Below are 57,671 nucleotides of genomic sequence, written 5' to 3'. Positions count from 1 at the left end.
GACGGACGGTGACCGGCGACGCTGACCGGCTTTTCGTCCCCACGCGTAGAGCACCCACTCTGAGCAGCACTTTTGGTGCGTCCAACCGGATTAACGTCACCCAGACGGCAGCACCGTAGGACCGAACTCCCCGCGCCACTCTTCGACCGGTCACCGACCGGTCGGCGCCGTCGATCGCAGGGGGTGTGGCGACCTGGGGGCGGGCCGCGCGCTTCCTGGTACGCCTTATCCAGAGCACGAGTCGAAACGCGGCGGATCGACCGCCGCGGGTTGCGAGGAGGCACTGGCGTGAGCAGCACCCCAGCAAGGATCGCGGCACCCGGCAGCGCACAGGGACTGTCGACCACCGCGCTCCCGGTTCCGGAACTGCCCGCGTCCGTCGAGGAGTTGGCAGCCGCGGCGGCGATCCGCCTCGGCTGGCACGGCGTGGTTCTCCCCGAGATGGTCCTGATGGGCCGCAAGGTCGTCGTCGTGGCCGAGCTTCTGGCCGACGCCCACGCCGAGCGCGTGTGCGTGGGTGCGGGCCCTGAGGCCGACAAGACCACCGTCTCCACGTGGGTGTGGCCGGAGATGGAAGGCCGCGTCCCGCCGGCCGCCGTCCGCATCGTCGGCGTCCTGGCCGTCGCCCGCCACTGGCGCACCGCGCTCGCGTCCGCCGTCCCCTTCGCGCGCTACGGCAACGCCGCGGTCGTGCTGCCGGAGTCGGTCGCGTTCTCGCACGACTACCTGTCGAACTGCCTGCCGCGCGTGCGTCGCTACGGCGTCTCGGTGCTGCTGGCCGACGACGAGAAGGACCTCTCGGTCGACGTCTCCGGCCGCCAGGAGCACGTGCCCGCCGAGGACACCGCCATCACCCGCTGGGTCAACGAGCTGGTCTACGAGCAGGTGCTCGCCACCGCTTCCTGATCTACGGTCGGGGCATGCGAGTAGTCATAGCCGGCGGACACGGGCAGATCGCGTTGCTCCTCGAGCAGCTGCTGGCCACCCGTGGAGACGCGGCAACCGCACTGGTCCGCAACCCCGATCACTTCAGCGACGTGCAGGAAGCCGGAGCCGTTCCGGTGCTGTGCGATCTGGAGTCGGCCACAGTCGACTCGGTCGCCGCGTATTTGAACGGCGCGGACGCCGCGGTCTTCGCCGCAGGCGCAGGGGCAGGCTCAGGAGCCGCCCGCAAGGACACCGTGGACTTCGGGGCCGCCGCCCTGTTCGCCTCGGCTGCGGCCGAGGCGGGGGTGCGGCGGTTCCTCCAGGTGTCGACCGTCGGAATCGAGTCCGCCGACTCGCCTTCCGTGGATCCCGAGTTCGCGGTCTACCTGAAGGCCAAGCGCGCGGCGGAAGACGACCTGAAGCCGCGGGATCTCGATTGGACGATCCTGCGGCCGGGGCCGCTGGTGAACGACCCGCCCACCGGACTGGTCACGCTGGCCGCGCCCCGGCTGCCGCGTGCGTCCGTCACGAGGGCCGACGTGGCCGCCGTGCTGGCGGAGTTGCTCAACGCTCCCAACACGATCGGCAAGACGCTGGAACTGGTGAACGGCGAGACGCCGGTCGCCGACGCCGTTCGCGAGATCCTCTAGCCGAGCACCCGGTCCAGGTAGGGGTTCGTGAACGTCCTGCCTGGATCGACCTCGTCGCGCACCCGCAGGAAGTCGTCGAAGTGCGGGTACAGCGGCCGCAGCTGCTCGGCGGTCAGGTCGTGCATCTTGCCCCAGTGCGGACGTCCTCCGACGGACGCGGCGATGCTCGCGTAGGCGTCGAAGAAGGCCTTGTACTGCATGCCGAGCGCCTGGTGCATCGAGATGTAGGCGGTGTCGCGGCCGGACGCGGTGGACAGCCAGATGTCGTCGGCCTGCGCCACCCGCACCTCGCACGGCACGATCAGCGCGTCCCGGTCACCGAGCCTGTTCGCGACCGCGCGGAGCTCCGCGATGACGTCCATCAGCGTCTCGCGCGGGATCGAGAACTCGGTCTCCACGAACCGGACGCGCCGGGGCGTCACGAAGACGTTGTGCGAGTAGTCCGAATAGGACCGCTCCGAGATCAGCGAACCGCAGACCTCGTTCAGCTTCCTGGTGTAGCGCGGGAACGCCTTGGCCACCTTGCACACCGCGCCGAACGCGGCGTTCTCCATGACCTCGTACTCCCAGAGCTGACGTGCGCGCGACAGCGGCTCGGCCGGTTCCGGGATCCTGTTGTTGCGCTTGAGGATCACCCGGTCCGAGTGCGTGAACCAGTGGAACTCGACGTGGTCCTCGACCGCGCACAGGTCGTCGAACTGCTCCAGCACCGCGTCCAGCCGGCCCGGCGCTTCCGAGGCGTGCAAGACGAACGACGGCACGCACTGCAGCGTGATCGTGCTGATGATGCCCAACGCGCCGAGGCCGACGCGGGCGGCGTTGAAGAGGTCCGGGCGTTCCGAACGGGAGCACGTGACGACGGATCCGTCGGCCAGCACGAGCTCCAGTCCGGCGATGGCCGTGGCCAGCACGCCGAGCTTGGCGCCGGTGCCGTGGGTGGAGGTGGAGACGGCACCCGCGACGGTCTGGGCGTCGATGTCACCGAGGTTCGGCATGGCGAGACCGAGGCGGTGCAGGTCGGCGTTGAGAACGCGCAACGGCGTGCCGGAGCGGACGGTCACCAGGCCGGTCTCCGTGTCCGCGCGCACGATTCCCGTCCAGCGGTCGAGGTCGAGCGCCACTTCCGGCGCGACCGCGATGTCGTTGAACGAGTGACCGCTGCCCCGCGCGCGGACACGGCCTCCGGACACGACCGCCGCTGCGATCTCGTCCGTGCTCGACGGGTGGACCACGCGCGTAGGCGTGCACGAAGCCGTTCTAGCCCAGTTCGTCCACACGCGTTCCTCCACGAGAGAGTGTGACCTGCGAGTAACGTAAGTGAAAGCTCTTCACGTTTCAAGGGTTTACGACGTACCGTCAACGCATGCGCAGAACACGACTCGACGTCGCGACGAAGGATCTCGATCCTCCGTTCGCGATCGTCGATCTGGACGCCTTCGACTACAACGCGGCGGACCTCGCCCGTCGCGCTGCCGGTCATCCGATCCGGGTCGCGAGCAAGTCGATCCGTGTGCGCGACCTGGTGAGCCGGGCGCTCGAACGGCCCGGCTACCGGGGCGTGATGTGCTACTCGCTGGCCGAGGCGCTGTGGTTGTCCGAACAGAACGTCAGCGACGACCTGCTGGTGGCCTATCCGACCGCCGACCGCGCCTCGCTGCAGAAGCTCGCGGCGAACGAAATCGCACGTCAGCGCGTCACGATCATGGTCGACTCGATCGAGCACCTCGACTTTGTGGACGCCGCGATCGGCCCGCACTCGGACCTCCGCGTCTGCCTGGAGCTGGACGTCTCGTGGCGTCCGTTGCCCGGCGTGCACATCGGCCCTCGCCGCTCGCCGGTCCACACGCCGCAGCAGGCGAAGGTCCTGGCCGCCAAGATCAACCAGAGGCGGGGCTTCAAGCTCGTCGGCGTCATGGCGTACGAAGGCCAGATCGCGGGCCTCGGCGACAACCCGCCGGGGCAGCCGTTGCGCGCCATCGGCATCCGGCTCATCCAGTCCAAGTCCGGACCCGAGCTGATCGCCCGTCGCACCGCCGCGGTCACCGCGATCCGGCAGGTGGCCGACCTGGAGTTCGTCAACGGCGGTGGCACAGGCAGCCTCGAGCTGACCGGCACCGACCCGTCCGTCACGGAGCTCGCGGCAGGCTCCGGGCTCTTCGGTCCGACGCTCTTCGACGGCTACCAGGCGTTCAAGCCGGAACCCGCTGCGCTCTTCGCGCTGTCCGTGGTCCGCAAGCCGAACAAGCGCACGGCGACGCTCTTCGCCGGCGGCTACATCGCGTCCGGCACACCGACGCCCGACCGGCAGCCGTCGCCGTACCTGCCGGAGGGGTTGAAGACGCTCGGCCTCGAAGGCGCGGGTGAGGTGCAGACACCGGTCACCGGCAAGGCCGCGGAGCAGCTGAAGATCGGTGACCGCGTCTGGATGCGGCACGCCAAGGCCGGTGAGCTGTTCGAGCGGTTCGACGAGGTGCATCTCCTGCACGGTGACCGCATCGAGCGCACCGTGCCGACGTACCGCGGCGAGCGGCACAACTTCGGCTAGGCGGGCAACCGCGACGACAGGTAACCCCTGACCAGTGCCCTCGCTTCGGTCAGGATCGCCTGGTCGCCCGTCGGGGCGTTGCGGAACGCCATCTTCATCACGGCGTCGGCCGCCTCCACGGCGATCGCGATCGGCAGCTGGACCTCGCTCATCGGAATTCCGAAGTTGACGGAGATGAGCTCGGAGATCTTGTCGGAGATGACCGCGTTGTTGTCGCGGCGGTCGTCCAGCAGCCGCATGTCCACGACGTCACCGAAGTGCAGCCTCCCGAACGCGGGGATCTCGCGGTGCATCGTCACGTAGACGTCGAACACCGTGTCCACGGCGTCCCACCAGTGCTCCAGCGTCGCCTGCTCGAGCCGTTCGGTGATGCCCTGGGAGAACCTGTCGACGTTGCGCAGGGTCAGCGCCTGCACGACGGCTCTCTTGTCCGGGAAGAACTGGTACAGCGAGCCGACCGCGACACCCGCTCTCTCCGCGATCAACGTCGTTGTGACGCCGTCGTAGCCCACCTCGTCGATGAGGGTCGCGCAGGCCTCGAGCATTCGCTCTACTCTCTTGGCGCTGCGCTGCTGGACCGGCTGACGGCGAAGCGGGGTGGTGCTCGTCACGGCGACTCCCAGTAGTTCGGGTACATCCATCTTGCCTGTTGTACGGCCTTCTCACTTCCCTGAGCCTGTCAACACGCCTACGATCCGAACAAGTTTCACATTTGGAGGATCGATGAGCGACTTCCTTTGGGGAGTGTCCACGTCCGCGTTCCAGATCGAGGGCGCGTTCGGCGCCGGCGGCCGGGGTCCCTCCGTGTGGGACGAGTTCACTCCGGTACACGAGAACCAGAACGCCAGCGTTGCTTGCGATCATTACCACCGCTGGCGCGAAGACGTTGCGCTCATGACGCAGCTCGGCGTGAACGCGTACCGGTTCTCCGTCGCGTGGCCGCGCATCCAGCCCTCCGGCAAGGGGCCTGTCAACGCCGAGGGCCTCGACTTCTACGACCGCCTGGTCGACGCGCTCGTCGATGTCGGCATCGCGCCGGTCGCCACGCTGTACCACTGGGACACCCCGCTGGAGCTCGAAGCCGAGGGCGGGTGGCTGGGCCGCGACATCGCCGACCGGTTCGCCGACTACACCGCGCTGGTCGCGGACCGTCTCGCCGACCGGGTGCAGATGTGGATCCCGATCAACGAGCCCGCGATGGTGACGTTGCAGGGCTACGCGATCGGTGAGCACGCGCCGGGCAAGACGTTGCTCTTCGACGCGTTGCCGACTGCCCACCACCTGAACTTGGCTCACGGTCGTGCGGTCGAGGTGCTCCGGTCGTTCAACGCGCACCGGGTCGGCACGGCGAACAACCACACGCCCGCCTGGCCGGCTACTCCGAACGACGTACCCGCTGCCGAGGCCTACAGCGAAATCCACAACTGGATGTACGCGGATCCCGTTCTGTCGGGCCGATATCCCGACGCAGTCGCCGATCTTCTGCCGATCGAGGACGGTGACCTGCAGACGATCCACCAGCCGCTCGACTTCTACGGCGTGAACTACTACAACCCGACGCGGCTGAAGATGCCGTCCGAGGGCAACCCGCTGCCGTTCGAGCTGGTGGAGATCGACGAGTACCCGCGCACCGGCTTCGGCTGGCCGGTCGTGCCGTCCGGGCTGACCGAGATGATCACCCAGCTCCGCGAACGGCACCCGGACCTGCCACCGGTGTACGTCACCGAGAGCGGCTGCAGCTTCCCGGACGAGATCGAGGACGCCGAGCGGATCGCTTATCTGGAGGGCCACCTCGAGGCCGCGCAGGCAGCGAACGTCAACGGGTACTTCGTGTGGTCCCTGCTCGACAACTTCGAGTGGGAGGCCGGCTATTCGCAGCGGTTCGGCCTGGTCCACGTCGACTACGAGACGCAGCGGCGCACGCCTCGCGACTCGTTCCACTGGTACAGAAGGGTGATCAGTGGTGAGTGAAACAGTGGCCGAACCGGTCGTCCCGGTTCGCAGGAGCTGGATGGCCTGGCTCTTCGTCGCGAACCTCGGCTTGTGGCTCGCGATCTACGCGCCGATCCAGATCCTCCTGCCACAGCAGGCCGAGCAGCTGGACAAGGCGAACAAAGTGTTCGTGTTCGGCGTGGTCACCGGTGTCGGCGCCTTTGTGTCGATGGTGGTGGTACCGCTCATCGGGTTCTTGTCCGACCGCACGACCTCGCGCTTCGGCCGCCGGCATCCGTGGACGCTGGGCGGTTCCGCCGTGGGGGCCGTCGGTCTCGGCGTTCTCGCCGAAGCGGACTCGGTCCACGTCATGACGATCGGCTGGTGCCTGGTGCAGGCCGGGATCGGCGGCATGCTCGCCGCGCTGATGTCGACCGTGCCCGACCGGGTGCCCGTCGTGCAGCGGGCGCAAGTCGGCGGGTTGATCGGTATCAGCCAGATGCTCGGCACGCTGGCGGGCGCGGTCGTGGTGACGGAGCTCGTCAGCGGTCTGCCGGCGGGCTACCTGGCGTGCGCGGTGATCGTCGTGGCCGGTGCGTTGTTCTTCGTGCTGAGGACACCGGACACGAAGTTGGTCGAGAAGCCGGTGCGGCTGACGCTCTGGATCTCACCGCGCGAGCACCCCGACTTCGCCTGGGCCTGGCTCGGACACTTCATGCTCAACGTGGGCAACGCGCTCGGCACGTTGTACCTCCTTTTCTTCCTCGGTGACGTGGTGCACCATCCGGCACCCGAGACAGGTCTGCTGGAGCTGATGGCGCTCTACGGCGTGGCACTCACCGCAGGAGCAGTGCTGTTCGGCGCACGAAGTGATCGTTCTGGGCGCCGCAAGCCGTACGTCTACCTCGCGTCGGCGGTCATGGCGCTGGCCGCCCTGTTGCTGGCGGTGTGGCCGACGTGGGAGGCCGTGCTGGTCGCCGCACCGTTGCTCGGCTTCGGCTTCGGCATTTACATGGCGGTCGCGATCGCGTTGCTCACGCAGGTGCTGCCGTCCGCGGCCGATCGGGCGAAAGACCTCGGCGTCGTGAACGTTGCCAACGCGTTGCCGCAGGTCGTGGCCCCCTTGCTGGCTGCCTTGATCTTGGCCAACCTTGGTGGCTACCGCGGTCTGTTCGCGGCGTCGGCGCTGGCGACCGTGCTGGCGGCGGTGTTGATGAGTCGAGTGCGATCGGTGGTCTGATGCAGCTGGCGGGCAAGAGGGTTCTGGTCACGGGAGCGTCCCAGGGGATCGGCGCCGAGGCCGCGTTCCGGTTCGCGGCACACGGCGCGCACGTCCACCTTGTGGCTCGGAGCGCCGAACTGCTCGATCTACAGGTCAAACGGATCATCGAGTTCGGTGGCTCGGCGTCCGCTCACGTGGCCGATCTGGCGGACGCCGCGCAGATCCGTGCGCTCGCCGAGGAGGTCGAGACGCCCGATGTGCTGGTCAACAACGCCGGCGTGGGGCGTTGGTTGTTCCTCGACGACACGTCGGCCGACGAACTGCAGACGATGACCGCCGTGCCGTACCTGGCGGCGTTGTTGCTGACCAGGGAGTACTTGGGCGCCATGCGTGCCAGGAGCTCCGGCTGGATCGTCAACGTGAACTCGCCGGTGTCCCGCCTGCCGATTCCCGGCTGCGTCGGCTACCAGTCGTCGCGGTGGGCGTTGCGCGGACTGACCGCGTCACTGCGGCTCGACCTGCGCGGAACCGGCGTCGGAGTCAGCGAAGTGGTGCCGGGAAAGGTCTCCAGCGAGTACTTCAACAACAACCCCGGTGCGGAGGAACGGATCCCGGCGATCGCGCGGTTGATCCCGACCGTGACGCCCCAGCGGTGCGCGAAGGCGATCGTCGACGCGGTCGAGAAGGAACGTGCCGAGCACCTGTTCCCGTGGCAGCTCAAGGCGTTCGAGCTCTCCGGCCGGCTCTTCCCCGGCCTGACCTCGTATCTGACCTGGAAGACCGGCACCCACCGCTAGAAGCGATGAAACGGCCCTTGCCTGCGCGGGAGGTGCAGACAAGGGCCGTGGCTGGTGACCGCGGACCGGTGCCGGTCGGGGAGGGAAGGTGCACGTCACCGGCCCGCGGGAATCTGTGGAGTTGTTGAGCTGACCGGGGTCCGCGATGTCGCGGTCGGGGGTTCGCGCATCGCGGACCACCGGTCAGTAGGCCGTTTGCAGACCTGGTCGTGTCGGGGGGACGCCAGGTCAGTCGCAAAGGCCCGTTAGTGGGCTCGAGCCACCGCGCGGCGGGTCCTGGTGACAGGAGGGGTCACCGGAGCCTCGCGCAGGTGGCGAGCCGGGCGCGGGGCGAGTCCGCCCGCAACCAGGTGTTCGTACGCGGCGCGCCACACCGAGCAAGGTGACTTCTGCTGGCGCCAACGGCCGGAGCACTCAGGGCAGTTGCCCTTCTCGTCCGGCTCATGCGCTGCCAGCAGAGCACGCCATCCCTCGGTCAGCCGAGGGAGCTCGGATCGAGCCACCGACAGCAGGGACGGGGCGTCCGCGCGGCTCGCCAGCTCCGTGAGCAGGTCGAGGCGTTCCCACACAGCGTTGCGAAGAACCTGTCCGAGGATCGCGTCCATCGAAACGTCACCGTCACCTTTCCGCCTGGTCGGCGGCTTCGCGTAGCGCAGCCCTGAGCTGTACGAGCTGGTCGTGGGACAAGATTGCCGTCTCACCGGGAGGTCCGACCAGAACCACTTGGCCCTGAACGACCTTCACGGTGAGCTGGCGGTCCCGGTCGACCACGTCGCCGCAGCTGATCTGCCACGTCCGACGCTGCCCGGTCGTGCCGCGCCATGTGGATTCGGTGTCACCCGTCTCCACAATGGAGGTGGAGCTTGGGGAGGAGCTGTCCACGATCGGTCGTTCCTCTCCGTGCTCACTCGCTTACCGGAATCTAGATTGCGATGATTCATGCCGGAACGGGACGTCACAGCGCTGACCGGTGGAAGTCTTACGGTGAGCGGTAAGCGGTGTTCGGTAGGGCCGATCAGCCTCGCCGAAGAGGACTTCTCGGGCTCGGGGACCTGCCCCTAGTCTGCCGATGACGCCCAACGGACTGTGAGGGTGCGCGATGAACACCATGGGTTCCCAGGGCTCTCCGATTCCCGCCGACGTGTGGGATCAGCAGGAGATGCGGGACGCACTTGCCCGACGAGAGATCAGCTCGGTCTACCGGCTGCTCCGACGGCACGGCGTGTCCCAGCGCCAGATCGCGGCGCTCACTGGTCAGTCGCAGTCCGAGGTCTCGGAGATCCTCAAGGGACGCCAGGTGATGGCATATGACGTCCTCACCAGGATCGCCGTCGGCCTGGGTGTCCCACGTGGATACATGGGTCTCGCCTATGACGAGACAACGGCAGTGAGGGTGGCCGCAACCGCGGACTCACCCCATCCTGAGGAGGACGAGTCGGTGAAGCGTCGGAAGTTCCTCGCGCACGCCGCCGCCGTGACAGTCGGCGCGGCCGTGTTCGGAGCGGACTCCGGGTCGTGGGTTTCACACCCCACACAGACTCCGGCTCCGGGACGCATCGGCATGACCGATGTGCGCCAGGTCGAAGCGGCGACGCGAGCCCTGCGTGCCCTCGACTACCAGTACGGCGGGGGATCCTGCCGCGACGCCGTGGTCGCCCAGCTGTCCTGGGGACAGCAGATGCTCGGTGCGAGTTCCACTGATGTCGTTCGCCAGCGCCTCTACGTCGCGCTGGCCGACCTGCACAACCTCGCCGGCTGGACGTCGTTCGACACGGGCCTGATGGACTCGGCCCGCAACCACTTCGGCCAGGCCCTCGACCTCGCCAAGCAGGGCGAGAACGAGGCGCTGATGGCGAACATCCTGTACCGCATGGGCCGCGTCTACCTGCACCAGAACGCCCCGGACGACGCGCTGAAGGTGTTCCAGCTGGGTCAGCTGGCCGCGCAGAACTCCGGTTCCGAACTGGCGGTCGGCATCCTGTGCGCGAACGAGGCCTGGGCCTACGCGAAGATGGGTTCCGACGAGCAGGCGTTGAAGCTGCTCGGCCGCGCGCGTGACGAGTTCTCGCGCGCCAACGTCGCCGAAGCCCCTGCCTGGGCCAAGTTCTTCAACGAGATCGACCTCTCGTCCATGATCGGCACGGTGCACACGGAGCTGGCACAGACGGTGGACGCCAAGTACACGAGGACGGCCATCCCCGCGCTGTCCAAGGCGATCAACAACTTCGGTGACGAGTACGCGCGCAGCCGCTCGTTCAACCTGACCTCGATGGCCATCAACCACCTGCTCGAGGGCGACATCGACCACGGCGCCAAGATCGGCCGCCAGGCCGTCGACCTGTCGGAAAGCCTCAAGTCGGTGCGTACCAAGCAGCGCATGGAGCCGCTGCGCCAGGAAGCCGAGAAGCGCCGCAACAACCCCGAGGCCCGCGAGCTGGCAGACCGCGTCGCCCGCTTCACCGGAGCCGACACGGCCGCCTGAACCAATCTCGTTTGGGTCCTATAGCACCACTTCTGGATGGTGTGGGACACGAACCGGTAACGCCAGGGCCTTCTCCCACGAATGCAGCATCGACGGGCGAGAAATCCACGCCTAGTGTGCGGCAGGTCGGGGCGAAGGACGAGGTGCGGCGCGTGAGCCTTACTCGGAGGTGGCGTTCCAAGAGAGCGCTGCGATCCGCGCAGTTGCTCGATGAGGTGGTCGACACCCAGTTGCCGCTGCTGGCGGCGTTCGACGAGGAGCGGCGCCGGCGTTCTGCCGACTACCTGGCGGAGCTCGTCGCACTGGCGCAGGACTACCGCTACTACGCCAACGGCTGGATCGACAGCCGCGAGCTGGACCGCCGCGGTCAGCGGACGATGAACCGGCTGGCGCGCATGCGTGAAGAATCTTCGGCTCGACTGATCACCGATTAGTCCGTTCGCGCGCAGCTCGTCGTGTCGATCAGACCACTCACCGAGTGCGTGGATGTTTCACGTTGAACAATCGCCCGTCCCTCACCGGGGCACGGTTCCGGCGTCGTCGAACAGGCCGCCGGTCGGACCGTCGTCGGGCAGGGTGGGCAGGCGCCGTTGATCCTCATGTGCGGAAGTTCCTTGGCGTACTGGACGGTGAGCGCGTTCAGGAACGTCTTCGACGGCGTGTAGGCCCCGTTGACCTCGCCGAACTCCACCCCTGGCGTGGTCTGCAGCGTCAGTGAGGCGAGGTGGCTCGACTGGTTGACGATCCGCGGTCGTGCGGAGCGGGCCAGCAGAGGCAGCATCGCGTTGGTGACCCGGACGACGCCGGTCACGTTGGTCTCCAGCACCTCGCGCAGGCTTTCCGGCGTGGCGGCGGACGGCGCCGCGGGCCATGATCCGGCGATCGCCGCGTTGTTGACCAGCACGTCGAGGCGGCCGAACCGTTCCTCGAACAGCGCTGCTGCTGCCTTGATGCTCCCGTCGTCGGTCACGTCCAACGGCACGGCGAACGCATCGACGCTGTTCGCCCGCAGTTTCGCCGCCGCCTCCTCGCCACGCCGGGCGTCTCTCGCGCCGACTCCGACAGTCATCCCGAGCCCTGCCGCGATCTCGTACCCGATGCCCTTGTTCGCGCCGGTGACCAGCGCAATCGTCTGTTCGCTCATGCAGTTGATCGCGGGCTCTCCGGACCAACATCACTTCGGTCTGGCACCGATACCCGGCTGGTATCAGTACGGCGGTCCGGTGGAGACCCGAGAGCTCCGGTACTTCGTCGCGGTCGAGGAAGAACTGCACTTCGGCCGAGCTGCCGACCGTCTCGGCATCGCCCAGCCACCGTTGTCGCGGACGATCGCCCAGCTCGAACACCGGCTCGGCGTCGCGTTGCTGACCCGGACCAGCCGCAAGGTGTCGCTCACCGAGGCGGGCGCGGTGCTGCCGGCCGAGGGAAGGGCGATCCTCGGTGCGGTCGCCGCGGCGGAGAGGCGTACGCGGGGCGTCGACCGGCCTTCGCTGGTGTTGGCCGCCAAGGCAGGTGGTTCCAGCGAGCTGCCGGCGAAGCGGAGCAGGGCCGCACCTGGCAACCGCTGCTCGACGGCCGTGCGGACGTGGCGATCCTGCACGAGCCGTACGACTCGACCGCAGGCCTCGACGCCGAGGCCCTCCACACCGAGAGCCAGTTCGCGATCCTCGCGACCTCGCACCCACTGACCGGTGCGGCGCGGTTGCGGATGGCCGACGTCATCGACCTGCCGGAGCTCGCGCGCTGGCCGGAGCCCGACGGCACCTACCTGGAAGGCCCCGGCGTGGAGGTGCACAACCTGACGCAGCTGTTCCAGATGATCGCGCTCGGCCGTGCCGTCGCGGTCATGCCGGAGGTCGTCGCGGTGCCGGTCGTGGACGCGCAGAAGATGACGACTGTCATCGCGTGGCCGCCGCACAGCAGGTCGCGCGCTGTTGCCGATCTGGTCCGCGTGGCGACGGGGTTCAGCTCACCGGTGCACGGCTGAGCACCACAGCGAGCCCGAAGGCCACTCCCATGATCGTCACTTCCAGGATCGCCCACTGGACGATCGCGGTGACCTTGTGCTGCGAGATCCTCGGCAGCAATCGCCACCGGATGTGCGCGCCGAGCACCGCGATCGCCGCGGCACAGACCGCCTTGCCGATGAACAGCGACCCGTAGCCGGTCGTGAACATCGACTGCGGGAACGGCACGACCGGGTTGAGAATCAGCTCCAGCAGACCGTTGAACAGGCCGGTCACCGTCACCACGATCAGGCTCACGGTCGCGACCCTGGAGAACTTCGGCAGGGCGACCGCCAGCAGTCCCTTGCGGTAGGCGACCAGCGCCATCAACGCGCCGAGCCCGCCCGTCCACGCCGCTGCGCCCAGCACGTGCAGCTCCATGGAGACCATCGAGTAGTCGTGGTACTTCCAGTTGGAGGCGTGCCCGGTCACCGGGATCGGCAGCAGTCCGAACATCGAGATGAGAATTCGCAGCTCAGCGGGCACCGACTCGCCGCTGCGCACCGCCATCACGCCGACCAGCAGGTAGACGAACGCGCAGGCCGCGCTGAACAGCAGCCCCTTGCCCGCGCCGACGGTCGCGATGTAGTCGATGGCGTTGCCGATGCTGACGTCGCTGCCCGGCCGCAGTTCGGCGGCCTGCAGCACGATCGCGAGCAGTGCCGTGACCACCCAGACGGCGGCGGCGACGACCGCGGCCGGCCGAGCGAGGCGCAACACCGGTTCGGTGTGCGTCGGCCGGTCGAAGCCGAGCAGCTTCGGCAGGATCGACAGCCCGACGACGATCGTCGCCGAGACGTCGAGCAGCACCCGCGTCACCGGCAGTCCGTACCGGACCGCCGCCCCGGCGTCCACGACCCCGGCGACCACGGCGGGTGGTGCCAGCACGAGGCCGAGCGCGACGCCCGCGAGCGCGCCGAGGACGAGCCCGGTGAGCACGCGGTAGTGGGAGGGGGCGGCGGTCCGGACGTCGCTCATGCCTTGGTTCCTCCGCCGCGCAGGGCGAAGAACACGCCACCGCCGAGGAGCACCACGGCGCCGACGATCCACACCCAGATGGGCAGGCCGTCTCCCGAACCGCTGTCGGGCGTTGCGTTGGCGTCGACCTGGCGGGGCGTGCCGGTGCCGTCCTTGGTCAGCGTGAACGTCAGCTCACCGGACACCGGGTGGCCGTCCGCGGACAGGATGCGGTAGCCGATCTTGTACTGCCCGGCCTTGCCGAGCGCGTTGACCTTCGCGGAGACGGCGTTGTCCTTGATCGTCGGGTCACCCTCGACCTCGTAGTGCCCGCCGTTGGCGTCGACGACCGAGATCGTGTTGATGCCCTGGCCGCCCTGCACTTCCTGGTCGAACGTCAGCGTGACCGTCGACGGGCCGACCTCCAGCGAGGTCTTGTCCTTCGGATCACTGCTGATCAGCGAGTTGTGCGCCGCCGCAGGGGCGGCCGTGCCGAGCACGGCCGCACCAGCGATCAGGCACGCGATGAGCGCCCGCTTCATGCGTTGCGCCGCGAACGCAGGATGGCGCCGACGCCGAAGCCGAGGCCCAGCGCGCCGACGGCCAGACCGGCGCCACCGAGGTAGCGGGCGGTCTTGTCGGAACCGACCGACGCCTCGTGGGTGTCGGCACTGCTGTTGGCGGCGGGCGTCGTGCCGTGACCGCCGTGGCCGTCTTCGCCTGCCTTCTTCGGGGCGAGCTTCAGCGCGGGCGCCGGGTGCTCCGGCTCCTTGCCGTCGGCACCGGTCGACTGGGCCCAGTCGACGACCTCGCCGTTCTCGTAGGTCTGCTTCGCCGGCAGCTCCAGCTTGTCCTTCTCCGGCAGGGTGCCGAGCGAGACGAAGAACTCCTGGTACTCGTTGATCCCGATCTTCACGCCGGGCTCGGCGGTCCAGGTGATCGTCTTGTACGCCTCGGTGACCTCCTTGCCGCCGGCCGTCACGGGCTTGTCGAGCTTGCCCTTGACGACCTCGGACTTCCAGCCGGCCAGCGGCTTGGTGCGCACCGAGGTGAGCGGGGTGTCCTGCGGCAGCGTGATCTCGAGCTTGATCGTGCCGGCGTTGTCCCGCTCGTTCGGGACGCGGAACGCGAACGTCGCGCGGCCGCCCTGCGTGAACTCCGAGGGCTGGGCGCTGACGTGCGCCGATGCGATGGTCGGGGTGCCGAGGACTGCGAGTCCGGCCACACCGAGAACGGCGAGCGCGCGCACGCCAAAGCGATTTGTCGACATGAAGTTGTGGCTCCTGATTGCCAAAGGGATTGAGGGATTGGGTGATCAGGAACCACAGGGCGGGCCGCGCCGCCCGTGTGCACGCGTGTACAGCGCTGTGTGCTGCTGCTGCGTGTACGGCGTGCTCGTGAACGTCCGCACCGGCTTGGTGACCGGAACCGGCGTGAGCCTGCGGGGGATCAGGCGTGTGACCGCTGAGAACAGCCTGAACAGGGCGTTCTCCGCGTGGAACAGGAGCAGACCGGTGAGCGTCGCGGCGACGAGGTGCGCTACGAACATCTGCCCGGTGAGCGTGTCGTTGTGCTCGTGGTTGACCCAGGTCAGCAGCAGGTGCTGCGCGAGCTGGGCCGTGCCGAGCCCGGCGATGACCGAGAGCCTCCCGGTGCGCTTGTCGGCGAGGCTGGCCGCGGCGAACGCGATCAGCACGACGAGCGGCAACGCGTGGATGAACTCCGACAGCTCTCCGCCGCCCAGTCCGTGCGCGGCGATCGTGAGCGCGGATGAGGTCAGCGCAAGTGCAGCACCACGCAGGGTGCGCAACTCACTCGACCGTGTGCTCACGGCCGTGAGAGTAATCGGAGGAGTTTGCCGCGGTCCATGAGCGGGTAATTGGGACCGCATGCACAACCAATGCGACCAGCCGGGCCGTACCGACAAGGTCGTGTTCGGCGTTGCCGCTGGTCTGACGCTTGCGTTCGTGGCTTGGGGAATCGTCGGCACGGCCAGTCTGGCGTCCTTCTCCAAGTCGGCACTCGGCTGGATCATCCAGCATCTGGGCTGGGCTTTTGTGATCTCGGCCTCCGGATTCGTGGTCTTCGCCCTGTGGCTCGCGTTCAGCCGTTACGGCAAGATCCCGCTCGGCCGTGATGACGAGAAACCCGAGTTCAAGACGGTCTCGTGGGTCGCGATGATGTTCAGCGCCGGCATGGGCATCGGCCTGATGTTCTACGGCGTCAACGAGCCGCTGACCCACTTCGTGAAGCCACCGCCCGGCACCGACGGTGACCCGCTGGAAACCGCGATGGCCACCACGCTCTTCCACTGGACGCTGCATCCGTGGGCGATCTACGCCGTGGTCGGCATCGCGATCGCGTACGGCAGCTTCCGCCGCGGCCGGTCTTCGCTGATCAGCGCCGCGTTCGCGCCGTTGCTCGGGCGTCGGGCGGCCAGCGGCTGGGGTCGCGCGATCGACGTGATGGCGATCTTCGCGACGTTGTTCGGCTCGGCTGCTTCGCTGGGACTGGGTGCGCTGCAGATCGGCAGCGGTCTGGAGGCCGCCGGCTGGGCCGGCAACGTCGGCAAGGGTGTGCTGGTCGCGATCATCGCGGTGCTGACCACTGCGTTCGTCGCGTCCGCCGTCTCGGGTGTCGCGAAGGGCATCCAGTGGCTGTCGAACATCAACATGGTGCTGGCGGTGACGCTGGCGCTGTTCCTGTTCGTGGTCGGGCCGACCGTGTTCATCCTGAACCTGCTGCCGACCGCCCTGGGCGACTACTTCCGGGAGCTTGCCACGATGGCGGGTCGTACCGCTGCCTCCGGTGGCGACGCGACCGAGACCTGGCTGTCCGGGTGGACGATCTTCTACTGGGCGTGGTGGATCTCGTGGACGCCGTTCGTCGGCATGTTCATCGCGCGGATCTCGCGTGGCCGCACGATCAAGCAGTTCGTGGCAGGCGTGATCCTGGTGCCGTCCGCGGTGTCGCTGGTGTGGTTCGCGATCCTGGGCGGGACGGCGATCTTCGAGCAGCGGTCCGGAGTCGACCTGGCCGGCCAGACCACGCCGGAGTCGCAGCTCTTCGCGCTGCTCGGCCAGTTCCCGCTGGCGACGATCGCCGGCGTCGTCGTCATGATCCTGGTGGCGATCTTCTTCGTGTCCGGTGCGGACGCCGCCTCGATCGTGATGGGAACGCTCTCCCAGGAAGGCACGATCCGGCCGACGAAGCCGGTGGTGATCTTCTGGGGTGTGCTGACCGGTGCCGTCGCCGCAGTGATGTTGCTCGTCGGCGGCTCGAACGCGCTGACAGGCCTGCAGAACCTGACGATCATCGCGGCGTTGCCGTTCATGGTCGTGATGGTCGGGTTGTGCGTGTCGCTGGCGAAGGACCTGCGATCCGACCCGATGATCAGGCGCGAGGAACGGGTCGCCGAGGTGATGGAGGAGGTCACCGCGCACCTCGACCCCGGACAGGTGGTCGAGGAGGCGGCGGTCAGGGCCGTGGCCGAGGTGACGGGGAAGACCCCGGAAGTCACCGCACGTCCAGGCGCCTGAGCAGTTCCTGCTCCAACACGTCCAGATCGGTTCCGACGGCCCGGTGCGCGGCTTTGCGCCGGGCCGTCGGCATGCGTTCGGAAGCACGCACGGCGGCCAGCAATTGGGCGAGGCGTGCCTCTGTCTTCGAAACCCAGGCGGAGTCGGAAGCGCGCAAAGACTCCAGGGAGTCCGAAAAGCCCACAATTCGCGCGTGCAGACGGGCGCCGTAGCCGGAGTACTTGCCGATGTCGGCGACGTCGATGCCGAGGCGGCGGGCGCGATAGCGGTCGTACTGCTCGCTCAGCATCCCAGCACCGCGGGCGATCACCGGAGCGAGGACCGGAATGAGTGCCGGGGCGATCACTTTTGCCACTCCGACCAGGTTCTTGGCCCTCTTGGGCGTGATCAGATGCCCGGTTTTGCGCGCCATTCGGGTACACCTCCTCCGTCAGATGAAACTTACTGCCCAGGTTGCTGACACATCAGGAGGACGCGCGACATACGCTGCATCAGTGACTTCCCAGGTGCAGCTAGACGCCGGCGTGGTCACTCGTTGTCGGCGGCGGGTGCACCTCGAAAACGATCCGGAGATGCGCGACGCTCCCAAGGCGGCGCCGGATCCGGCTTCGGAACAACGGAAAGCGGACGCGACGAACCATCGTCGCGCGGTGGCGGACGCGCTCGGGCGGATCGTCGGCTCGGACTTCTTCGAGGTGCCGAACGGACCCGACGTGCGCAGCGCGGACCGGGAACGGGTCACGCTCGCCGCGATGGAGATGGGGGCGCCCTACATCTGGGGTGCCGCACTGCCGCGTGATCCGCGTGGCGGGCGTCGCGGTGGCATCGACCTGCTGGTCAAGGACTCCACCGGGTACGTGCCGGTGCTCGTGGTGCGGCACAAGATCACCGATCCCGGTCAGGGCGCGCGCACCAGTCCGCTGACCATGCCGTTGCCCGGTGGCAGCCGCACGGACCCGCACCGCAAGGTCCGGCCCCAGCCGCGTGACCAGCTCAGGCTCGCCCACGCCCAGCGGCAGCTGCAGGCCGCCGGGTACGCGGCCCACGGGCGGGCGACCGGTGGCGTGATCGGCATGGACGCGGACGTCGTGCTGTGGCACGACCTGGAGGCGCCCACGTGGCCCGGTGGCCGCACGGCCCTGGCCGAGTACGACGCGCGGTTCTCCGATCGTCTGGCCGTGGCGCTGGCGGCGGTGAACCAGAAGGACCCGCTCGCCAGGCCGTCGCGGATCGTCGACTGCAAGACGTGCCCGTGGTGGCCGACGTGCGACAACGATCTCAAGCAGGACCGGGACGTCAGTCTCGTCGTGCGCGGTGAGGACGCGGTCGCGTTGCGGAAGGCCGGCCTGTCCACTGTGGACAAGCTGGCCGAGCTGGACCCGCTGGCAGAAGGGCCGCTGCAGCTCGTGGGCATGCCGTTCGGGGACGCGGTCGTGCTGGCGCGGGCGTGGCTACGGGATCTGACCCTGGTGCGGCGGGTGCCCGAGATGAGGGTGCCCCGCGCGGACGTCGAGGTCGACGTCGACATGGAGAGCTTCGGCGATCTCGGCGCGTACATGTGGGGCTGCCTGCTGTCCGGGAAGGACATCGACGAGGAGCAGGGTTACCGCGCGTTCGTCACGTGGGACGCGCTGCCGTGTGATGACGAGGCTCGGTCGTTCGCCGAGTTCTGGACGTGGCTCACGGGCATCAGGCTGCGGGCGAAAGCGCGTGGGCTGAGCTTCCGCGCCTACTGCTACAACGAGCTCGCGGAGAACCGCTGGCTGCTCGCGTCGGCCGAGCGGTTCGCGGGCAAGCCGGGCATTCCGACCGTCGCGCAGGTCAAGGAGTTCATCGGGTCGGACTCGTGGGTGGACCTGTTCGGGATCGTCCGCGAGCAGTTCCTGTGCGCGCACGGCAAGGGTCTGAAGATCATCGCGCCGGTCGCGGGCTTCCAGTGGCGTGATCCGGAGGCCGGTGGCGAGAACTCCATGCGCTGGTACCGGGCGGCGGTGGGGATGAACGGCGACGCGCTCGACACCGAGCAGCGGCGGCGGTTGCTGGAGTACAACGAGGACGACGTCCGGGCCACCCACCGCTTGCGCGAGTGGATGACCTCGGACGCCATGTCGAACCTGCCGTACGCGGGCGACCTCTAGTGCGATCGCCGCGCTAGCGAGGAGCCATCCGGAGAGCGCCGTCCATGCGGACGACCTCGCCGTTCAGGTAGTCGTGCTCCACCAGCGAGATCGCGAGTTGCGCGTACTCGGACGGCTGGGCCAGGCGCTTCGGGAACGGCACACCGGCGGCCAGGCCCGCGCGGAACTCGTCGGAGACCGTGGCGAGCATCGGGGTGTCGACGATGCCGGGCGCGATGGTCAGCACGCGGATGCCGACGCTCGACAGGTCGCGGGCGGCAGGGAGGGTCATGCCGACGACACCGCCCTTGGACGAGGCGTAGGCGACCTGGCCGATCTGGCCGTCGAACGCGGCGATCGAGGCGGTGTTGATGATGACGCCGCGGGCGCCGTGCTCCAGCTCCTCGGTCTTGCCCATCGCGGCGGCGGCCAGGCGCAGCACGTTGAAGGTGCCGATCAGGTTGACCTCGATGACCTTCCGGTAGAGGTCGAGGTCGTGCGGGCCGGTCTTGCCGACGGTGCGGGACGACGGGCCGATGCCCGCGCAGTTCACCGTGATGCGCAGCGGGGCCCCGGAGCCTGCCGCGGTGTCGACGGCGGCCTGGACCTCTTCACCGGAGGTCACGTCGGCGGCCAGGTAGGTGACGTTCTCGACGACGTCGGCCTTCTCGATCGCGCTGGGCAGGTCGAGCGCGAACACCTGCGCTCCACGCGCCGCCAGCGCACGTGCGGTCGCGCCGCCGAGACCGGACGCGCCACCGGTGACGATGGCCGCGGTACCCGAGATCTCCATGCCTTCATCCTCCTCGAAGCGAACTGCTCGCGAGGAGGTTAACGCTCGTTACCTGAACATCAACGGTCGGACCAGTGGAGCAGCGCCACGAGCGGCACCGCCGCCAGCAGCGCGAGGCCGATGAAGATCGTCGCGATCGTCAGAATTCCCATGCCCTGAACTGTGCCGTTCGAAGGTGTTCGAAACATCGGCCGCGCCGGTAGACCTCTGGTAGGAGATCTGTCACGGTCAGCTACAACGAAAGTCGTACGGAGTTCGTTCGGCGGACAACTGGGCCTGTCAGGGTCAATCTCATGTTCGCGCGTCGTATCGCCGTCGTCGGCACCGGCTACGTCGGGTTGACCACCGGGGCCTGCCTCGCCTCTCTCGGTCACCGTGTGGTGTGCGCGGACGTCGACTCGCTCAAGGTGGCCCGGCTGCGTGCCGGCCAGGTCGACATCCTCGAACCCGGGCTCGCCGAGCTCGTCGCCGAGGGACAGGCCGCCGGTCGGCTGGCGTTCGTCGTCGGGGCCGCTGCCGCGGTCGCTGATGCCGAGGTCGTGTTCTTCTGCCTGCCGACGCCGATGGGTGCGGGCGGCGCGGCCGACCTGAGCGCGGTGGATTCGGTGGCCGCGGAGATCTCCGAGGTGCTGCCGTACGGGGCCGTCATCGTCACCAAGTCGACGGTGCCGGTGGGCACATCTGGGCGGGTGCGCGCGCTCCTCGCTCGTGAGGACGTCGCTGTGGTGTCGAACCCGGAGTTCCTGCGTGAGGGAACCGCCGTGCGCGACTTCCTGCACCCGGACCGGATCGTGGTCGGCTCGGACTCGCCGTCTGCCGCTGAGCGGGTGGCCGCCTTGTTCGCGAAGCTCGGTGCGCCGACCGTGCTGATGGACGCGGCCAGCGCCGAGATGGTCAAGTACGCCGCGAACTGCTTCCTCGCGATGAAGCTCTCGTACGTCAACGCGGTCGCTGAGCTGTGCGAACTGCTGGGCGCCGACATCGAGTCGGTGTCCGAGGGCATGGGCTACGACAAGCGGATCGGGCAGTCGTTTTTGCGGCCGGGGCCGGGCTGGGGCGGTTCGTGCCTGCCGAAGGACACGCACGCGATGGTGCAGATCGCCGAGGCGGTCGGAGTCGACTTCGGGCTGATCCGGTCGACGATCGAGGCCAACGTCCGGGCGCAGCTGCGTGTCGTGGACAAGGTTCGTGATGCTTGCGGCGGTTCGCTGGCAGGGGCCCGGATCGGCGTGCTCGGGCTCGCGTTCAAGGCCGGCACGAACGACCTGCGCGACTCGCCGGCGCTGGCCGTCGCGGAGCAGCTGGTGCTGGACGGCGCCGACCTGACCGCGTTCGACCCCGAGGTGACCGGGCCGGTGGCCGGGATGTTGCTGGTCGACGACCCGTACCAGGCGGTCAAGGGTGCCGAGGCCGTGGTGCTGCTGACCGACTGGCCGGTGTTCCGGACTTTGGACTGGGTGCGCGTCGCCGAACTGATGGACGGCCACGTCGTCGTCGACGCTCGCAACCATCTCGATGCCGATGCGTTGGGACGCGCCGGACTACTTCATTCGGGTGTGGGTCGTGCATCACCCGGAGTCACGCAATTTAGTTAGCCTCGCGTACCTTTATGGGGTGTTCACCACGCGCCCCGAACTCGTCGGCACCTTCGGCATGGTCGGCTCGACCCACTGGCTCGCCTCGTCGGCAGCTATGGCTGTACTGGAGGATGGCGGCAACGCGTTCGACGCCGCTGCCACCGCCGGATTCGTTCTTCAGGTCGTAGAACCGCACCTCAACGGCCCCGGTGGCGAGGTTCCGATCATCTTCGCGGCGGCCGGATCCGCTCCGCGCGTGCTGTGCGGGCAGGGGGTGGCACCGGCGGGTGCGTCGATCGAGCACTACACGTCGCTGGGGCTCGACCTCGTTCCTGGCAGCGGGTTGCTCGCCGCCACCGTGCCGGGCGCATGGGATGGCTGGCTCACTCTTCTGCGTGACTACGGCACCAAGTCGTTGCGCGACGTGTTGGACAAGGCGATCGGCTACGCCCGTGACGGCTTCCCGCTCGTGGCCCGCGTCGTCGACACCATCGAGATGGTCTCCGACCTGTTCCGCGACCACTGGCCGACCTCGGCCGCGCAGTGGATGCCCGGCGGTTCTCTGCCGGTGCGCGGCGGCCGTTTCCGCAATCCGAAGCTCGCCGACACGTGGGAGTGGCTGCTCGCCGCCGGCGAGGCCGCGGGCTCTGACCGCGAGGCGCAGATCGAGGCCGCGCGACGGGCCTGGTCGCAGGGTTTCGTCGCCGCGCAGGTCGACGAGTTCTGCCGTTCGGCCTTCCGCGACGACTCGGGTCGCGACCACGCCGGTGTGCTGACCGGTGCCGACATGGCGTCGTGGGAAGCGTCGTACGAGGACGCTCTCACTGTCGACTTCGGTCAGTGGTCGCTCGTGAAGGCCGGCGCGTGGACGCAGGGACCCGTTCTGGCGCAGCAGCTCCGGCTGCTGGAGGGCTACGACCTGTCCTATGTGGATGGCAGGCCCACCGCTGAGACAGTGCATCTCGCCGTGGAGGCCGCCAAGCTCGCCTTCGCCGATCGCGAGGCCTGGTACGGCGACGTCGACGACGTTCCGCTCGAGACCTTGCTGTCGCGCTCCTACGCCTCCGAAAGGCGTGCGCTGATCGGGGACTCGGCTTCGTTCGAGCTTCGTCCTGGTTCGCCCGACGGCCGGGAACCGTTGCTGCCCAAGCACATCATCAGTGGCCCGTCGGTGCTGACCTCCGACCCGACCGGCGCGATCGGCGAACCGACCGTGGCCCGCTCCGGCGTGACGCGCGGCGACACCGTGCACGTCGACGTCGTGGACCGCTGGGGCAACATGGTGTCGGCGACCCCGTCCGGCGGCTGGCTGCAGTCTTCGCCGACGATCCCGTCACTCGGCTTCTGCCTGGGCAGCCGCGCCCAGATGTTCTGGCTGGACAAGGATCTGCCGAACTCGCTGGCCCCCGGCAAGCGCCCGCGGATCACGCTGTCGCCGTCGATGGCGTTGCGCGACGGCGAACCGGCCATGGCGTTCGGCACGCCCGGCGGTGACCAGCAGGACCAGTGGCAGCTCGGCTTCTGGCTGGCGCACATGGCGGGCCTGAACCTGCAGGAGGCGATCGACTCGCCGATGTGGCACTCGAACGCGTTTCCGAGCTCGTTCTACCCCCGCGCCTGGACCCCCGGCGAACTCGTCATCGAGTCACGCGCCGGCGCGGACGTCCTGGCAGCGTTGCAGAGCATGGGCCACCAGGTCGTGGACGCCGGCGAGTGGACCCTGGGCCGGATGTCGGCCGTGGCAAGGGATTCCGCGGACGGACTCCTGCGCGCCGGTGCGAATCCGCGCGGCACGCAGGGCTACGCGGTCGGTCGCTAGCCGCCGAAAAAGTGGAACGGCGCCCGATTCGAGGGGGAGGGAATCGGGCGCCGCCCCGGCCAGGAAGTACTGGTTGGATCAGATGTCGACGCCGGCGAGGGCGTTCACCGGGCCCTGCGGCTCGTTGAGACCGAGAAGCGTCGCGGCGGGAACGCCGTTGGCGCCCGCGTCCACGTTCTCCACGAGCGCGGTCACGTCCCAGTCCTGCGTGTTGATGGCCTGGATCTTGCCGGTCGCGTCCTCGGTGTTCACCGAGGCGAGGTCGCTCACGCTGGCAACGTCGCCCAGCTGGCCGCCGAGGTTGGGCTGGGTCTGCGCCTCGGCGTTGGCGATGTCGGCGTGTGCGGTGCCGCCCAGGCCGAGCATTACGGTGGCACTGCCGAGGGCAGCAGCTGCTCCTGTGATGGTCTTCCTGAGGTTCATGGGCGCGAAAGTGTCGCATCGGCCCCCTCTACATCAAGCTCCGTAACTCGGGAGGGGGAACTTCTTCATCCATTACGGGCACGCGGCAGCGCACCGACGAGGTGAAGTGGGATTGCGCTGAACGGCTCAGCCACGCGTATGTGCGACTTCGGGAATCGGGCGAAATCGGTCATCGCGCGCCCGATCGGGCAGCGTTCAGCGGCGCCATCAAGCGCGGCGACTTCGAAAACGATTGACCGAACTAGGCGATCGCGCCCGGTGGAAGTTTCAACTTGAATGGCAGCGTCGTGACGACGGCCAAATCCGAAGCGGTCGCCTTCATCAACGTGGGAGCGTTGCGAGCCCCTGGCTCCGGCAGGTCCAGCAGTCGGTCCACGGCCTCGCAGAGCGGGCCCTCGTAGATCCACACGGCCTGCGCGGGCCTGGCGGAGTCGCGAACCGCGGGCAGACGTCCCGCGCGCGCCTCGGTCTCGGACCAGAACAGGATGGAGTCGATGAACCCTCTGCGCTGCTTGAACGCCATGATGCGGTCGAGCTGGCCGGCGTCGTCCCTCAGGTGGAGGAACTGAAAGCCACTCTCGCGCAGCTCGATGACCTTGCTCAGTGCGTGGTCCATGGCGCACCTACCCCTGTGAGGTCCCCTTCGGGTGACCGTTCAGTCATACGACCCGAAAGGATCGTACGGTAAGTCAACGTTCGTCCGTAAGCCGTAGTCCGAATGAGTATCTCAATTGGTGGACGCTTGTGGCTTAGGGTAATCACTGGCGTCCTTGTTGGGGGAAACGGCCAGGAGGGCCATTACGGTTCGCGTCAGGAACGCCAAACCGCCCAATGTGACTAATATCACCACTGGTGTCATCGAGTCCTCCTGGCTCCGTCAGCTCTCGATGGTAGAGACGCAGCGGCGCGATCGCGGGTTGCCGCACCGGCCAGACCGATATTGTCTGTCTGTGATCTCGTACGCGCAGAACGCGGAGGACGTCCTCCTCGCCCGGCTTTTCCACGGCAGGACGACAGGTCGCTACGTGGACGTCGGCGCGTCCGATCCTGTCGAGGACTCGGTCACCAAGCACTTCTACGATCTTGGCTGGCGAGGCATCAACGTCGAGCCGATCCCGGCTCAGGCTGAGGCGTTGCGCAAGGCGCGGCCGGGTGATGTGACACTGGCGGTGGCGCTCGGTGCCAAGTCCGGGTCAGCGGTACTGCACCATGTCGTGAACCGGTCCGGGTGGTCGACGCTCGACAGCGTTCTCGCGAGCACCTACCAGGCCGAGTCGACTCTCGAGATCGTCCAGGTCGAGGTCGAGCTCCGCACGCTCGCCGACGTGCTCGACGAGCATCCGGGAGACATCGACTTCCTCAAAATCGACGTGGAGGGCGAGGAGCGCGGCGTCATAGAGGGCGCAGACTGGGACCGGCACCGGCCACGTGTGGTGGTCGTCGAGGCCACCGAGCCCGGTTCCACCAAGCCCGCGCACCACGAGTGGGACCCGTTGATGACTGAAGCCGGCTACCGATGCGCGTTGTTCGACGGGCTGAACCGGTTCTACGCGCAGGCTGATGACACCGAGGCGTTGGAACTGCTCGCCGTACCCGCGAACGTGTTCGACAAGTACGTTCGTGCTGAGGTCGCTGAACAGCGAGCGGCCCGGATGGCCGAGATCGCGTACATCCGTCGCCTCGAGGAGGCCGTGCAGGAGGCGGAACGGGAACATCAGCACGAGTTGGCCGAGTTCGACGCGCTGCGCGAGGCCGCACAGCGCGCCGAACGCGAGGCCACGCGCGCCCGGCAGCGGATCGCAGCGCTCGAGGCACGCCTCATCGAGCTGGAGAGCGCTCCTCGTAGATTGCCGCGAGGCGGTCGCGGATGACCTTGCCGACCGCCTCGTAGCTGCACGTCTCCCAGATCGCCTGCTGCGCGGCCGCACCCATGCGGGCGCGCAACGTCGGACTGTCCGCCAAGCGGCGCAGCCACCCGGCGGCTTGTGCGACATTCGGTTCCGCCCACAGCAGGCCCGGCCGGTACCAGTCCGCGAAGCGCTCGTCGTAGCGGTGGTCGGCCATGGTGATCGGACGAATGTCGTATCCGATCACACCTGCCGATCCTGGTGGCATGAAGTCTGTGTTACCGCTGTAGCCAGTGGCGACGACCGGTTTGCCGATCGACATCGCCTCCGCCATGCCCATGCCGAAGCCCTCGGAGCGGTGCAGAGACGCGTACACGTCGCAGCTCGCGAGGAGCGAGTCCATCTCGGCCCGAGACAGGTCACCCGTGATCAGCACTCCGTTGACGCCGGCGACCGCGTCCTGCAGCGCCGCGGCCATCAACGGAAAGATGTCGAGGTCCACCACCTTGATCACGAGCTGCGCGGTCGTACCACGCTCGTGCGGCGCGAAAGCTCTCCGGAACGCGTCGATCACGCCCCAGGGGTTTTTCCTGGCATCGCTCGACGAGGCGCTGAAGCTGAACAGCACCACGAAGGCGTCCTCGTCCAGGCCGAACTGAGCCCGGTCTGGAACCGACGAGATCTCGGTGACCACGTTCGGCACCACCGTGATCGGCACTTTGGTCGCCGTGCGGAACGCCTCGGCCACGTACGACGACACGACCCACAGCTCGTCAACGCGCGGCAGTTGCTGGAGCGTGTAGTCGAGGATCTCCGGCATCTCCCAGGCCCACAGCGCGATCGTGTACCGGTCGAGCGCGGTCTCCGGGATGAGCTGGAACTCGTTGAGATTCACCATCCACAGGTCGATCGGGTAATCCTTGCCGCCACGGAGCTCCAGCATCTCGCGCGGCACCTGAACCGTGCGGACCGGCGCGCGTGAGTTGAATTCCGTGTAGGCCATGGGCACGCCTGCCCTGTGCATCGCCAACCCCGCGCGGCGGAACGACTCGGAGAGGCCAGTTGTCGCCCGCAGGTCGGCGAACAGGTTCACGCCCGCATGTGCGACGTGTTTCGGCTGCTCGCCTGCGGAAATGCTGTCAAGCGCCCTCCGGTAGCCCTCGGCGGCGATCGGCCACGACGCGTGCGCCGCGACCCAGTCGCGCGCCAGTTTGCCGGCCGCGCGAGCCTCTGCCGGGTCTTCGACCACCTTCTCCAGCAGAGCTGCCAGCACCTCCGCCTCGTGGGCTGGCTCGATCGGAATTCGTGCGCAGAAAGCCTCGTCGAGGTGACGGTGCTGGGGCAGATCGCTCGTGATCACCATGCGGCCGGCGCCGAACGCCCGCATCATCACACCGCTGGTCTCGCCCATCGTCGGCCAACGCAGGTTGACCACCACGTCGGTGGCGGTGATGAGGTCCTCGAACGCCTCCTTCGCCGGGCTGAGTTCCAGGTGCACGGAGTCCTCGAGACCGAATTGCTCGATCGTGCTGACGACGTCGGCGTGGACGTCCGGGTAGTCGACGTGCCCCGCGATGAGCAGCCGGGCGTTCGGCCACCGCCTGCGCACTTCGGCGAACGCGAGCACGGTCACCAGGATGCGTTTGATCCGGTTGAAACCGCCGAAGACACCGAACACCACGTGCTCGTCGGTCCAGCCGAAGATCGACCGGATGTCATCACGATCGGTGTCGTCACGCAGCGGCGCGCCGTGTGGCACGACGAAGACCGGTTTGCCGGGGAAGCGCTCGCGGAGCAGCTGAGCCGAGTGGGGGTCGTGCACGATCACGCCGCGGCTCGCCGTCACGACCCGGTGTTCCAACGTCATGGTGCGGCTGTCGAGCGACTTCACCCCGTCGACCTCGACCGCAGGCAGCCCGTGCAGCAAGGCAGGGTCGTGCGGATCTCCCCAGATAGGGCCGTGCGCGTCCTTCAGCTCCTTGTAGAACTCCGGGGTGAGGCCACCGCAGTAGCCGAGGTTGAAGTCCAGCAACGACATCTCGTGCAGAACTACCACACCGGGCACCTTGAGCGCCTGGTCGTAGATCCACGAGTGCACGCCGGCGTGATTGCCCATCTGGTAGCACGCCAGTCCGGTCGACCGCGCTCGTGGGCTTGTGCGGGCGACGGGCTCGACGTCGCTCATCTCAGCGAGGAGTTCGTGGGTGTAGTCGGCGATCCCGCTGCGGTCGGGCGGCAGCGGGCTCCACATGCTGTAGCGCACGGTCACATCCGCGCAATCAGCAAGAAGCGCTCGCCGAGCGGGTGTCCGCGGTGCTCGACGGTGACCTCGGCGAAGCCCGCTGTCTCGGCGAGGAAACGCAGGTAGGTGGGGTGTACCGGCCGCTGGGCGAACGGATCGACGTGGAACTCGGGACCAGCGACCGGGCTTTCGACCAGCAGCACGCCGCCCGGTCGCAACGACTCCGCGGCCAGGGACACGAACTGCGCCAGCGCCTCCGCCGACAACCGCTCGACGAAGCGGAATGCGGTGACCGCGCCGAGAGAACGCTTGTCGACGCGGGTGAGCGCGTCCATCGGGTCTGATTCTTCGATCCGGAAGCCCAGCTCCGCGTTGTGTTTGACCACGGAGGGGTTCGTCGATGCACCGAGCGCGGAGACACCCGCCTCGCGCAGCACCTCGAACCACTCGCCTCGCCACGGTGCGGTGTCGAACACCGTGCCGCGGCCTTCGACGACCGGTAGATGTGCCGCCCGTGCCGCACGCACGTGTTCGACCGGGCCGTCCAGCAGTTCCGCGACCGCCAGTTCCACGCCGTTCGCCCTGGCTGGAACCGCAACGGCGGCAGCATCGGATTCGGTGCTGTCCGACCTGCGGAACTGATCGAGCACGAGGTCGACCTGGGCGTGCCGGAGGCGGGCATCGCGGGCAGCCGCGGTGAGCTCGGCGAGCTGCGACTCGATCGCGTCGAGGCGTTGGTCCACTTTCTCAGCGCGCAAAGCCGTGTCCACGAGCTGCAGGCGCAGGTCACCGAGCTCCGTGCGAATGCTGCCGACCGCCGCGTAGAGGCGTTGGTTCAGCCCGGCCATGATGTTCTGATCTGCGCGCTGCAGTTGCTGGACCTCGTGCGCCAGCTCGGCCCTCGGCACCTGCTGCTGGTTGTGCAGCATCTCGCTCAAGGCGGTGAGGGCGTCGCGGCCGGCGATGTTGGTCTCGATCTGCCACTTCACCTGGCGCCGCCAGAGGAAACGCATCACGAGCCTGCCGAGCAGGTCACGTGAACGCAGCGGGAGCCGCAGCTCCTTGTTCTGTTCCAGGCGCGCGAGTGCGTCCGCCAGGCGTGCTTCCGACATCAGCCGTCCAGGGAGTGCAGAGAGGGTGTGCGCGAATTCTAGTGCAGGTCAAGCAGGTGGATCAGGGGATTCGGACAGTCCTGATGATCCGGCGCGCCACGCGGCTCGCAAGCGACACCGAGTCCCGCACCGGCTCCTGATGTCGAGCCAGCCAGGCATCATGGGCCGCGGTCAGACGTTCGGTCATCCACTGCACCGTGACCTCGATCGGGCGGGTGCGCAGAAGATGTGCGCGTGCGGCGGCACCGCGCAGGCGGGCCTCCTCCGGGTTGTCCGCGACCTCACGCATCGCGCGTGCAGCAGCATCCAGATCTGGATCGGCCCAGTGACAGTCAGCCGGGTACGGAGCCCAGCCAGGACCGATGTTCGTGATGGTGTGCGGAACCAGCCAGCCTGTTTCCTCGGTGACGAACTCGGCCGTGCCCGAGTAGTTCGTCGAGATCACCGGGATGGCGCGGATCATCGCCTCGGCGACGGTGAGACCGAAGCCCTCGCCGCGATGCAGCGACACGTACGCATGGCTGGTGGCGTACAGGTCGGTGAGTTCCTCGACGGTCAGATAGCGCTCCACGAGGGTGATCCGCTCGTCGCCGGCGACCTGGAGCCGAAGACGTTCCGCGGCGGAAACGTTCGAGTGGGAGTTCGTCGACTTGATCACCAGTTCGACGTCGTCACGTCCCTCGAACGCGATCTGGAAAGCGGTGACCAGCCCATACGGGTTCTTCCTACCCGCCGTGCTGTTGTAGTCGAAAGCGAAGAAGAACCTCGTGCGGTCGCCCAGCTCACGGCGAGGTTCACCTGGATCCGGCACCGGCACCGGCACCGTGTGCACGGGCACCGGCGAGTGCTCGGCGATGGCACGCCGGGAGAACTCGCTGACCGTCCAGATCTCGTCCACATGAGCGAAACCGTGATGCATCGACGCCGGGAAGTCCTCAAGCTCCCACGCCCACAACCCGATCCGGTAGCGATCATGGCCCACGTCGGGGTGCGCTGCCAGCAAGGCTGCGGTGAAGTCACCGTTCACGGTGATCAGGCTGACTGGAAAGCGGGGCGGCCCGACGGAGTCCGGTTCTTCGAGTCCGGTTCGAACAGTCCTGATGATCGAGTGTTCCTCGACTACGGACACGTGCGGAACATCCGAAGCGTTCAGCACCCGCAACATCACGCGGCCCATCTCGCCGATGCCCAGTTCGGCAGTGTGGTAGCCGGCGACGTTGACACCGAACTCGTCGCCAGGTGGGGTCGGCTCGATCGGCTCGGTGGGAAGCGCCCACTCCGGCACACCCTCATGCCGACCGTGCAGGTGGCACCACTGGCGAAAACCAGCACCGAACGGCTGCGGGAACGTGGTCTGCAGGTCGACGCGTGATCGCCAGACGGCCAGCAGGAGCCGGTTGAATCCGTTGACGCGTTCAACAGGTGTCGCGGGGAGCCGCAGCCACTCCTGGAAGCGCTCGCCGTCGAACGCGTGCGGAGCCCTGCCGTCGGTTGGGTTCAGGGGGTTTGACGGCGTCAGCGCCTCGCGAAAGAGCGTGCGCATCGGTGCAGTGATCGGTGTTCCGTCCGAAAGAAACCCGAAGCGGTACGGGACGTCGCTCGGTTCGACGAGGCTCGCGTACTCGTCGTAGATCTTCTTCAGCTCGGGCCGCTCGGAGAACAACACCCGCGTGCAGTCGGACGCGGGTGTCCAAGGGGTGCGCGGGTCGTAGCCGTCGAACCTGATCAGGTTCGCACCCTCCACCGACCGCTCGTGAAGGTTCCAGTGCGCCAGCGCGGACTCCGACAGGTCGACGGCGCCTTTGGCGGCGACGATCGCGAGCGGAGCCAGCACGAGCGCGCGGGGCGGCAGCTTGACGACGACGTCGTACTCGCCGAGCAACGCCCGTACAGCTCTCCGCGCCACGAGGTCGGCAAGTTCATCGACGTCGTGCGCGGTCGCCAGATCGAGGTACTCGTCCTCCGAGAACTCCAGCCAGTCCGGTGGGTCCTCCAGATCGATGATGACGTATTCGTGCTCGGGATGATGCTTCAGGTAGGACGTGCCCAGCACCCGCGCGGCGGGGAACTGGGCACGTGTCGCGACCGTGCAGGCGGCCACCCGAGGGCCACCCGTCGAGCTCACGCGCCGGTGGGCAGCGCGCTGAGCTGCGCGGCGAGGACCGAGTCGAAGTCCTTGCTGATCGCTGCCTGGTCTTTGCCCGCGACCTGTACGCGCACGATGGTGTTTTTGTGCACGTAATGTGCGCGAACGGCACCCTTCTTGTCGCCGGCAACATCGACTTGGTAGGTCGACACGCTGGCCGGAGAGACACCGGTGTACGGCTTCATGCCGAACTTGACCTGCAGTTCGTTGAGCGCATCGACGGCGGTGGCCGCCGTCGTGGCATCGGTCGCCTGAACGGTGATGATCTGCACGACGTCGCCGTTCGGCAGCTTTGACACTCCGACACGGACCTTCGAAGCACCGGCCGTGGTGTACGCAGTGTTCTCCTCATCGGTGAGGAGCTTCTGCGCGATGACGTCCTCGAACGTCTTGATGCCCGACTGGTCTTCCTGGGTGCCCGGCAGGTCGGCGATCTCCAGGTCGTCCTTCGGCTTCGGCTTGCTCGTCGGTGTCTGCGAGGTGCTCTGCGCCGTCGTTTCGCCGCCGGTGCCGCCGCTGGGTCTGCTGGCGAACCACCAGATGCCGCCGCCGATCAGCGCCAGCACGAGGATGACACCGATGATCGCGAACACCCGGCCCTTGCCGCTGCGCTCGCCCGCGTCGTCGAACGTTTCAGGACCCTGGGCGATCCAACCGGGCGTCGGATCTCCCACCGGACCGAAGCCGTCGCCGGTGGTCCAGGGCGGTGGTGCGGAGATCGGTGGCGCGGACTGCCAGCCACCCTGCTGCGGATTCGGTCCGCTGACCGGCCGGACGAACTGCGTGCGCTCGGCATCGCCCTTTTGCTGAGTGTTCACCACCTGGGTCGCGTCCGGGGACGCGGCGTTACCGGTGCCGACGACCTGGGTCGCGTCCGGGTTGGGCGGCTGCTGTTGCTGCGGAGGGGCCGCCTGCCAGCGGAATGGCGGCGCGAAGGGACCCTGCTGCTGTTGGGGGGACGGGGCCGAGGTGGAACCGGCCAGAACTTCGTCCCGGCGAGCGCGGTAATCGTCCGCAGAGATCCGACCCGAGGCCAGCTCCAGGTCGAGCTTCTGCAGCTCTTCTTGCCAGGTCACGCCTGGCACCCCCCTTCCAGATAACCGTCAGACCGCAACATTGTGCCGAAGCGGACGCCTTGACATCGCGCCGACCTGGCAAGTCGTGACCGCCTTGTGGCCCACGACACCCCTAGATTGGAGCAATGGCGTTGTTCGGTCGTAGCAAAACGAAACTGATTGCCCCGCACGACGCGTTGCCGGGGCGTTCGACGCCGCAGACGGTACCGCCGTTCCACGCGGTGTTCACAGACCGCCCTATCGCACCGCCGTTTCCCTCGGCATTGCGTGCGGCTGTCGTGGCAATGGGGTGCTTCTGGGGTGCCGAGCGGCTGTTCTGGCAGACCCCCGGCGTGTGGACGACCGCCGTTGGCTACACGGCGGGCTACACTCCCAACCCCACCTATGACGAGGTCTGCTCGGGTCGCACCGGGCATGCGGAAGCGGTCCTGGTCGTCCATGATCCAGTCGTGCTGCCTTACCAGGCGCTGCTCCGGGTGTTCTGGGAGGGCCACGACCCGACGACAGGCATGCGGCAGGGTGCGGATGTCGGAACCCAGTATCGCTCGGGCATCTACTACGCCGACGAAGGACAGCGCGTCACCGCGGAGGCATCGCGGGCGGTCTACCAGAAGGCGCTCTACGCCGGTGGCCACGGCGCGATCACCACCGAGTTGAAGTCGCTCGGCGAGTTCTACTACGCCGAGGACTACCACCAGCAGTATTTGAGCGACGCCAAGAACCCGTACGGGTACTGCGGACTGGGCGGCACCGGAGTGAGCTGCCCTGCAGGTCTGAACGTCTCCGGCCAACCCTGACCAAGTCCTTTCACGTGCGAAGTACAGTCACCTGAGTGCCCGATCGGCTTGGGCCATTTCGGAGGATGACCGGCTGAACGCACAGAAGGGCCAGCTCGTGGGGGCGATTTCGGCGCCGGGCGCGATCACCGGACCAGGGGAGGACACGCAGCGAGTCCTCTGGATCCGGCTTGTGAGAAGAGCCGGACGGTTATTCCGGTCCGAAGGTGCGGTCGCGTTCTACTTCGGTCTGCTGATCTCACTGGTCTTCAACTTCCGAATCGTGCTGAATCCGAAGTCGCTGATCACCGGCGGTCTGGGAGACCCGCTCCTGCAGGCGTGGGAGCTCGCCTGGCTGCACCACGTGGTGACCGAGGGCGGCGACCTCTGGACCGCCAACCAGTTCTACCCGGCGGTCGACAACTTCGCGTTCACCGACTCGTTGCTCGGTTACCTGCCGTTGAGCCTCTTCGGTGACGGCCAGTACGCCGCGGTCTTCCGGTACAACGTCGCCTTCGTGCTGGCCTTCGCGCTGGCGTTCACCGGTTGCTACCTGCTGGCCAAGCAGCTGGGCAGCAGCTGGCAGGGAGCCGCCCTGGCCGGCGTGGTCTTCGCATGGGCACCGTGGCGGCTTGCTCACCTCCACCACCTCAACGTGGTGTCGACAGGTGGCATCGCGCTCGCGTTGTGGGCACTCGCCCGCGGTCACGGGTACTCGTTTCGCGGGCGGACCGAGCCCAGGCCGTGGTGGATCTTCGCCGGTTGGCTGATCGCCGCCTGGCAGGTGTCGATCGGGTTTGCCATCGGGCTTCCGTTCGTTCACCTGATGGGGGTGGTCGGGCTTGTGATCGCGTTCACCTCCTGGCGTCGCGGATCCCGCGTGGTGATCGCGAACACCTACGGCGCCGCGGTGTTTCTCGTGGTCACCTGGTTCCTGGTCGTGCCGTACATGCGCGTGCTCGACTCGTACGGCTTCAAGCGGACGTGGCGTGAGATCGAGGTGTTCTCACCCCCCGTGAATGGTCTGTGGACCACCCCGTACGAGACCTGGCTGTGGGTCGAGACGATCTTCAACGACCACAGCGCGATCCCTGAGCCCGGCATCGGCGAGAAGTTGCTGTTCCCAGGCCTGGTAGTGGTGCTGCTTGCCGTGACTGGTTTGTTCGTCAGCGCCTGGCGGGTCAGAGTGCGGGTCCTGCTCGCGTCTGCGGTCGTCGTTTCGGTCGTGCTGGCGCTCGGGGTGAACTTCCTCGACGGTGCCGTCTACCGGTTCCTGTGGGACTACCTGCCCGGCTGGAACGCCATGCGGACGCCAGGGCGGATGATGCTCTGGGCGATTCTGCCGCTTGCACTGCTCGCCGCGGGTGCGGTGACCGAGTTCGGCAGGCTGCTGGTGGACCGCACGCAGGTCGCGCTGCAGCTCATCGCGATCTATCTGCTGGTGCCCGCGTTGGCTGCCTTGCTGGAGGGCATTCCGCGGTGGCCGCACGTCGAGAATCCCGGCATACCGCCAGACGTGAAGCGCGTCTTCACGCAGACCCGCGAGCCGATCCTGATGCTGCCGATCGACGAGACCAGCGAGTTCACCTACCTGCTCTGGTCGACCGAAGGCTTCCCGAAGCTGGCGAACGGCAACTCTGGCAACTTCCCTCCGCAGTATCAGGAGATCGCCGAGGTGACCAAGGCGTTCCCGGACCAGCGCAGTGTCGACGTGCTCAGGCACTTCGGCATCAGGAAGGTCGTCGTGGTCAAGTCGCGGCCGTTCGGCGTCGACTTCGCGGCGCGACCTGTCGACGGGTTGCCGGTCGACCGGGTCGAGTCGGGCGACATCGTGGAGTTCACGATCACTGGCTGATCAGCAGAGGATGGATCCACATCGAGTGTGGTTTCTCGGTCACGCCGAGGTCGATCGGCAGCAGCGCTGAGTGCGGCTCCATGCCTGGAAACTGGTCTCGGCGAACGCGGGGCAGCGGAACAGCGTGCCCCTGCAGCACCTCAAAGTAGAACTCCTGTTCGACTTTGTTGCTTGAGTGGCACACGAAAGGCCTGGTAGACGCCCGTGGCCTCAAGATCACACACGGATCACACGTGATCGTGCTCACCCGTCTGGCCTATAGGTGATCGCGGTTCTGCTTGCCATGCTTCGTTGGTCGATGTAAAGGTCGCGTGTTGTCGGGGGGCATGCGCGTGACCCTGGGGGACCCACGTGGTGTACCGCCGTGCGGCGGCGAGGCAGTCATGCCTGCGCACGCCCAGAAACCTTGCTGCAGCCGCAGTTCTCGCCGCGGCACTGGCGGCCACCGCGGTGGTTGTCACCGTGAACGCTTCAGAGAAGCCGGTCGCCGCGCCGATCACCGAGGCACCTGACACGGGCACCGCGATGCAGGCGGCCCGTGCGCAGGGAATCGAGGTCGAGGCGGTCAGCATGCGGACCGCGACGCGTGAGGTGTTCGCGCAGCCGAACGGACAGCTCCAGGCACGTCTCTCCGTTACGCCGCAACGCGTCCACAAGAATGGCAAGTGGCAGGCGATTGAGCCGGAGCTCGTCAAGGACGGCGACCGCGTCACTCCCAAGTCGACCGAGGCGGGCATCGCCTTCTCCGGCGGTGGTGAGCTCGAACCGCTCGTGCGGCTGAGCAAGGACAACACCGCGTTCGCGCTGAGCTGGCCCGGCAAGCTGCCTGCGCCGCGGCTCCAAGGCGCGATGGCGATCTACGACGAGGTCCTGTCCGGTGTGGACCTGCGGATGACCGCGGCGAACGACGGTTACCAGCTGCTTCTCGTCGTGAAGTCCCGTGAGGCGGCCTCGAACGTGGCGGCGGTGAAGCTGGGGCTGAAGCTCGAAGGTCTCGACGTGAAACCCGGAGCGGACGGCGCGTTCAGCCTCGTCGACGCCTCCGGTGCCGCGGTGTTCGAGGTGCCCAGGTCGTTGATGTGGGACTCCAAGAAGCAGCCGGACGCAGAGGCACCGCGCACCGACTACGCGGCCGTTGGCGTGCAGCACGCTCCGGGTTCGCTGACCCTGGTGCCCGACCAGAAACTGCTCAACGACCCTGCGACCGTGTACCCGGTTTACATCGACCCGGACGGTCGCACCGTGAACCACGGCGGAGCCTGGACGACGGTGTACGACAACGGCACCGATGCCATGCGGAAGGAAACGCACTGGAGCGGCGCGCGGAGCGCGGCGGAGACCGGTTGGTGGGTGAAGGTCGATCCGACCGCCAGATCCGGTCGTGCCCCGGAAACCTCGCCGAAACTGGTCACCCGGTCCTACTTCCAGTTCGACACCAGGTTCTTGTCCGGCACCACGATTTACGATGCCCGCATGGACGCCACCGTGGTGCACGCGTCCACGGCATGTGATGTGAAGAAATGGCATGACCTGCATGTCGCCGGCTGGGACATCGCGGAGGACACGAACTGGAACAACCAGCCGCCAGACCACGGTGTGCTCGCCTCGTACGAGGTACCCACGGTGCAAGGCAACTGCTCAGGGCACCAGTCGTTCTCCTTCACGAGCCCGACCTTCAAGAACCACCTCGACACCGGCGGCAACTCGACGTACGGCATCTGGCCGGCCTCCGATGACGAGAGCTACTGGCGCAAGTTCCACCCCGGTGCCATGAAACTGATCGTCGACTACAACTCCAAGCCGTACATCCCATGGGACCTCACCACCGAGCCCGACCCGGTCGCGTGCACCCACTGCGCCGGCATGCCGTGGGTCGGTGACTCGACTATCCGCCTGAAGGCGGGTGTGGGGGATCCGGACGGCGAGCAGGTGCAGAGCATCTGGCATGTGTACGACGACGTGGTCCCTGGTGACCCTGCCAAGCAGAACAAGCGCGTGATCTGGGGCAATGTGGTCGGGTCCAACTCGTGGACCACGCAGGACGTGCCGCTGGACAAGGTTGAGGACGGCCGTCTGGTCACGTGGTTCGTCGCGGCGCACGACGGCCGCGCCACCTCAGACTTCAAGCAGGGCCCGAAGACGTTCCGCGTCGACCACACGGCTCCGGCGAACAAGCCGGAGGTCACCAGCGCGGTCTACCCGGAGGACAACCGTTGGCACGGTGGTACGACGGTCAAGGGCGACTTCACCTTCACCGCGAAGGACACCGACGTCGACCGCTTCGCCTATGGCTGGGACGACGCCACCACTCTGTCCGTTCCGGCCAATGCGCTCGGCGGTTGGGCCACCGTCCCGCTGACCCCGCCCGGTGACGGCCCGCGTGATCTCTTCGTGCGCTCTGTGGACCGGGCGGGCAACAAGGGGCCGATGCGGGTCTACCACATCTATGTCCGCGCGGGTGCCGGCGCGATCGCGCAGTACTCCTTGGACGGCAACGTCAACGACAGCGCCTACCTCGGTGACCGGCACGGCACGACGCACGGCAACGCGAGCTACACAACTGGTGCGCTGGGTTCTGCGCTTTCACTCGACGGCATGGGCGGCCACGTCACCGCGGCGAACTCGGTGCGCACCGACGCGAGCTTCAGCGTCTCGGCGTGGGTCAAACTGGACAGCCTCGAGACTCACTGGCGCAGCGCCGTGAGTCAGGACGGCAACTCCGTGTGCGGGTTCTGCCTGCAGTACCAGGCGGATCAGCGACGCTGGTACTTCGTCATGCCACAACAGGACTCGACGAACCCGACCAACTGGGCGTCCGCGAAGTCGCTGGAGGAGCCGACACAGGGTGCCTGGACGCACCTCACCGGTGTGTTCGACGCCGAGACCCGGGATGTCAAGCTCTACGTCAACGGCGAGCTGCAGGGCGTCGCCAAAGCCACCTCGCCGTGGCACGCGGCGGGCAACCTGCGCATCGGACAGTCCAAGGCCGGCGGCAACTTCGGCAACAACTGGCTCGGCGGCCTCGACGAGGTGCGCCTGTACGACCGTGCGTTGACCGATGCCGAGGTGGTCGGTGAGGTCCGCCGGGACAACGTCCAGGTCGGACACTGGCGCTTCGAGGAGGGATCGGGCACAGTCGCCCGCAACGCCGTGTCCGACGGCGCGTCCGCCAAGCTGTCCGGCGGTGTGTCGTTCTTCGAGCAGCGTCCGCAGCCGAGGAACCTCGCGGTGCGCTTCGACGGCACCGGACAGATCCGCACCACGGGTCCGGTCGTGCGCACGGACAAGAGCTTCTCCGTCTCGGCTTCGGTGACGCTTGCCGACTTGACAGGTACGCAGACCGTGTTGTCGCAGGACGGACCGGACTCCAGCGGCTTCGTGCTGCAGCAGAAGGACGGCCGCTGGCAGTTCGGCATGACCGAGGGCAACGGCAGCACCGCGTGGAACGTGCTCGCGCAGACCGGTCCGAACACCGCAGTCGCCGGAACGCCGACGCTCCTGACGGCGGTCTTCGACGCGGGAACCAAGAAGGCGACCCTCTACGTCAACGGTCTCAATCCTGTGGTGAGCGCGGCCGCCACCAAGCCCTTTTGGGACGCGCGGGGCGCGTTCGTGATGGGCAACGACCAGCAGAACGCCGCGTTGAAGGGTGGCCTGGACAACGTCCGCGTGCACAGCCGCGTCCTGGCCTCGGACGAGGTCGGCGAGATCGTCCAGCTCGACGCCGCCGCACTGCGCCAGTGGCAACTGGACGGCGACGGTGTCGACTCATCCGGCTTCAACGGAACGGCTACGCTCGGTAGCCCGGTCGACTGGGTGAGCGGTCAGAACGAGAACTCCGACCCGAAGGACCTCGGTGTGCGCCTGACCGGCGTCCCCGGCGCTTCGCTCAACTCGCCACACGCGGTGGACACCTCGCGCAGCTTCTCGGTGAGTGCGTGGGCTCGGCTGGACACGCCCTTCACCGACCGCTACCCGGCGGTGTTGTCGCAGGACGGCAACACCGTGAGCGCGTTCCAGCTGCAGGCGACGAGTGACGGCCACTGGGCGTTCGCGATGTTCGGCAAGGACCAGCACAACGGCGGTGGCGAGTCTTCCAGGGCGGTCGGCGCGGTCGCGCAGGTCGGCGTCTGGACGCATCTCGTGGCCACCTACGACGACAAGACCGACCGGATGACGTTGTACGTCAACGGAGTCGAGGCCGCCACAGCGATCAGGCCGGGCGCATGGGACCACCCAGGCGGCCAGTTCCGCATCGGCCGCGGGTTCTGGAACGGCGCAAACGTCGACTACTTCGCCGGTGCGATCGACGACGTGGAGGTCCACGGCCGCGCGCTGTTCGCGGACGAGATCCGGGCCAAGGCGGGCCGCGACCTGAACCTCGTGCACAAGTGGCAGTTCGACGAGGGCGCCGGCACGAGCGCCGGTGACGCGGTCGGAGGCAAGGCCGGAACGCTGCGGAACGCCACTTACGCGCCAGGCCGCCTCGGCAACGCCGTCAGCTTCAGCGGCAACGGCGAGGTGTCCACTGGAGCAGTGGTCCGCACCGACCAGAACTTCACCGTCTCGGCCTGGGTCAAGCTGCCCGGCGGATGCTCCTCGAAGTGCAAGCAGGTCGCGGTCAGTCAGGACGGCGAGCGCAACAGCAAGTTCCGTCTCGGCTTCGTGAAGGACAGGGAGAACCTCGGCAACTGGCTCTTCGAGATGCCGGAGGACGACCTCGACGTCACCACGATCACCAAGGCGGCGGTGTCCGCGGAGCTCGCCGACTTCGAGAAGTGGGTGCACCTGGTCGGCACCTACGATCGAGCCTCCAAGCGGTTGCTGCTCTATGTCAATGGCAACAGGATGGGTGAAGGCAGGCTCGACAACGCCTGGCCTTCGAAGGAAAGCGTGCAGGTCGGCCGGGCTAAGCTCGCCCAGGCGAATGCCGAGTACTGGACTGGTTCGGTCGATGATGTCCGGTTCTACACCGGTGCGTTGGACCTCGATGGCGTCTTCAAGCTGTACAAGTCCTATCCGTCCGTCGACCAGCCGGCGGCGACGCTGCCGGTCGCGGACGCCGGGCACTGGAAGCTCAACGAGGCCACGGGCACGACCGCAACGGACAGCAGTGGCCGCAACAACACCGTCACCTTCAGCACCGGCTCCGGCTGGATCGGTGGCCGAACCGGCGCCGGCGTGTGGCTCGACGGGGCCAGCGGCGCGGGTGAGACCACCGGCCCGGTCATCGAGGACACGAGGAAGAGCTTCACCGTGGCTGCGTGGACGTACGCGCCGCATGGCATCACCGGCGACCGTGGAATCCTGGCGCAGGACGGTGACCGGCAGAGCGCGTTCACCCTGTCCTACAAGGGTGATTCCGGTAGGTGGGCGGTGGTCCAGCCGCACGAGGACACGGACGGTTCGCAGACCACTGTGCTGGTGTCATCCGAGCCTGCGAAGACGGACCGGTGGACGCACCTCGCTGCGTCGTACGACTCCGACGCGAAGCAGCTGCGCCTGTACGTCAACGGCGTGCTGTCGGCGGTGAAGGTCGGTGCGGTCGCGTTCGACGCCAACGGTCCGTTCACCATCGGCCGCAACAAGTGGAACGGCGTCAAGGGTAGCTGGTACTACCGCGGCATCGACGACGTCCGCGTGTTCAGCAAGGCGCTCACGGCGGCTGAGGTCAACAAGGTTCACGACGACGTGCCGCTGAACGACTTCGGTCTCTTCAAGTTCGACGAGAGCGACGGCAAGGACAGCACGTGGCGGAACAACACCCTGACCACGACGGGTGGATCCTCGTACGTGCCGGGCGTGATCGGCACCGCGTACAAGTCGGACGGCACCGGTTCGGCGTCGGCGCAGTTCTTCGGTGCCGACGCGCGTGACAGCTTCACGGTCCAGGCGTGGGCGCGGGTGGAGCGCGACGACAAGCCGTACACGGTGCTCAGCCAGGACGGCACCAACGTGAGCGGCTACCTCCTGCAGTACCGGCCGGAGTCCAAGCGATGGGCCTTCGGAGGCCACGTGCAGGATTCCGACCAGGCACCGCTGGTGAAGGCGCTGTCCTCGGAGCAGGCCGTGCCGTGGCGCTGGACGCACCTCGCCGGTGTGTACGACCACGGTGCCGGGCAGTTGCGGCTTTACGTCGACGGCAAGCTCGCCGGTACCGAGTCGGGCAGGCTTTGGCCAGCCGACGGCAAGTTCGCGGTCGGCCGCGCCAGGTGGCAGGGCAAGGACGCCGACAACTTCGCCGGACTGATCGACGAGGTTCGGATCGAACAGGGCATGGTGCCGGAGGCGAAACTGCTGGAGCGCGCCTCACGTCCGATTCCTCCCGGCGGCCACCTCGGCCGGTTCGTCAGCACCTACGGGACGGGCGAGCACTACACCGGCCCCGCGGACGTGGCCCCGCTGCCCAACTACCGCTACGAGGGCACCATGGGCATGCCGGCGTCGCCGTCCGAGCAGAACACCCAGCGCCTCTACTCGTGCAAGTCGGGCAACGACCACTTCACGTCGACCGCTGCGGACTGCGAAGGTGCGACCGTGCTCGGCGAGTCCGGCGCGAGCTACACGGTCAAGCCGACCAACATCCCGACGGTCGAGCTGAACCTGTGCCTCGTCAACGCCGACCGCTTCACGTCCACGTCGGCCAACTGCGAGGGCCAGACCAAGGTGAAGAGCCTCGGTTGGCTGCGCGCCTACGCACCACTCGCGCGCTACCTGAGCACCGCGTTCCCGTGGGACCACTGGAGCACACCGCACGGCGTGCTGCCGGGCTACCGCTTCGAGGGCGTTCTCGGCGTCGTGGCAACCACCACCGCACCGGGCACGGTGGTCCTCTGGGCCTGCCGTGAGGGTTCGGACACCTACAGCTCGCTGGACTCCACGTGCGGCGGCAACCAGTTGGTGGGCGGCCTCGGCTACGTCTGGACCTCGCCACCGGAGGGACTGCCCTCCAAGCAGCTCTACCGCTGCCGCGCGAACGGCATCGGGAACCGCTTCGACTCGACGGGCAGTTGCGAGGGGCACCAGATCGAGCAGTCGCTCGGCTACATCCCGATGAATCTGCCTACCACCATCGCGACGTTCTGACCTCTGGGGGAGACGAACACCATGAAGCTCAAACGTGCCCTCATCAGAGCGATGGCGGTCTGCCTCGCGCTGACGACGGTGACCGTCAGCGTGGAACAGGCGGCGATCGCCGCGGGCAGCCCGTCGGTGAACGCACCGGACGTGAAGTCCGTGGCGGTGTCCAACGGATCGCTCGCAGCCCGCGGTCAGGACGAGGCGACGATGCGGGCGTTGAAGGGCAACCAGCCCACCGGCGGTACGCAGCAGGGTGGCGGTTCGTTCGCCGCCACACCGTTCTCGGCGTCCTCCTCCTGGGAGGTGTCGAGACAGAGCGGTGACTTCTCCTGGTCGTACCCGCTGCGGGTACCTCCGGCACCAGGCGGGTTCAGCCCGTCGCTCGCGCTGTCCTATCGATCGTCCGCTGTGGACGGTCTGACGTCGGTGACGAACAACCAGCCGTCGTGGGTCGGTGAAGGCTGGGACCTCTCGGCGGGCTTCGTCGAACGGGCGTACGGGGGGTGCGCCGATGACACCGACGGCGGCACGACGCCGCCGAAGACCGGTGACCTGTGCTGGCGCAGCGACAACGCGACGGCGTCGTTCGGTGGTCGCGGCGGCATGCTCATCAAGGACGACACCACCGGTGTGTGGCGGCTCAAGGCGGACGACAGGTCCCGTATCGAGCGAATTCCCACGCCGGGCAACGGCGACAAGTTCAACGAGTCGTGGAAGATCACCACGGTCGACGGCACCCAGTACTTCTTCGGCACCAGAACCGCCGCGAAGTCGACGTGGACCGTTCCGGTGTTCGGTGACGACGCCGGAGAACCTTGCCACGAAAGCACCTTCGCGGCATCGTCCTGCGACCGCGCCTGGCGCTGGATGCTGGACAAGGTTGTCGACCCACGTGGCAACGTGGTCCTCTACAACTACGAGACCGAAACCAACAAGTACGGCAAGAACCGTGAGGACGCGGCAGTTTCGTACGTTCGCGCGGGCACGCTGAAGTCCGTCGAGTACGGCCTGCGCGACGACGTGAACGCGCCCGCGACCGGCCGGGTGGAGTTCGGTCTGGAGAACCGCTGCGTCAAGGACGCCAACTGCTCCAACTTCAGCATCAAGGAGAACTGGCCGGACGCCGCCGTCGCGGACCACTGCGACGGCGCCACCTGCCCCGGCAAGCACACGCCGACGTTCTGGTCGACCAAGCGTCTGTCGACGATCACCACCCAGGTCCGCAAGGGCGACGGCTACCAGAACGTCGACCGCTGGACCCTGCACCACGAGTTCCCGAAGACCGACGACGTCTACCAGGCCGCGTTGTGGCTGCGGGGTATCACGCACACCGGCCTCGTCGGCGGTGAACTCTCGCTGCCGGAGGTGACGTTCGAGGGCACGGCGAAGCCGAACCGCGTCGACACCCCGACCGGCATCGGCCCCCTGAACCGCTACCGCGTCACCGGCATCGTCTCCGAGTCCGGCGGCGTGACCACGGTGAAGTACGCCGCCCCGGATTGCGTTCCGGCCACCTCCATGCCCGCCAACGCGGAGTCGAACGACAAGCGTTGCTATCCCTCCAAGTGGGCTCCGAAGGACGGAGCCGAGCGGGAGGACTACTTCCACAAGTACGTGGTGGAGTCCATCACGACGTCCGACCGCTACGCGGCGAGCACCGAGCAGGTGGTGCGCTACCAGTACCTCGATGGTGCGGCCTGGCGGCGTGACCAGTCCGAATTCACCAAGGCCGACAAGCGGACCTACAACGAGTTCCGCGGTTACGGCCGGGTGCGCGTGCTCAACGGCGCGGACAACGACAGGTACGGCCCGGTCACCATGACCGAGGAACGCTTCTACCGCGGCATGCACGGCGACAAGCTGCCGGGAGGCTCCACCCGCACGGTCAACGTGACCGACTCGGAGAACGGCTCGCGCGAGGACTCGGACTGGCTCAGTGGCTACCGCTACGAGTCGCAGACTCACGACGGCACGAGCGACACCGTCCTGTCCAAGACGATCTCCACGCCCACCTGGTCGGGCCCGACCGCGACGCGCGGCGACTACAAGGCCTACTGGACCGCCCAGGAGTCCTCGACCACCTACACCGCGCTGCGCTCCGGCGGCTGGCGCAAGACCAGGACCGAGAGCAAGTACGACAGTCACGGCCAGGTGACCGAGACCAAGGACCTCGGCGATCTCGCCACCGACGCCGACGACCGCTGCACCACCACGACCTACCTGCAGGACGAACCGCGCTGGCGCTGGTCCTACCCACTCGAGTCGGAAACGGTAGCCGTCGCCTGCGGCGCCGCGGTGTCGTTCCCGGCGCAGGCGCTCGGCGGCGTCCGCAACGCCTACGACAACGCCGGCAACATCATCAAGGTCGAGATCATCGACGAACGCCCGGCGTCCGGCGCCGTGTGGAAGTCGAAGCTCACCAGTACCTACGACGTCTACGGCCGCAGCCTCACGGTCACCGACGCTGCCGGCGCCACGACAACGGCCGAGTACGTCCCGAAGACCGGCGGCCCGACCACGGGCACAATTCGCACCGACGCGCTCGGTCACTCCGTGACGACGACGATCGAGCCCGCGTGGGGCAAGGACACGAAGATCGTCGACGCCAATGAGAACGTCACCGAGTCGGCGTCAGACGCTCTCGGCCGCACCACCGCTGTGTGGTTGCCGAACCGTCCGCGGGACGACTGGTCCAACCAGCCGTCGCAGTCGTTCGTCTACGACGTGAAGCGCGACGCGCCGAGTTCGGTCAAGACGACGGCGGTTAGCGCCAAGGGCAACTACCTGACCAGCACCTCGGTCTTCGACGGCCTCTACCGGATCCGGCAGGCCCAGACGCCCACCGAAGGTGGACGTCTCATCTCAGACACCAGGTACGACTCCCAGGGGCGCTCGGCGCGTGTGACGCAGCCGTTCTTCAACGACAAGACGGTGGACACCAGTCTGCTCGTGTTCTCGGAAACCGATGTTCCGGGCCTGACGCGCACCGAGTACGACGGTGCCGGCCGGGCGCAGCACATGATCTATCAGGCTGGTGGGCAGGAGAAGTGGCGCAGCACCACCGCATATGGCGGTGACCGTGTCGACGTCACTCCTCCTCGTGGTGGCACGCCCACGACGGTCGTGACCGACGCACGCGGCCAGCGAACGGAACTGTGGCAGTACAAGGGCTCCACCGCGAGCGGCGACCACGACACCGTCCGCTACACCTACACGCTCGGCGGTCAGCTCGCATCCACCATGGACGCTGCAGGCAACACGTGGAAGTGGCAGTACGACCTGCATGGCCGGCAGATCCGCGCGGAGGACGTCGACAAGGGCGTTTCCACGATGACCTACGACGCGCTCGGCCAGCTCTCCACTGTCACCGACGCGTTGAACAACACCCTCACCTACAGCTACGACAAGCTGGGCCGCACGACGTCGGTGAAGTCGGGCACGACGGTGTTGAAGGACTTCACCTACGACACCGCGGACTACGGTCTCGGCCTGCCCGCGTCGTCGACCAGGTACGTCGACGGCAAGGCCTACACCAACAAGGTCCTCGCCTACAGCCCGCTCGACCAGCCGCTGATCACTGAGACCGTGATCCCGGACATCGAGGGACCGCTCAAGGGCACCTACTCGACCACGTTCAAGTACAACCCGAACGGCAGCCTCGAAGGCACCGGCCACGGCGCGATCGCCGCGGCCGGCATGCCCGCCGAAACCGTGCTGCACCAGTACGACGACCTGGGCAGGCCGTCACAGACCGTGGGCGGTCTGCGCGACCTGTCGACCGACATGCTGGTCAACAGCACCGCCTACACGAAGTACGGCGAGCTTTACCGTTTGGAACTCGGCGCCACCGGCAAGCGCACCTGGTTGTCGTACTACTACGACGACAACACCCGCCGGATGAACCGCTACATCGTCGATGCCGAAGTCCCGTCGCCCAAGCAGGCCGACGTCAATTACAGCTACGACGATGCTGGCAACATCCAATCCGTTCTGGACAGCACGGTGCTGGGCTCCGACCGCCAGTGCTTCCGGTACGACAACCTTCAGCGGCTGACACACGCCTGGACGCCCTCCGGCGACTGTGCGGCAGACCCCTCCACCGCGTCGCTCTCGGGCCCCGCGCCGTACTGGCAGTCGTTCGAGTACGACGCCATCGGCAACCGCAAGAAGGAGATCCAGCACTCCTCCGCCGGAGACACCACTCGCACCTACAACTACTCGCGGGCGCACTCCCTGGACTCCGTGACCACGGCGGGCCCCGGCGGCAGCAACCTCGACCGCTTCACCTACGACGCTGCAGGCAACACCAAGACCCGCAACCTCACCGGCGTCGCGCAAACGCTCGACTGGGACGCCGAAGGCCGCGTCGGCAAGATCTCGGACAACGCGAAGGACACCTCCTTCATCTACGACGCTTCAGGCTCCCGCCTGCTGCGCCGAGACCCAGACGGCACCACGCTGTACCTCGGCGGCCAGGAGATCCGCCTTGCCAAGGGCGCCACCAAGCCCACCGTCACGCGCTACTACACGCACGGCGGCCAGATCGTGGCCATGCGCGAGGGCACCACCAAACTCACCTGGCTCGCCAACGACCACCAGGGCACCGCCCAGATCGCGGTCAACCGCGAAACGCTGGCTGTGGACCGCCGTCGACAGACCCCGTTCGGCGCCCCACGCGGTGGTACGGCTACGTTCCCCGGCGAACGAGGCTTCGTCGGCGGCACGATCGACGTCTCCACGGGACTGGTCGAGCTCGGCGCGCGGCAGTACGACCCGGCGATCGGCCGGTTCATCTCGGTCGACCCACTTCTCGATCCAGACGACCCGCAGCAGTGGAGCGCCTACGCCTACGCGAACAACTCGCCGATCACGTCGAGCGACCCGACCGGCCTCCTGCCGATGAGCTGCCTGGACGGTGCCGGTTCCGGTACCTGCAGCTACAAGGACAACCGTGGCGGAGGCGGCAGTTCGGCTTCCATCCCTGGCACCGACACGCCTTCGAAGGGCATCGTCTCCAGCGACCGCGACGGCATCGACGTCTACTACGACAACGACACGGGCAAGAGCTACATCGGCGACTGGGAGGTCATTGGCGCTGGGCCAGACGTGTTCCACCTGGCCGAAGAGATGCGCGCTGTCAAGTCCCAGATCCTCGCTCACGACTGGTATCCGGCGCCCGAAGACCCAGACGGCCGCTACAGCACCATGCAGTTGCTCGACTTCGCGGTGCGCGCCTGCACCTACTCACAGACCGCTGGGTGCAATTCCAGATTCACGCTCCAGCTGAGCCTGTCGCACGACCTTGCGGGCGGGGCCGGCTTCGACCGTCCCGGCGGTTCGGCGGGTGTTCGCGGTGGCGGTCGTAAGGGCGGCGCCGCCGCGCTGGGGGGAGCGACTACCTTCTCGCCGCGCAACTTCTGCCGGAACAGCTTCATCGGTGACACGTTGGTGCTGATGGCAGACGGCACCACCAAACGCATCGAGGAAATCGAAGTCGGTGATCGTGTCTTCGCCACTGATCCTGAGACCGGTGAAGCCGGACCGCGCGAAGTCGTGGCGACCATCATCGGTGAAGGCGACAAGAACCTCGTCGAAGTCTCTATCGGCGACGCCAAGGTCGTTGCGACGGATGAGCACCCGTTCTGGGTGCCGGAACTGAAGCTTTGGGCGGACGCGGAGGATCTGGGCGCGGATTCGTCGCTACTGACCGCCGCGGGGACCGAGGCCCGAATCTCTGCTACTCGGGAGTGGACGGCGTCTGAACGTGTCTACAACCTGACTGTCGAGGGCCTTCACACGTACTACGTGCTGGCGGGTGCGACGCCGGTATTGGTTCACAACACCGGAGGATGCATTACGGCTCTCCGGGACTGGGTCAGTCAGCGCTTCCAGTTCGGGAACCAGACCTTCCTGCTGGACAGGAAGGGCATGGAGCACATCCTCACTCGTCATCATCCAAAGATGTGGGATGGTTCAGTCAAAGCTCAGCAGTCCTTCTTTGATCCCAAGATGAGCGTCGCTGATGTTCAGGACGCGATCGGGCAGGTCATGCGACAGAACAGGGACACGCTTGCGCAGCGAGGAAGCACGGGCATGTATCAAATTCGCGGAAACGTGGACGGCGTAGACTACGTTCTCGGCCTGAACAAGGGTCGAGTTGGTCAGTTCTATCCTGTACCTCCGTCTCCGTAGTCAAGGGGCCTGCGAAGTGGTTGAATTTGAGACGTTCCTGAGGTGTGCGGGTGGCGAGTTCAGGAAGGTGGAAGACTGCAATACGCCGCCGCTCGACCCCGACTACATCGAAGGTGCCATCCGCTTGTTGGTTGATGGAATTGAGATAATCGGGTTTGGCGAGTGGGACTACGTCGACCAGCTCTGGTGTTATATTTCCGAGATGATGAGGCAGCTTCGAGGCTCGTCGCACTACGCGGAAACCTATTTTCCGGATCAGCCGGTCAAGCTCGCTTTTGAGGTTAAGGGGAAGCGTGTTCTGGTAACCGCGAAGATTGGTGAGGAGGTCAGAAAAGCGAGCGCTTCATCAGTCGATTTCTTTGATTCTCTCAAGGTGGCTGGCTTGATCTTCTTTGGTAGGATTTCCGAGCTTGTTCCGGCTAATTCGTACGCCGAGGAGCAACAGGAACTGTCGATTTGAGCAACCATTGGGACCTGCCGGGACGCTTGAACCCGGCGGGCCTCATGGGGGTAAACGGAGACATCGTCGCTATTGTGGCGGCATTAGTGCGGTCTGCGGTCGATGATTGAGTAGTAGAGGCATGAGTTCGTGAGTCTCGTGCTCAGGTCCCAACACTGGGAACCGAACCTGACAAGTCACTCGTAGGCGCCTGAGCACATCGCACCGGGCGCTGGCAGGAAGCGGGCCCCGAGAGAGGCGGGTCGCTGTGACGAGTCCGTTCGCCAACCCGACCGGCCCAGCGTCCCTCCCCGCCTACACGCCCGGCCGACGGGGTGACCGATCGGCTCGTGCGCCACGTACGAGGAAGCTCAGCCCGCGGTCGACTTCCTTGCGCTGGAAGACTTCCCGGCAGAGGACGCGACGATCGTCGGCGTAGACCTCATGTGTCGGGCAGGCACGGGCCGGCTGACTTGGGGGCGTGCCGACGAGCGGTGCGTGGTTGCGCACAGCTCAAGTTGGTACGCATGTGATCGGCCGATGGTCGCGCCGGGAGCCTGGCAGCCTACGAGGCTGCTGCTCGTATTGCGTTCGAGCTGGGCCGCTCAATCGGCGGTGTGAGTTGTGTGATCATATGGTGTCCGGTGACATGCCGCGACTCTGATCTCGTCACCAGCGATTTGTAGACCAGTCGGTGTTTGTCGGTGATGCGGCGTGACCAGTAACTTTGGAAGCCGTGCTTGAGGGGATTGGACTTGCCGAGGCCCTCGTTGCCGTTCCTCTGGGTGTCCTTGATCAGTTCATTGATCCTCTTGAGGACCTTGCGATCTTCGGTCTGCCACCAGGGGGTAGTCGTCCCGGGAAAATTCGTTCCAGATCAGCTTCATTCAACGAGTTCGTGCCGTGACCCGCCGCCGGATTCCAGCCGTTCGGTGGACATGATCAGGCGTCGTGCGTTCTCCGCTCTGCGGAGCAGGTAGGCGGACTCCTTGAGCGACTGGTAGTCGTCAAGCGACACGATTACGACCGGTTCGTGCCCAGCGCGGGTGGTCAACCTCCTCTTCGCGGTCGTTGACTACGGAGTCGAGCGTTTCGGCGTACTTCGCACAAGACGCGGAATGGCTCATGGTTCACCGGCACCCTCCCCTCGACGTACAAGGCTGTACGTCGGCTGGGGTGATCAGCAGAAGATGAGTCCGCATGGCCGCGTGGTCGTGGTCGTGGTGGTGGGCCGCGGCCGCGTGGTCGTCGTTGTGGCGGGTGGCGGCGCCTGAGTCGTTGTCGTCGTGACAACGGTCGTCGTGGTGGCCGTTGTCTTGGAGGAAGACGGTGCGGACGACGGCGCGGACGATGACGGCGCGGACGACGATGGTTCGGACGACACTGTCAGTGATGGCGTCTCAGTTGGTGTGGGCATCAGGGACGGCGTGTTGATGAGCGATACGCGCGCCGGTCTGTCGTTGTCCTGCGATGTCGGATCGCCCGAGGCGAGCGATCCGACATGCGGTGCTAGCACGTAAAACGCGGCGACGACAGCACCTAGGAGCGCCCCGGTTGCGAGCCGACCAGGCCCACTCATCGCCGCCAACACCCGGATTGCCTATCTCGTTCACTCGATCGGGTCAAGCAGAACGATGGTTTTCTACTCAACTAAACTTTCGTGACCGTCACGCCGACCACGCCCTGTGACAACGGCGCGATGGTCTTGAAGGCCTTCGGGGTCAGGTCGACGCAGCGGCCCGCGATGAACGGACCGCGGTCGTTGATCCGCACGGTGACGGTCTTGCCGTTGGAGCGGTTCTTCACCTTCACCTTCGTGCCGAACGGCAGCGTCTTGTGCGCTGCGGTGAGCTTGTTGGGGTCGAAGCGCTCGCCGCTGGCCGTCGTGCCGCCACCGTCATAGTAGGAGGCCTTGCACGTCTCGGCGGCCAGGGCCACGGGGGAGGAGAACACTGCGGTGGCGGCGAGGGAGGCCAGCGTGAGGCCGGCGGCCGCGAGGATCTTTGGCATGCCACCAGCAACTCATCGGGCGGCAAAGAGACGCCTAACGCGCGCCTAACCGGGGAACTGCTCGGCCGCGGACACCAGGAGCTGCCAGTCGCCCTCCGGCAACGTGCGCAGCCGGTCCAGCAGGACCGTCATCCTGGTCAGTAACTCCGGGTGATCGATCCAGAACGAGTGGTCTACTCTCAGTAGAGCCGCGAGCAGGTCGCCGGGGTACAGCGCGAACGATCGCAGCGGGTCCGTCTCGACGTGTTCCAGCGCCAGCAGCGCGGTCACGTCCAAGCCCACCTGATGGGTCACCAGCAGGTGCAGCGAGGTCGGAGTCAGCTCGCGCACCGGCAGATCGCGCAACGTGCACAGGTCGCGGTACAGCTGGGTCGACGACGAGTCAGGTCTCAGCCAGGCGTCGTCGCTCAGGTGCGCGAGCGTTCGGTCGCGGTCCACGCACCCATGGTCCCTGCCGGGGGAAGACCTAGCGTGCCGACTGGGGCAACGGTTCGGCATTGGGCGACTGCCAGCCGACGCGCACGATCACCTCCTCCTCGTGCAGCAACGCCTGCGACGCGAGGCCCCACACGGTCGACGCCAGCAGCACCGCGCTGACGGCCTCGCCCAGCCGCAGCCAGTCGTGGCCGACCATCCGGAGCAGCACGCCGTTGCGCCGCGCCAGCAGCTCCAGATCACAGTTCTCGGCGCGGGCCGCATGCAGCAGCCATGTCAGCGCCGAGTCCGGCACCTCGTCGGCGAGGTACGGCCGTGGATCCGCCCGGCGCAACGGGATCGCCGCAGCCGGGGCCACCTCGCAGGAGAACGGGTCGAGCTCCCAGCGCGGGTGCACCGACGCGATCTGGCCGTCACCGGAATCCGACCGCAGCACGTGGCAATCCCAGCCCATCGCAGAGAGAGCGACGCGCACGTGGTGCAGCACCGCGCCACACGCGAGCAACGCCACCTGGTCCGTGCGAGTCGTCACGAGCTCCAGGCACTCGTTGCCCTTACGCCATCGCCACGGCGGCACTATGCCGAACGACGGTGTGCCCGCGCCGCGAGCTTCAGCGTTTCCTCGATCGTCTCCGCGTCAGGGGTGCGCACGCCGGTCCTCATGCGAGGCAGCGTCCTCGTGCCCGGTTGCACCGGGCCTGCGTCACGACTGCGCGGCCGCAACCACTTCGGCCACGGTCATCGCCGAACCTCGCGCGAACTCGGCGGCATAAGCCTCGTCACCCAACGCCTGCAGGCACAACGCCACGCACTGGTCGTGCGCCGCCGCGAAGCCGGCCGATCCGAACAGCGGCAGGCCGACCGACTGCCACACCCGGTCGGCCCCGCCCAGCAGCAACGCCGCGTGCGCGGCAGACCCGGTGACGACCGAGATCAGCGCCAGCAGCTCCACCGACACCGCGATCCCCAGCAAGTCGTTGAACTTCTCCTTGATGCGCAACGAAGAAGTAGCCAGCTCACGGGCCTCGACGACGTCACCCCGTCTCATTGCGATGAAGGCCAGCACGTACAACGCGTACGCGCGCGCCCACAGCTCGCCGTTCTCCTCACACACTGACCGAGCCTCGGTGCACAGAGCAGCCGCCCGGTCGAGCTCACCGCCGAACGCCGCGGTGATCGCCAACGCCACCCGCGCCATGATCACGTTGCTGTCCAGGTGCCCCAGCTCTGAGTGCCGCCGGTCGGCCTCTGCCAGCAACGACGCGCCCAGCGGCAGATCGTCGTCGAACACCGCCGCCGCACCCTGCACACAGGTCGCGTAGACGTCCGCGTCCGCGTCGTCCAGCAGAGCGGCCTCCGCGCGGCACGACGCCAGCAGCGCCGGCACCGCGGACGTGTTGCCCTGCAAGGTCGCCACGTACCCCGCGACCCACAACGCCTTGCAACGCGCCCGTGACGGTTCGGCCTCCAGCGACAGCGCCCGGTTCAGCCAGTACCGTCCCTCTGCGAGCCGACCGCAGCCGACCCAGTAGAACCACAGCGTCGCCGCCAGCCGCAGTCCCGCGTCGGCCTCGCCCGGTGTCGTCAGCGAGTACTCCAGCGCGGCACGGATGTTGCCGCGCTCGGTCGTCATCGCCCCGATGGTCGCGGCCTGCCGCGGCGTGAACCAGGCACGCTCGCCCTGCTCGGCGATGCCCGCGTACCAGTTGCGATGCCGCAAGCGCAGCCGTGACTCCTCATCGGTCGCGCGCAACCGCGTCTGCCCGTGCTGGCGCATGGTCTCCAGCAACCGATAGCGCGCCGCACCCGCGTGCTCTTCGCGCTGCAGCACGGACTTGTCGACCAAACCGTCGATCGCGTCGAACATGAAGTCCGCGGTCAGCGTGTCGTCCGAGCACACCGCCTCCGCCGCGGCCAGGTCGAAGCTGCCGGCGAAGACCGACGCGCGCGCCCACAACAGCTGTTCGCGCGGCGAGCAGAGGTCGAAGCTCCACTCCATCGTCGCGAGCAGGGTCTGGTGCTGCGGCAACGTGGTTCGCCCGTTGTCCGTCAGCACGTTGAGCCGGTCGTCCAGCCGTTCCAGCAGCTGTGCCGGCGTCTGGGTGTGCACCCGCAACGCGGCCATCTCGATGGCCAGCGGGATGCCGTCCAGGCGCCGGCACAGGTCCGCGACCGCCTGCTCGTTCGCCCCCGTGATGACGAACGTGCCAGGTACCGCGGCGTTGGCGCGCTGGGCGAACAGCGTCGCGGCCGGATACGGCACGGACAACGGCGCCACGGACAGCACCTGCTCGCCGTAGACCCGCAGCGCGCGCCGGGACGTGGCGATGACACGCAACCGAGGCGCCACCCGCAGCAGCGTGTCGACCAGAACCGCGCAGTGGTCCACGACGTGCTCGCAGTTGTCCAGCACCAGCAACGCGTCCCGGTCGGCCAGGAACTCGGTGAGCACGGTCAGCTGCCCGCGCCCCGTCTGGTCGACCACGCCCAGCGCCTCGGCCACCGCGTGCGGGACCAGCGCCCGATCGCGCAACGCCGCCAGTTCGACCAGCCACACCCCGTCCGGTGGCTGCTCTCCCCGCGCCACGTGCACCGCGAGCCGGGTCTTGCCCACCCCTCCGACACCGATCAGCGTGACCAGCCGGTGTTGCTTGATCAGGTCCGCGACGTGCTCGGTCTCTTGCCGTGCCACGAAGCTCGACCGGTCGGCCGGCAGGTTCCCGCGCACCAGCACCGGGACGCGTTCGGGCAGGTCGAGCCGTGGATCGGAGGTCAGCACCGCCTGCTCGAGATCGAGCAGCCGCGTGCCGGCCTCGTCGACCAGCACGCTGCGCGCCCGGTGGAACGCGGCCAGCGCCTCCGCCTGCCGCCCGCACCGGTAGAGCGCAATGATCAGCTGCTCCCACAGCCGTTCGCGGAACGGGTGCTGCTCGACCAGCGAGCTCACCAGCGGCGCCACCGCGGCGTGCTCCCCGAGCGCCAGCGAGGACTCCATCAGGTGCTCGGTCGCGTTCATCCGCAGCTCGACGAGCCGCGCCGACTCCTGCCGCGTCCACTCGCCCGGCCGGCAGTCCGCCAGCGGATCACCCGTCCACAACGCGAGCGCTTCACGCAACAGCCGTGCGGACTGCACAGGGTCGTCGCTCTCCCGTGCTGCTGCGACGAGCGCCTCGAACCGCGCCACGTCGACGGTGTCGGCGGACGCGTTCAGCACGTAGCCGGGTTCGCTGGTCGTGATCAGCTCGCCGAGCCCCGCGTCCCGGATCTGGTCGCGCAGGCGCGCCAAGAGGCTGTGGAGGGTCTTCGTGGCGCTCGCGGGTGCCTCGTCCGACCAGAGCACGTCCATGAGCGCGGTCCTCGGCACCGTCTCCCCGGGATTGAGGGCGAGCCGGGCCACGAGGGTCCGCTGTCCCGCGCTGCTGAGCTGGACTGCTCCGTTCGGACCGGTGAGTTCGAGCGGTCCGAGCAGCCGGATGATCACGTTGTTGGTCCTGTCGTCAGCCCCCGACAAAGGCTGGAACCGCGCCAAGATATCGCAATGGAATTCGACCCGAGAATCAACGCCCAGCGGGTGACCGCATATGCGGATCTGCACGCAGTACTGGCTGATCCGGTGACGTTCTCCTCCCGGAACATGACAGGTCCGCAGGTAGCGGCCGTCGCGGCACTGCTACCGCCGGAGCAGCGGCGATTGCTGGAATTGATGTCGTCGCTGAACGCGTCGGACGGTTCCAGGCACGCCCGAATTCGCGCGGCGGCGAACCAAAAATTCACCCCATCGGCCGTGCGCCGAATGGCTGACGCAATTCGTGAACGGGCACGGGCCCAGCTCGGCGAACTGCCGGAGGAGGCCGACTTCGTGAGCGAGTTCGCCGCGCCGTTCGCGCTGGGCGTCGTCGGTGACGTGCTCGGCGTGCCGGAGAAGGACTTCCCGCTGTTCCGCGAGTTCGTGGCGCCGGTGCTGGAGCTGACCAGCGGCGAGGAGGTGAGCGAGCGGGTCCTCGGGTCGTACTTCGCCGCCATGAACGAGTTCTGCGCCTACTTCGGGCGCTCGAACACGTTCAAGGGCGGCCAGCTGTCCGAACAGGAACGACTGTCGCTGTGCCTGGCGGTCGTGGTGGCCGGTACCGACTCGACCACGAACCTGCTGTCCAGCATGCTGCTGCGCCTCGACCGCCGCGAACGCCGATTAGGAGGCGTGGTGGAGGAGGTGGTGCGGCTCGACGCGCCGTTCATCGGCTTCTTCCGCACGGCGACATGTCCGGTGACCATTGCCGGCGTGAAGATCGCCGAGGGCGAGCACCTGTTCCTCGACTACGCGGCCGGCAACCGGGACCCGCGCGTGTTCACCGAGGACTTCGACCCCGGCAGGCCGTCCGTGCCCCCGCACCTGGGCTTCGGGTACGGGCCGCACCACTGCCTCGGGGCCCAGCTCGCGCGGCTGGAAGGCCGGATCGTCGCCGAAGAGCTGCTCGACCGTTCGTCCGAGGTGGCCGAGCAGCCCGGCGGCGTGCGTTACCGCAGGCACCTGATCAGTCACGGGCCCGCGGCGTTGCGGTTCAGACCAGGGCGGCGTCCAGCGTGATGTTGTCGACGGCCGCGAGCGCCTTCGACACGGGGCAGTTCTTCTTGGCGCCCTCGGCGGCCTCGACGAAGGCCTCCTGCGTCAGCCCGGGCACGTTGGCGCGCACGGTGAGGTGGATGGCCGTGATGCCCTGACCGGCCACGAAGGTCACCTTGGCGTTGGTGTCGATCGAGGTGGGCGGGGTGCCTGCGCCGGTGAGGCCGTGGGAGAGCGCCATCGAGTAGCACGACGAGTGCGCCGCCGCGATGAGCTCCTCGGGGCTGGTCTTGGCACCGGCCTCCTCGGCGCGCGCCTTCCAGTCGATGTCGAAGCTGCCGCTCTTCGACGTGTCGAGGTTGACGTTGCCCTTGCCCTCGATGAGAGAGCCTTCCCAGTGCGCGCTTGCCGATTGGGTGACTGCCATGGTCTCCAAGTCCTTCTCGCACGAGCTCGAACGGTTGATCCGAGCGGACAAGACCACCTTTCCACGTGCGGGCCTGGCGATCACCCCGGGACCACGGGCCGAGACGGGCGCAGCGCGCGGCCGGGCGTCGACCGGCAGCTGACGCAACTCCTGTGATCCGGCGCGGTCTGCCGAACGAAAAAGGCCGGAACCCGACTGGGTTCCGGCCTTTCAGCGAGCGGATGACGAGACTCGAACTCGCGACCCTCACCTTGGCAAGGTGATGCGCTACCAACTGCGCTACATCCGCACTGCCTTACGCGAACAACTATACAACAGCCTCAAACGGCATCTCGACCGGGGGGCTGCAAACCGGCCAGCAGCTGATCTACCTCGTCCAACTGCTCCTTGGGCCACCGCCACTCCCACAGCGCCCTGACCTTGGGCAGCACGTCGCACGGCAACCAGGCCGCGACCTCCTCGCGCAGATCCCAGTCGTCGAACACGTGCTCGTAGAAGCTGATCAACGCGGCGTTCTCCAGGAACTGCTCCGGCTGGTGGAAGCACCAGTGCGCGAACCCGTACGCGCGGCGCAGCACGTCGTCGTCCTGCTCGCGGTGCGCTTCCATCGCCAACTGAGACAGCTCGGAGAAGAAGACGTGGCAGGACCACTCCTCGGTCTCGGCGACAGCACGAAGTTCCGGCACGAGTGCCGAAGCCCGTTCCCGCCAATCCACCACGGCCGTGACGATAGTCGCTGGATCTTCTTCGTCCGACGGCCCGACGCCCACATGTGACCGTCTCGTCACCGAATGCGTTGCGCTGATCAGCCCACTACGAACGGATGGTCTTGTATATCGACCTGTTCTCGACCAGGAGCACTTCTGGCCCCTTGTGGCATGTTGAACCCGTGATGGTCGACGAGAACGAGGTCGACCGGGACCTGCTCGCCAGGGTGCGCGAGGGAGACGACTCGGCCTACGGCGAACTGTTCTCCCGGCACGCGGACGCGATCCGCCGTTTCTCACTCAGGCACGTCCGCGAGGCGGCCGAAGCCGACGATCTCACCGCAGAGGCGTTCTTCCGGATGCTGCAGGCGATCAGGCGCGGCAGCGGTCCCACGGACCACGTCCGCACCTACCTGCTGACCGTGGCTCGCCGCGTGGCGTGGGAGTGGAGCGGCAGGCGGCGTGACGTCCCGGTCGAGGACGAGGAGCTCGGTCGTCGCGTCGAGCCCGTGGGCGACAACGCGAACCGCCGGGCCGAGCACAACCTGATCACCAGAGCCTTCTCCAGCCTGCCGGAGCGCTGGCGGGTCGTGCTGTGGCGCGTCGAGGTGGAGGGCGAGCGCCCTGCCACCGTGGCACCGCACTTCGGACTCTCGCCCAACGCCATGTCGGCGTTGGCCCGCCGCGCGCGTGAGGGACTGCGTGCGGCGTATCTGCAGGCGCACCTCGCTGCTGACGACGGCCGTTCGTCGTGTGCGGCGATCCGGTCGAAGCTCGGCACCTACACCGCGGGTGGGGTCCAGGGCGTCGAGGAGCGCCGCATCCGCGCTCACCTGGACACCTGTTCGTCCTGCGCACAGCTCCACACCGAGCTGAACGAGGTCTGCGCGACGCTGCGCGCCAACGCGGCGTTCCTGATCGTGCCGTCCACGCTCGGCCTCGCGTTCGCCGGGAACATGCTGATCAGCAAGGCGAAGATG

Annotated in this window: 47 protein-coding genes, 1 tRNA gene and 2 pseudogenes (1 of these 50 only partly in view); 24 read left to right on the top strand and 26 right to left on the bottom strand. The window is 67.4% G+C overall.

The features are described from left to right. Positions 1 to 288: 288 nt before the first annotated feature. Positions 289 to 906 carry a hypothetical protein gene (locus tag C8D87_RS09270; protein ID WP_109630231.1) on the top strand — a complete coding sequence of 206 codons (618 nt, stop codon included), beginning with the start codon at positions 289 to 291 and terminating at the stop codon, positions 904 to 906. 14 nt (positions 907 to 920) lie between these two features. Continuing rightward, positions 921 to 1,577, top strand: coding sequence for an NAD(P)H-binding protein (locus C8D87_RS09265; RefSeq protein ID WP_109630234.1), 657 nt, complete (start codon positions 921 to 923; stop codon positions 1,575 to 1,577). On the opposite strand, the gene C8D87_RS09260 is transcribed toward C8D87_RS09265, so the two are convergent. Further along, positions 1,574 to 2,854: a D-arabinono-1,4-lactone oxidase gene (locus tag C8D87_RS09260; RefSeq protein WP_112226408.1), complete on the bottom strand. Its 1,281-nt coding sequence runs from the start codon at positions 2,852 to 2,854 to the stop codon at positions 1,574 to 1,576. The genes C8D87_RS09265 and C8D87_RS09260 overlap by 4 nt on opposite strands. A gap of 86 nt (positions 2,855 to 2,940) precedes the next feature. Here C8D87_RS09260 and C8D87_RS09255 point away from each other — a divergent pair, with 86 nt between their 5' ends. Continuing rightward, positions 2,941 to 4,122 (top strand): amino acid deaminase/aldolase, encoded by a 1,182-nt coding sequence (locus C8D87_RS09255; protein ID WP_112226407.1) that lies wholly within the window; start codon positions 2,941 to 2,943, stop codon positions 4,120 to 4,122. On the opposite strand, the gene C8D87_RS09250 is transcribed toward C8D87_RS09255, so the two are convergent. Next, the gene (locus C8D87_RS09250; RefSeq protein ID WP_407656810.1) at positions 4,119 to 4,763 is read right to left on the bottom strand and encodes a TetR family transcriptional regulator; all 645 of its coding nucleotides are present in this window, start codon (positions 4,761 to 4,763) and stop codon (positions 4,119 to 4,121) included. The genes C8D87_RS09255 and C8D87_RS09250 overlap by 4 nt on opposite strands. An 82-nt stretch (positions 4,764 to 4,845) precedes the next feature. On the opposite strand from C8D87_RS09250, the gene C8D87_RS09245 reads away from it, so the two are divergent. Genes C8D87_RS09245 through C8D87_RS09235 form a run of 3 tightly spaced genes read left to right on the top strand, consistent with a single transcriptional unit; the run spans position 4,846 to position 8,073 of the window. Then, complete coding sequence (locus tag C8D87_RS09245) at positions 4,846 to 6,093, top strand: GH1 family beta-glucosidase (protein WP_112226406.1); 1,248 nt, start codon at positions 4,846 to 4,848, stop codon at positions 6,091 to 6,093. 40 nt (positions 6,094 to 6,133) lie between these two features. After that, a complete protein-coding gene (locus C8D87_RS09240; protein ID WP_112226999.1) occupies positions 6,134 to 7,294 on the top strand; it encodes an MFS transporter in 1,161 nt (386 codons plus the stop codon). Continuing rightward, on the top strand, positions 7,294 to 8,073 hold the full coding sequence (locus C8D87_RS09235) for an SDR family NAD(P)-dependent oxidoreductase (RefSeq protein ID WP_112226405.1): 780 nt from the start codon (positions 7,294 to 7,296) through the stop codon (positions 8,071 to 8,073). Before C8D87_RS09240 ends, C8D87_RS09235 begins: the two co-directional genes overlap by 1 nt. A 245-nt stretch (positions 8,074 to 8,318) precedes the next feature. On the opposite strand, the gene C8D87_RS09230 is transcribed toward C8D87_RS09235, so the two are convergent. Next, positions 8,319 to 8,678, bottom strand: a complete 360-nt coding sequence (locus tag C8D87_RS09230; protein ID WP_035909125.1) for a hypothetical protein — start codon at positions 8,676 to 8,678, stop codon at positions 8,319 to 8,321. A gap of 13 nt (positions 8,679 to 8,691) precedes the next feature. Next, positions 8,692 to 8,955, bottom strand: coding sequence for a hypothetical protein (locus C8D87_RS09225; RefSeq protein WP_407656811.1), 264 nt, complete (start codon positions 8,953 to 8,955; stop codon positions 8,692 to 8,694). A 217-nt stretch (positions 8,956 to 9,172) separates the two neighbouring features. Here C8D87_RS09225 and C8D87_RS09220 point away from each other — a divergent pair, with 217 nt between their 5' ends. Further along, entirely contained in the window at positions 9,173 to 10,555 is a 1,383-nt protein-coding gene (locus C8D87_RS09220; RefSeq protein ID WP_109630256.1) for a helix-turn-helix domain-containing protein, read from the top strand. A 152-nt stretch (positions 10,556 to 10,707) separates the two neighbouring features. Then, a complete protein-coding gene (locus tag C8D87_RS09215) occupies positions 10,708 to 10,989 on the top strand; it encodes a hypothetical protein (protein WP_109632983.1) in 282 nt (93 codons plus the stop codon). 81 nt (positions 10,990 to 11,070) lie between these two features. Here the strand turns inward: C8D87_RS09215 and C8D87_RS09210 are convergent. Beyond that, positions 11,071 to 11,699 (bottom strand): annotated as a pseudogene (locus C8D87_RS09210) (SDR family NAD(P)-dependent oxidoreductase). Between the two features lie 79 nt (positions 11,700 to 11,778). On the opposite strand from C8D87_RS09210, the pseudogene C8D87_RS49110 reads away from it, so the two are divergent. After that, a pseudogene (locus tag C8D87_RS49110) lies at positions 11,779 to 12,542 on the top strand (LysR family transcriptional regulator). On the opposite strand, the gene C8D87_RS09200 reads toward C8D87_RS49110, so the two are convergent. The 4 genes from C8D87_RS09200 to C8D87_RS09185 are packed head-to-tail and all read right to left on the bottom strand — an operon-like array spanning position 12,520 to position 15,349. Further along, entirely contained in the window at positions 12,520 to 13,539 is a 1,020-nt protein-coding gene (locus C8D87_RS09200) for a copper resistance D family protein (RefSeq protein WP_112226403.1), read from the bottom strand. The pseudogene C8D87_RS49110 and the gene C8D87_RS09200 sit on opposite strands and share 23 nt — an antisense overlap. Continuing rightward, positions 13,536 to 14,060: a copper resistance CopC family protein gene (locus tag C8D87_RS09195; RefSeq protein WP_109630265.1), complete on the bottom strand. Its 525-nt coding sequence runs from the start codon at positions 14,058 to 14,060 to the stop codon at positions 13,536 to 13,538. Before C8D87_RS09195 ends, C8D87_RS09200 begins: the two co-directional genes overlap by 4 nt. Next, a complete protein-coding gene (locus C8D87_RS09190; RefSeq protein ID WP_112226402.1) occupies positions 14,057 to 14,788 on the bottom strand; it encodes a YcnI family copper-binding membrane protein in 732 nt (243 codons plus the stop codon). The genes C8D87_RS09195 and C8D87_RS09190 overlap by 4 nt, the downstream gene beginning before the upstream one ends. 45 nt (positions 14,789 to 14,833) lie before the next feature. Beyond that, a complete protein-coding gene (locus tag C8D87_RS09185) occupies positions 14,834 to 15,349 on the bottom strand; it encodes a hypothetical protein (protein ID WP_112226401.1) in 516 nt (171 codons plus the stop codon). 58 nt (positions 15,350 to 15,407) lie between these two features. Between C8D87_RS09185 and C8D87_RS09180 the strand changes: the two genes are divergently transcribed. Continuing rightward, positions 15,408 to 17,057 (top strand): BCCT family transporter, encoded by a 1,650-nt coding sequence (locus C8D87_RS09180; protein ID WP_112226400.1) that lies wholly within the window; start codon positions 15,408 to 15,410, stop codon positions 17,055 to 17,057. On the opposite strand, the gene C8D87_RS09175 is transcribed toward C8D87_RS09180, so the two are convergent. Further along, positions 17,035 to 17,469, bottom strand: coding sequence for a DUF6474 family protein (locus C8D87_RS09175; RefSeq protein ID WP_112226399.1), 435 nt, complete (start codon positions 17,467 to 17,469; stop codon positions 17,035 to 17,037). The genes C8D87_RS09180 and C8D87_RS09175 overlap by 23 nt on opposite strands. A gap of 82 nt (positions 17,470 to 17,551) precedes the next feature. Between C8D87_RS09175 and C8D87_RS09170 the strand changes: the two genes are divergently transcribed. Further along, entirely contained in the window at positions 17,552 to 19,195 is a 1,644-nt protein-coding gene (locus C8D87_RS09170; protein ID WP_109630283.1) for a TM0106 family RecB-like putative nuclease, read from the top strand. Positions 19,196 to 19,208: 13 nt separating this feature from the next. Here the strand turns inward: C8D87_RS09170 and C8D87_RS09165 are convergent, their stop codons facing one another. Further along, positions 19,209 to 19,967, bottom strand: a complete 759-nt coding sequence (locus tag C8D87_RS09165; RefSeq protein ID WP_109630286.1) for an SDR family NAD(P)-dependent oxidoreductase — start codon at positions 19,965 to 19,967, stop codon at positions 19,209 to 19,211. A gap of 293 nt (positions 19,968 to 20,260) precedes the next feature. On the opposite strand from C8D87_RS09165, the gene C8D87_RS09160 reads away from it, so the two are divergent. Both C8D87_RS09160 and C8D87_RS09155 read left to right on the top strand, forming a co-directional pair. Further along, positions 20,261 to 21,562, top strand: coding sequence for a UDP-glucose dehydrogenase family protein (locus tag C8D87_RS09160; RefSeq protein WP_112226398.1), 1,302 nt, complete (start codon positions 20,261 to 20,263; stop codon positions 21,560 to 21,562). Between the two features lie 19 nt (positions 21,563 to 21,581). Then, on the top strand, positions 21,582 to 23,363 hold the full coding sequence (locus C8D87_RS09155; protein ID WP_112226397.1) for a gamma-glutamyltransferase family protein: 1,782 nt from the start codon (positions 21,582 to 21,584) through the stop codon (positions 23,361 to 23,363). A gap of 78 nt (positions 23,364 to 23,441) precedes the next feature. Here C8D87_RS09155 and C8D87_RS09150 read toward each other — a convergent pair whose 3' ends face one another. Beyond that, positions 23,442 to 23,786, bottom strand: coding sequence for a hypothetical protein (locus C8D87_RS09150; RefSeq protein ID WP_146771666.1), 345 nt, complete (start codon positions 23,784 to 23,786; stop codon positions 23,442 to 23,444). Between the two features lie 241 nt (positions 23,787 to 24,027). Continuing rightward, on the bottom strand, positions 24,028 to 24,402 hold the full coding sequence (locus C8D87_RS09145) for a hypothetical protein (RefSeq protein WP_045313056.1): 375 nt from the start codon (positions 24,400 to 24,402) through the stop codon (positions 24,028 to 24,030). 334 nt (positions 24,403 to 24,736) lie between these two features. Here C8D87_RS09145 and C8D87_RS09140 point away from each other — a divergent pair, with 334 nt between their 5' ends. Beyond that, positions 24,737 to 25,657: an FkbM family methyltransferase gene (locus C8D87_RS09140; RefSeq protein ID WP_112226395.1), complete on the top strand. Its 921-nt coding sequence runs from the start codon at positions 24,737 to 24,739 to the stop codon at positions 25,655 to 25,657. Here C8D87_RS09140 and C8D87_RS09135 read toward each other — a convergent pair. From C8D87_RS09135 to C8D87_RS09120, 4 genes are all read right to left on the bottom strand, one after another. After that, positions 25,605 to 27,896 carry a glycosyltransferase gene (locus tag C8D87_RS09135; RefSeq protein WP_233442008.1) on the bottom strand — a complete coding sequence of 764 codons (2,292 nt, stop codon included), beginning with the start codon at positions 27,894 to 27,896 and terminating at the stop codon, positions 25,605 to 25,607. The genes C8D87_RS09140 and C8D87_RS09135 overlap by 53 nt on opposite strands. 2 nt (positions 27,897 to 27,898) lie before the next feature. After that, positions 27,899 to 28,987: a hypothetical protein gene (locus C8D87_RS09130; RefSeq protein WP_112226394.1), complete on the bottom strand. Its 1,089-nt coding sequence runs from the start codon at positions 28,985 to 28,987 to the stop codon at positions 27,899 to 27,901. Positions 28,988 to 29,048: 61 nt separating this feature from the next. Further along, positions 29,049 to 31,112, bottom strand: coding sequence for a glycosyltransferase family 4 protein (locus tag C8D87_RS09125; RefSeq protein ID WP_112226393.1), 2,064 nt, complete (start codon positions 31,110 to 31,112; stop codon positions 29,049 to 29,051). Beyond that, complete coding sequence (locus tag C8D87_RS09120; protein ID WP_146771665.1) at positions 31,109 to 32,218, bottom strand: hypothetical protein; 1,110 nt, start codon at positions 32,216 to 32,218, stop codon at positions 31,109 to 31,111. The genes C8D87_RS09125 and C8D87_RS09120 overlap by 4 nt, the downstream gene beginning before the upstream one ends. 116 nt (positions 32,219 to 32,334) lie before the next feature. On the opposite strand from C8D87_RS09120, the gene msrA reads away from it, so the two are divergent. The 6 genes from msrA to C8D87_RS48835 all read left to right on the top strand — a co-directional run bounded on the left by msrA (position 32,335) and on the right by C8D87_RS48835 (position 49,172). Next, positions 32,335 to 33,006 (top strand): peptide-methionine (S)-S-oxide reductase MsrA, encoded by a 672-nt coding sequence (gene msrA / locus C8D87_RS09115; protein ID WP_112226391.1) that lies wholly within the window; start codon positions 32,335 to 32,337, stop codon positions 33,004 to 33,006. 262 nt (positions 33,007 to 33,268) lie between these two features. Continuing rightward, positions 33,269 to 34,840 carry a hypothetical protein gene (locus C8D87_RS09110; RefSeq protein ID WP_146771664.1) on the top strand — a complete coding sequence of 524 codons (1,572 nt, stop codon included), beginning with the start codon at positions 33,269 to 33,271 and terminating at the stop codon, positions 34,838 to 34,840. Positions 34,841 to 35,302: 462 nt separating this feature from the next. Beyond that, on the top strand, positions 35,303 to 41,926 hold the full coding sequence (locus C8D87_RS09105; RefSeq protein WP_112226389.1) for a LamG domain-containing protein: 6,624 nt from the start codon (positions 35,303 to 35,305) through the stop codon (positions 41,924 to 41,926). A 21-nt stretch (positions 41,927 to 41,947) separates the two neighbouring features. Continuing rightward, positions 41,948 to 48,112 (top strand): RHS repeat-associated core domain-containing protein, encoded by a 6,165-nt coding sequence (locus tag C8D87_RS09100; protein ID WP_112226388.1) that lies wholly within the window; start codon positions 41,948 to 41,950, stop codon positions 48,110 to 48,112. 16 nt (positions 48,113 to 48,128) lie between these two features. After that, positions 48,129 to 48,572, top strand: coding sequence for a hypothetical protein (locus tag C8D87_RS09095; protein WP_112226387.1), 444 nt, complete (start codon positions 48,129 to 48,131; stop codon positions 48,570 to 48,572). A 321-nt stretch (positions 48,573 to 48,893) separates the two neighbouring features. Continuing rightward, on the top strand, positions 48,894 to 49,172 hold the full coding sequence (locus tag C8D87_RS48835) for a general stress protein (protein ID WP_325049668.1): 279 nt from the start codon (positions 48,894 to 48,896) through the stop codon (positions 49,170 to 49,172). Here the strand turns inward: C8D87_RS48835 and C8D87_RS09085 are convergent. After that, a complete protein-coding gene (locus C8D87_RS09085; RefSeq protein WP_325049667.1) occupies positions 49,117 to 49,347 on the bottom strand; it encodes a type II toxin-antitoxin system YoeB family toxin in 231 nt (76 codons plus the stop codon). The genes C8D87_RS48835 and C8D87_RS09085 overlap by 56 nt on opposite strands. A gap of 87 nt (positions 49,348 to 49,434) precedes the next feature. Next, positions 49,435 to 49,569 (bottom strand): type II toxin-antitoxin system Phd/YefM family antitoxin, encoded by a 135-nt coding sequence (locus C8D87_RS47500; protein ID WP_233442007.1) that lies wholly within the window; start codon positions 49,567 to 49,569, stop codon positions 49,435 to 49,437. Positions 49,570 to 49,837: 268 nt separating this feature from the next. On the opposite strand from C8D87_RS47500, the gene C8D87_RS09075 reads away from it, so the two are divergent. Next, on the top strand, positions 49,838 to 50,071 hold the full coding sequence (locus tag C8D87_RS09075) for a hypothetical protein (RefSeq protein ID WP_112226386.1): 234 nt from the start codon (positions 49,838 to 49,840) through the stop codon (positions 50,069 to 50,071). Between the two features lie 130 nt (positions 50,072 to 50,201). On the opposite strand, the gene C8D87_RS09070 is transcribed toward C8D87_RS09075, so the two are convergent. The 4 genes from C8D87_RS09070 to C8D87_RS09055 form a co-directional block, all read right to left on the bottom strand. Continuing rightward, positions 50,202 to 50,561 carry a septal ring lytic transglycosylase RlpA family protein gene (locus tag C8D87_RS09070; RefSeq protein ID WP_112226385.1) on the bottom strand — a complete coding sequence of 120 codons (360 nt, stop codon included), beginning with the start codon at positions 50,559 to 50,561 and terminating at the stop codon, positions 50,202 to 50,204. A gap of 45 nt (positions 50,562 to 50,606) precedes the next feature. Beyond that, on the bottom strand, positions 50,607 to 50,999 hold the full coding sequence (locus tag C8D87_RS09065) for a contact-dependent growth inhibition system immunity protein (protein WP_112226384.1): 393 nt from the start codon (positions 50,997 to 50,999) through the stop codon (positions 50,607 to 50,609). Positions 51,000 to 51,027: 28 nt separating this feature from the next. Then, positions 51,028 to 51,528 (bottom strand): hypothetical protein, encoded by a 501-nt coding sequence (locus tag C8D87_RS09060; RefSeq protein WP_146771663.1) that lies wholly within the window; start codon positions 51,526 to 51,528, stop codon positions 51,028 to 51,030. Between the two features lie 171 nt (positions 51,529 to 51,699). Further along, complete coding sequence (locus tag C8D87_RS09055; protein WP_146771662.1) at positions 51,700 to 54,477, bottom strand: BTAD domain-containing putative transcriptional regulator; 2,778 nt, start codon at positions 54,475 to 54,477, stop codon at positions 51,700 to 51,702. 312 nt (positions 54,478 to 54,789) lie between these two features. Here C8D87_RS09055 and C8D87_RS09050 point away from each other — a divergent pair, with 312 nt between their 5' ends. Next, positions 54,790 to 55,581: a cytochrome P450 gene (locus C8D87_RS09050; RefSeq protein ID WP_170166379.1), complete on the top strand. Its 792-nt coding sequence runs from the start codon at positions 54,790 to 54,792 to the stop codon at positions 55,579 to 55,581. Here the strand turns inward: C8D87_RS09050 and C8D87_RS09045 are convergent. Then, positions 55,556 to 55,984 (bottom strand): OsmC family peroxiredoxin, encoded by a 429-nt coding sequence (locus C8D87_RS09045; protein WP_112226996.1) that lies wholly within the window; start codon positions 55,982 to 55,984, stop codon positions 55,556 to 55,558. The two genes, C8D87_RS09050 and C8D87_RS09045, sit on opposite strands and share 26 nt — an antisense overlap. On the opposite strand from C8D87_RS09045, the gene C8D87_RS45785 reads away from it, so the two are divergent. Continuing rightward, positions 55,983 to 56,126, top strand: a complete 144-nt coding sequence (locus tag C8D87_RS45785) for a hypothetical protein (protein WP_170166378.1) — start codon at positions 55,983 to 55,985, stop codon at positions 56,124 to 56,126. The two genes, C8D87_RS09045 and C8D87_RS45785, sit on opposite strands and share 2 nt — an antisense overlap. A 74-nt stretch (positions 56,127 to 56,200) precedes the next feature. Here the strand turns inward: C8D87_RS45785 and C8D87_RS09040 are convergent. Both C8D87_RS09040 and C8D87_RS09035 read right to left on the bottom strand, forming a co-directional pair. Then, positions 56,201 to 56,273, bottom strand: a tRNA-Gly gene (locus tag C8D87_RS09040). A gap of 31 nt (positions 56,274 to 56,304) precedes the next feature. Continuing rightward, the gene (locus C8D87_RS09035) at positions 56,305 to 56,703 is read right to left on the bottom strand and encodes a DUF7674 family protein (RefSeq protein ID WP_109632990.1); all 399 of its coding nucleotides are present in this window, start codon (positions 56,701 to 56,703) and stop codon (positions 56,305 to 56,307) included. Positions 56,704 to 56,876: 173 nt separating this feature from the next. Between C8D87_RS09035 and C8D87_RS09030 the strand changes: the two genes are divergently transcribed. Then, positions 56,877 to 57,671, top strand: partial view of a sigma-70 family RNA polymerase sigma factor gene (locus C8D87_RS09030; RefSeq protein ID WP_109630333.1) — the 5' portion only. The gene runs 519 nt beyond the window's last position; only the first 795 of its 1,314 coding nucleotides appear in the window; the start codon lies at positions 56,877 to 56,879; its stop codon lies beyond the right edge, outside the window.

This window comes from Lentzea atacamensis, from assembly GCF_003269295.1.
Lineage (GTDB): Bacteria > Actinomycetota > Actinomycetes > Mycobacteriales > Pseudonocardiaceae > Lentzea > Lentzea atacamensis.
The sequence above is the reverse complement of the archived record's forward strand: the minus strand, read 5'-3'. Positions and strand labels throughout refer to the sequence as shown.

Coding starts and splice junctions, on each gene's coding strand:
- C8D87_RS09150 (WP_146771666.1), bottom strand. CDS start 23,786: ATGAACCTCAGGAAGACCATCACAGGAGCAGCTGCTGCCCTCGGCAGT.
- msrA (WP_112226391.1), top strand. CDS start 32,335: ATGGCGTTGTTCGGTCGTAGCAAAACGAAACTGATTGCCCCGCACGAC.
- C8D87_RS09050 (WP_170166379.1), top strand. CDS start 54,790: ATGGCTGACGCAATTCGTGAACGGGCACGGGCCCAGCTCGGCGAACTG.
- C8D87_RS09200 (WP_112226403.1), bottom strand. CDS start 13,539: ATGAGCGACGTCCGGACCGCCGCCCCCTCCCACTACCGCGTGCTCACC.
- C8D87_RS09245 (WP_112226406.1), top strand. CDS start 4,846: ATGAGCGACTTCCTTTGGGGAGTGTCCACGTCCGCGTTCCAGATCGAG.
- C8D87_RS09255 (WP_112226407.1), top strand. CDS start 2,941: ATGCGCAGAACACGACTCGACGTCGCGACGAAGGATCTCGATCCTCCG.
- C8D87_RS09180 (WP_112226400.1), top strand. CDS start 15,408: ATGCACAACCAATGCGACCAGCCGGGCCGTACCGACAAGGTCGTGTTC.
- C8D87_RS45785 (WP_170166378.1), top strand. CDS start 55,983: ATGGTCTCCAAGTCCTTCTCGCACGAGCTCGAACGGTTGATCCGAGCG.
- C8D87_RS09235 (WP_112226405.1), top strand. CDS start 7,294: ATGCAGCTGGCGGGCAAGAGGGTTCTGGTCACGGGAGCGTCCCAGGGG.
- C8D87_RS09145 (WP_045313056.1), bottom strand. CDS start 24,402: ATGGACCACGCACTGAGCAAGGTCATCGAGCTGCGCGAGAGTGGCTTT.
- C8D87_RS09070 (WP_112226385.1), bottom strand. CDS start 50,561: ATGCCAAAGATCCTCGCGGCCGCCGGCCTCACGCTGGCCTCCCTCGCC.
- C8D87_RS09230 (WP_035909125.1), bottom strand. CDS start 8,678: ATGGACGCGATCCTCGGACAGGTTCTTCGCAACGCTGTGTGGGAACGC.
- C8D87_RS09160 (WP_112226398.1), top strand. CDS start 20,261: ATGTTCGCGCGTCGTATCGCCGTCGTCGGCACCGGCTACGTCGGGTTG.
- C8D87_RS09250 (WP_407656810.1), bottom strand. CDS start 4,763: ATGGATGTACCCGAACTACTGGGAGTCGCCGTGACGAGCACCACCCCG.
- C8D87_RS09220 (WP_109630256.1), top strand. CDS start 9,173: ATGAACACCATGGGTTCCCAGGGCTCTCCGATTCCCGCCGACGTGTGG.
- C8D87_RS09240 (WP_112226999.1), top strand. CDS start 6,134: ATGGCCTGGCTCTTCGTCGCGAACCTCGGCTTGTGGCTCGCGATCTAC.
- C8D87_RS09045 (WP_112226996.1), bottom strand. CDS start 55,984: ATGGCAGTCACCCAATCGGCAAGCGCGCACTGGGAAGGCTCTCTCATC.
- C8D87_RS09130 (WP_112226394.1), bottom strand. CDS start 28,987: ATGTCGGAAGCACGCCTGGCGGACGCACTCGCGCGCCTGGAACAGAAC.
- C8D87_RS09195 (WP_109630265.1), bottom strand. CDS start 14,060: ATGAAGCGGGCGCTCATCGCGTGCCTGATCGCTGGTGCGGCCGTGCTC.
- C8D87_RS09175 (WP_112226399.1), bottom strand. CDS start 17,469: ATGGCGCGCAAAACCGGGCATCTGATCACGCCCAAGAGGGCCAAGAAC.
- C8D87_RS09190 (WP_112226402.1), bottom strand. CDS start 14,788: ATGTCGACAAATCGCTTTGGCGTGCGCGCGCTCGCCGTTCTCGGTGTG.
- C8D87_RS09165 (WP_109630286.1), bottom strand. CDS start 19,967: ATGGAGATCTCGGGTACCGCGGCCATCGTCACCGGTGGCGCGTCCGGT.
- C8D87_RS09265 (WP_109630234.1), top strand. CDS start 921: ATGCGAGTAGTCATAGCCGGCGGACACGGGCAGATCGCGTTGCTCCTC.
- C8D87_RS09100 (WP_112226388.1), top strand. CDS start 41,948: ATGAAGCTCAAACGTGCCCTCATCAGAGCGATGGCGGTCTGCCTCGCG.